The sequence below is a fragment of the Alkalimonas delamerensis genome (assembly GCF_030717955.1).
GTDB lineage: Bacteria > Pseudomonadota > Gammaproteobacteria > Enterobacterales > Alteromonadaceae > Alkalimonas > Alkalimonas delamerensis.
In genome coordinates, this window is the sequence record NZ_JAUZVY010000007.1 from 113339 (window position 1) to 170282 (window position 56944).

54 protein-coding genes and 1 tRNA gene (2 of these 55 cut by a window edge) are annotated in these 56944 nt (G+C 52.9%); 35 read left to right on the forward strand and 20 right to left on the reverse strand.

Features of this window, described 5'->3' with window-relative positions:
- Positions 1-1013: the beginning of a Tex family protein gene (locus Q3O59_RS14990; protein WP_305946355.1), read on the reverse strand. Its footprint begins 1303 nt before the window's first position; 1013 of the gene's 2316 nt are visible here — the first part of the coding sequence; the start codon lies at positions 1011-1013; the stop codon falls past the left edge of the window.
- Positions 1014-1114: 101 nt separating this feature from the next.
- On the reverse strand, positions 1115-1606 hold the full coding sequence (greB, locus tag Q3O59_RS14995; RefSeq protein WP_305946356.1) for a transcription elongation factor GreB: 492 nt from the start codon (positions 1604-1606) through the stop codon (positions 1115-1117).
- A 178-nt stretch (positions 1607-1784) separates the two neighbouring features.
- On the opposite strand from greB, the gene Q3O59_RS15000 reads away from it, so the two are divergent.
- The 3 genes from Q3O59_RS15000 (at position 1785) to envZ (ending at position 4148) form a co-directional block, all read left to right on the forward strand.
- Positions 1785-2006, forward strand: a complete 222-nt coding sequence (locus Q3O59_RS15000; RefSeq protein ID WP_228590024.1) for a hypothetical protein — start codon at positions 1785-1787, stop codon at positions 2004-2006.
- 100 nt (positions 2007-2106) lie between these two features.
- Positions 2107-2832 (forward strand): osmolarity response regulator transcription factor OmpR, encoded by a 726-nt coding sequence (gene ompR / locus Q3O59_RS15005; RefSeq protein ID WP_305946357.1) that lies wholly within the window; start codon positions 2107-2109, stop codon positions 2830-2832.
- Positions 2829-4148 (forward strand): two-component system sensor histidine kinase EnvZ, encoded by a 1320-nt coding sequence (gene envZ / locus Q3O59_RS15010; protein ID WP_305946358.1) that lies wholly within the window; start codon positions 2829-2831, stop codon positions 4146-4148. The genes ompR and envZ overlap by 4 nt, the downstream gene beginning before the upstream one ends.
- A gap of 8 nt (positions 4149-4156) precedes the next feature.
- Here the strand turns inward: envZ and hslO are convergent, their stop codons facing one another.
- Together hslO and hslR are read right to left on the reverse strand one after the other, a co-directional pair.
- Entirely contained in the window at positions 4157-5020 is an 864-nt protein-coding gene (gene hslO / locus Q3O59_RS15015; RefSeq protein WP_305946359.1) for an Hsp33 family molecular chaperone HslO, read from the reverse strand.
- Between the two features lie 8 nt (positions 5021-5028).
- Positions 5029-5436, reverse strand: a complete 408-nt coding sequence (gene hslR / locus Q3O59_RS15020; protein ID WP_305946360.1) for a ribosome-associated heat shock protein Hsp15 — start codon at positions 5434-5436, stop codon at positions 5029-5031.
- A gap of 149 nt (positions 5437-5585) precedes the next feature.
- Here hslR and gspC point away from each other — a divergent pair, with 149 nt between their 5' ends.
- The 14 genes from gspC to Q3O59_RS15090 all read left to right on the forward strand — a co-directional run bounded on the left by gspC (position 5586) and on the right by Q3O59_RS15090 (position 19116).
- The gene (gene gspC, locus Q3O59_RS15025) at positions 5586-6503 is read left to right on the forward strand and encodes a type II secretion system protein GspC (RefSeq protein ID WP_305946361.1); all 918 of its coding nucleotides are present in this window, start codon (positions 5586-5588) and stop codon (positions 6501-6503) included.
- 29 nt (positions 6504-6532) lie between these two features.
- A complete protein-coding gene (gspD, locus tag Q3O59_RS15030) occupies positions 6533-8611 on the forward strand; it encodes a type II secretion system secretin GspD (protein ID WP_305946362.1) in 2079 nt (692 codons plus the stop codon).
- Positions 8611-10140, forward strand: coding sequence for a type II secretion system ATPase GspE (gene gspE, locus Q3O59_RS15035; protein WP_228590038.1), 1530 nt, complete (start codon positions 8611-8613; stop codon positions 10138-10140). The genes gspD and gspE overlap by 1 nt, the downstream gene beginning before the upstream one ends.
- On the forward strand, positions 10140-11360 hold the full coding sequence (gene gspF / locus Q3O59_RS15040) for a type II secretion system inner membrane protein GspF (protein WP_228590040.1): 1221 nt from the start codon (positions 10140-10142) through the stop codon (positions 11358-11360). The genes gspE and gspF overlap by 1 nt, the downstream gene beginning before the upstream one ends.
- 1 nt (position 11361) lies before the next feature.
- Positions 11362-11781 carry a type II secretion system major pseudopilin GspG gene (gspG, locus tag Q3O59_RS15045; protein ID WP_228590042.1) on the forward strand — a complete coding sequence of 140 codons (420 nt, stop codon included), beginning with the start codon at positions 11362-11364 and terminating at the stop codon, positions 11779-11781.
- A 14-nt stretch (positions 11782-11795) separates the two neighbouring features.
- Positions 11796-12386 carry a type II secretion system minor pseudopilin GspH gene (gene gspH / locus Q3O59_RS15050; RefSeq protein ID WP_305946363.1) on the forward strand — a complete coding sequence of 197 codons (591 nt, stop codon included), beginning with the start codon at positions 11796-11798 and terminating at the stop codon, positions 12384-12386.
- A complete protein-coding gene (gene gspI / locus Q3O59_RS15055) occupies positions 12383-12754 on the forward strand; it encodes a type II secretion system minor pseudopilin GspI (RefSeq protein ID WP_305946364.1) in 372 nt (123 codons plus the stop codon). The genes gspH and gspI overlap by 4 nt, the downstream gene beginning before the upstream one ends.
- The gene (gspJ, locus tag Q3O59_RS15060; RefSeq protein WP_305946365.1) at positions 12744-13397 is read left to right on the forward strand and encodes a type II secretion system minor pseudopilin GspJ; all 654 of its coding nucleotides are present in this window, start codon (positions 12744-12746) and stop codon (positions 13395-13397) included. The genes gspI and gspJ overlap by 11 nt, the downstream gene beginning before the upstream one ends.
- Positions 13394-14386, forward strand: coding sequence for a type II secretion system minor pseudopilin GspK (gene gspK, locus Q3O59_RS15065; RefSeq protein ID WP_305946366.1), 993 nt, complete (start codon positions 13394-13396; stop codon positions 14384-14386). The genes gspJ and gspK overlap by 4 nt, the downstream gene beginning before the upstream one ends.
- Positions 14383-15573 carry a type II secretion system protein GspL gene (gene gspL, locus Q3O59_RS15070; RefSeq protein WP_305946367.1) on the forward strand — a complete coding sequence of 397 codons (1191 nt, stop codon included), beginning with the start codon at positions 14383-14385 and terminating at the stop codon, positions 15571-15573. The genes gspK and gspL overlap by 4 nt, the downstream gene beginning before the upstream one ends.
- Before the next feature lie 10 nt (positions 15574-15583).
- The gene (locus Q3O59_RS15075) at positions 15584-16066 is read left to right on the forward strand and encodes a type II secretion system protein M (protein ID WP_305946368.1); all 483 of its coding nucleotides are present in this window, start codon (positions 15584-15586) and stop codon (positions 16064-16066) included.
- Positions 16067-16069: 3 nt separating this feature from the next.
- The gene (locus Q3O59_RS15080; RefSeq protein WP_305946369.1) at positions 16070-16813 is read left to right on the forward strand and encodes a type II secretion system protein N; all 744 of its coding nucleotides are present in this window, start codon (positions 16070-16072) and stop codon (positions 16811-16813) included.
- Between the two features lie 100 nt (positions 16814-16913).
- Entirely contained in the window at positions 16914-18044 is a 1131-nt protein-coding gene (locus tag Q3O59_RS15085; protein ID WP_305946370.1) for a pyridoxal-phosphate-dependent aminotransferase family protein, read from the forward strand.
- Positions 18045-18087: 43 nt separating this feature from the next.
- The gene (locus Q3O59_RS15090; RefSeq protein WP_305946371.1) at positions 18088-19116 is read left to right on the forward strand and encodes a Fic family protein; all 1029 of its coding nucleotides are present in this window, start codon (positions 18088-18090) and stop codon (positions 19114-19116) included.
- Between the two features lie 33 nt (positions 19117-19149).
- Here Q3O59_RS15090 and Q3O59_RS15095 read toward each other — a convergent pair whose 3' ends face one another.
- A complete protein-coding gene (locus Q3O59_RS15095; RefSeq protein WP_305946372.1) occupies positions 19150-21486 on the reverse strand; it encodes a TonB-dependent receptor in 2337 nt (778 codons plus the stop codon).
- Between the two features lie 259 nt (positions 21487-21745).
- On the opposite strand from Q3O59_RS15095, the gene Q3O59_RS15100 reads away from it, so the two are divergent.
- The 6 genes from Q3O59_RS15100 to Q3O59_RS15125 all read left to right on the forward strand — a co-directional run bounded on the left by Q3O59_RS15100 (position 21746) and on the right by Q3O59_RS15125 (position 26292).
- Positions 21746-22999 (forward strand): glycerophosphodiester phosphodiesterase family protein, encoded by a 1254-nt coding sequence (locus tag Q3O59_RS15100; RefSeq protein WP_305946373.1) that lies wholly within the window; start codon positions 21746-21748, stop codon positions 22997-22999.
- Between the two features lie 147 nt (positions 23000-23146).
- Complete coding sequence (gene cysE / locus Q3O59_RS15105; RefSeq protein ID WP_305946374.1) at positions 23147-23944, forward strand: serine O-acetyltransferase; 798 nt, start codon at positions 23147-23149, stop codon at positions 23942-23944.
- Positions 23945-24118: 174 nt separating this feature from the next.
- On the forward strand, positions 24119-24907 hold the full coding sequence (locus Q3O59_RS15110; RefSeq protein ID WP_305946375.1) for a hypothetical protein: 789 nt from the start codon (positions 24119-24121) through the stop codon (positions 24905-24907).
- 221 nt (positions 24908-25128) lie between these two features.
- Entirely contained in the window at positions 25129-25368 is a 240-nt protein-coding gene (locus tag Q3O59_RS15115; protein WP_305946376.1) for a type II toxin-antitoxin system ParD family antitoxin, read from the forward strand.
- Between the two features lie 2 nt (positions 25369-25370).
- Positions 25371-25664: a type II toxin-antitoxin system RelE/ParE family toxin gene (locus tag Q3O59_RS15120; protein ID WP_305946377.1), complete on the forward strand. Its 294-nt coding sequence runs from the start codon at positions 25371-25373 to the stop codon at positions 25662-25664.
- 157 nt (positions 25665-25821) lie between these two features.
- Positions 25822-26292, forward strand: coding sequence for a Dps family protein (locus Q3O59_RS15125; RefSeq protein WP_305946378.1), 471 nt, complete (start codon positions 25822-25824; stop codon positions 26290-26292).
- 44 nt (positions 26293-26336) lie between these two features.
- Here Q3O59_RS15125 and Q3O59_RS15130 read toward each other — a convergent pair whose 3' ends face one another.
- From Q3O59_RS15130 to Q3O59_RS15140, 3 genes are all read right to left on the reverse strand, one after another.
- Positions 26337-27440, reverse strand: a complete 1104-nt coding sequence (locus tag Q3O59_RS15130) for an MBL fold metallo-hydrolase (protein ID WP_369812398.1) — start codon at positions 27438-27440, stop codon at positions 26337-26339.
- Between the two features lie 104 nt (positions 27441-27544).
- Complete coding sequence (gene fghA, locus Q3O59_RS15135) at positions 27545-28396, reverse strand: S-formylglutathione hydrolase (RefSeq protein ID WP_305946379.1); 852 nt, start codon at positions 28394-28396, stop codon at positions 27545-27547.
- A 25-nt stretch (positions 28397-28421) separates the two neighbouring features.
- Entirely contained in the window at positions 28422-29540 is a 1119-nt protein-coding gene (locus Q3O59_RS15140; RefSeq protein WP_305946380.1) for an S-(hydroxymethyl)glutathione dehydrogenase/class III alcohol dehydrogenase, read from the reverse strand.
- Positions 29541-29667: 127 nt separating this feature from the next.
- Here Q3O59_RS15140 and Q3O59_RS15145 point away from each other — a divergent pair, with 127 nt between their 5' ends.
- The gene (locus Q3O59_RS15145) at positions 29668-30549 is read left to right on the forward strand and encodes a LysR family transcriptional regulator (protein WP_305946381.1); all 882 of its coding nucleotides are present in this window, start codon (positions 29668-29670) and stop codon (positions 30547-30549) included.
- Here Q3O59_RS15145 and Q3O59_RS15150 read toward each other — a convergent pair.
- Positions 30546-32231, reverse strand: coding sequence for a M28 family metallopeptidase (locus Q3O59_RS15150; RefSeq protein WP_305946382.1), 1686 nt, complete (start codon positions 32229-32231; stop codon positions 30546-30548). The genes Q3O59_RS15145 and Q3O59_RS15150 overlap by 4 nt on opposite strands.
- Positions 32232-32314: 83 nt before the next feature.
- On the reverse strand, positions 32315-32995 hold the full coding sequence (gene yrfG, locus Q3O59_RS15155; RefSeq protein ID WP_305946383.1) for a GMP/IMP nucleotidase: 681 nt from the start codon (positions 32993-32995) through the stop codon (positions 32315-32317).
- Between the two features lie 94 nt (positions 32996-33089).
- Between yrfG and nudE the strand changes: the two genes are divergently transcribed.
- From nudE to pckA, 3 genes are all read left to right on the forward strand, one after another.
- Positions 33090-33677, forward strand: a complete 588-nt coding sequence (gene nudE, locus Q3O59_RS15160; protein WP_305946384.1) for an ADP compounds hydrolase NudE — start codon at positions 33090-33092, stop codon at positions 33675-33677.
- Positions 33655-34461, forward strand: a complete 807-nt coding sequence (gene cysQ / locus Q3O59_RS15165; protein WP_305946385.1) for a 3'(2'),5'-bisphosphate nucleotidase CysQ — start codon at positions 33655-33657, stop codon at positions 34459-34461. The genes nudE and cysQ overlap by 23 nt, the downstream gene beginning before the upstream one ends.
- A gap of 238 nt (positions 34462-34699) precedes the next feature.
- Positions 34700-36298 (forward strand): phosphoenolpyruvate carboxykinase (ATP), encoded by a 1599-nt coding sequence (gene pckA / locus Q3O59_RS15170; protein ID WP_305946386.1) that lies wholly within the window; start codon positions 34700-34702, stop codon positions 36296-36298.
- Positions 36299-36398: 100 nt separating this feature from the next.
- Here the strand turns inward: pckA and Q3O59_RS15175 are convergent, their stop codons facing one another.
- Together Q3O59_RS15175 and Q3O59_RS15180 are read right to left on the reverse strand one after the other, a co-directional pair.
- Positions 36399-38570, reverse strand: a complete 2172-nt coding sequence (locus Q3O59_RS15175) for a M3 family metallopeptidase (protein ID WP_305946387.1) — start codon at positions 38568-38570, stop codon at positions 36399-36401.
- Positions 38571-38719: 149 nt separating this feature from the next.
- Positions 38720-40642, reverse strand: coding sequence for an ATP-binding protein (locus Q3O59_RS15180; RefSeq protein WP_305946388.1), 1923 nt, complete (start codon positions 40640-40642; stop codon positions 38720-38722).
- 326 nt (positions 40643-40968) lie between these two features.
- Here Q3O59_RS15180 and mbhE point away from each other — a divergent pair, with 326 nt between their 5' ends.
- The 7 genes from mbhE (at position 40969) to Q3O59_RS15215 (ending at position 46965) form a co-directional block, all read left to right on the forward strand.
- Positions 40969-43785: a hydrogen gas-evolving membrane-bound hydrogenase subunit E gene (mbhE, locus tag Q3O59_RS15185; protein ID WP_305946389.1), complete on the forward strand. Its 2817-nt coding sequence runs from the start codon at positions 40969-40971 to the stop codon at positions 43783-43785.
- Positions 43785-44123, forward strand: a complete 339-nt coding sequence (locus tag Q3O59_RS15190) for a Na+/H+ antiporter subunit C (protein ID WP_228591044.1) — start codon at positions 43785-43787, stop codon at positions 44121-44123. The genes mbhE and Q3O59_RS15190 overlap by 1 nt, the downstream gene beginning before the upstream one ends.
- Complete coding sequence (locus Q3O59_RS15195; protein WP_305946466.1) at positions 44123-45625, forward strand: monovalent cation/H+ antiporter subunit D; 1503 nt, start codon at positions 44123-44125, stop codon at positions 45623-45625. The genes Q3O59_RS15190 and Q3O59_RS15195 overlap by 1 nt, the downstream gene beginning before the upstream one ends.
- A complete protein-coding gene (locus tag Q3O59_RS15200) occupies positions 45622-46131 on the forward strand; it encodes a Na+/H+ antiporter subunit E (protein ID WP_305946390.1) in 510 nt (169 codons plus the stop codon). Before Q3O59_RS15195 ends, Q3O59_RS15200 begins: the two co-directional genes overlap by 4 nt.
- Positions 46125-46394 (forward strand): K+/H+ antiporter subunit F, encoded by a 270-nt coding sequence (locus tag Q3O59_RS15205; protein ID WP_228591040.1) that lies wholly within the window; start codon positions 46125-46127, stop codon positions 46392-46394. The genes Q3O59_RS15200 and Q3O59_RS15205 overlap by 7 nt, the downstream gene beginning before the upstream one ends.
- Before the next feature lie 8 nt (positions 46395-46402).
- The gene (locus Q3O59_RS15210; RefSeq protein ID WP_228591038.1) at positions 46403-46801 is read left to right on the forward strand and encodes a Na+/H+ antiporter subunit G; all 399 of its coding nucleotides are present in this window, start codon (positions 46403-46405) and stop codon (positions 46799-46801) included.
- An 87-nt stretch (positions 46802-46888) separates the two neighbouring features.
- Positions 46889-46965 (forward strand) — tRNA-Arg (locus tag Q3O59_RS15215).
- 174 nt (positions 46966-47139) lie between these two features.
- Here the strand turns inward: Q3O59_RS15215 and Q3O59_RS15220 are convergent.
- The 6 genes from Q3O59_RS15220 to Q3O59_RS15245 form a co-directional block, all read right to left on the reverse strand.
- Positions 47140-48549, reverse strand: a complete 1410-nt coding sequence (locus Q3O59_RS15220; protein WP_305946391.1) for a response regulator — start codon at positions 48547-48549, stop codon at positions 47140-47142.
- A complete protein-coding gene (locus Q3O59_RS15225) occupies positions 48546-49433 on the reverse strand; it encodes a sensor histidine kinase (protein ID WP_305946392.1) in 888 nt (295 codons plus the stop codon). Before Q3O59_RS15225 ends, Q3O59_RS15220 begins: the two co-directional genes overlap by 4 nt.
- Before the next feature lie 2 nt (positions 49434-49435).
- Positions 49436-51262 carry an AAA family ATPase gene (locus tag Q3O59_RS15230; RefSeq protein WP_305946393.1) on the reverse strand — a complete coding sequence of 609 codons (1827 nt, stop codon included), beginning with the start codon at positions 51260-51262 and terminating at the stop codon, positions 49436-49438.
- A gap of 341 nt (positions 51263-51603) precedes the next feature.
- Complete coding sequence (locus Q3O59_RS15235) at positions 51604-53529, reverse strand: replication endonuclease (RefSeq protein ID WP_305946394.1); 1926 nt, start codon at positions 53527-53529, stop codon at positions 51604-51606.
- Entirely contained in the window at positions 53516-53791 is a 276-nt protein-coding gene (locus tag Q3O59_RS15240; RefSeq protein WP_305946395.1) for a hypothetical protein, read from the reverse strand. Before Q3O59_RS15240 ends, Q3O59_RS15235 begins: the two co-directional genes overlap by 14 nt.
- Entirely contained in the window at positions 53791-54024 is a 234-nt protein-coding gene (locus Q3O59_RS15245) for a helix-turn-helix transcriptional regulator (RefSeq protein WP_305946396.1), read from the reverse strand. Before Q3O59_RS15245 ends, Q3O59_RS15240 begins: the two co-directional genes overlap by 1 nt.
- Before the next feature lie 351 nt (positions 54025-54375).
- Between Q3O59_RS15245 and Q3O59_RS15250 the strand changes: the two genes are divergently transcribed.
- Positions 54376-54777 (forward strand): group I intron-associated PD-(D/E)XK endonuclease, encoded by a 402-nt coding sequence (locus tag Q3O59_RS15250; protein WP_305946397.1) that lies wholly within the window; start codon positions 54376-54378, stop codon positions 54775-54777.
- 27 nt (positions 54778-54804) lie between these two features.
- On the opposite strand, the gene Q3O59_RS15255 is transcribed toward Q3O59_RS15250, so the two are convergent.
- Both Q3O59_RS15255 and Q3O59_RS15260 read right to left on the reverse strand, forming a co-directional pair.
- Positions 54805-55779, reverse strand: coding sequence for a hypothetical protein (locus tag Q3O59_RS15255; protein WP_305946398.1), 975 nt, complete (start codon positions 55777-55779; stop codon positions 54805-54807).
- Positions 55780-55793: 14 nt separating this feature from the next.
- On the reverse strand, positions 55794-56944 hold the 3' portion of the coding sequence (locus Q3O59_RS15260; RefSeq protein ID WP_305946399.1) for a site-specific integrase. It continues 85 nt past the right edge of the window; the window shows 1151 of its 1236 coding nt (coding positions 86-1236); its start codon lies off the right edge, out of view; it ends in the stop codon at positions 55794-55796.

The following is a 56944-nucleotide window of genomic DNA, read 5'->3' on the forward strand; positions in this document are numbered from 1 at the left end:
TTCACCCCGGTGCGTAGGCCCGGGTCCAGTGCCATGGTCGGACGCAGGCCAGCGGGAGCTGCCATCAGCAAATCTTTCATATTGCGGGCAAAGACTTTGATGGCCTCTTCTTCGGCACGCTCACGCAACTCGCTTAGCAAGTCATTTTCCAAATGCAGGTGCAGCTTTACTTTCCAGGTCCATTGCGCCACGGTCTGCAAAAAAGCATCGGCTGCCCGGCCTTCATTGCTGAGGTTAAAATGGCTGGCGACCAGGGCGATGCAACGCTGGTGCGCTTCGGTTTCATCGCTGTCCGGCAGCAGTTGCAATTGCAAAAAGCCTTCGTTGCGGCCGCGAAACATGGCCAGCGCCCGGTGCGATGGCAGTTGGCGCCACAACTCGCTGTGCTCAAAGTAATCGCGGAACTTGGCGCCTTCCTTTTCTTTACCGGCAACCACACTGCTTTTCAAGACGCCATGCTGACTGAGTTGTTGGCGCAAACGGGCCAGCAAATTGGCGTCTTCGGCAAAGCGTTCCATCAGAATGTACTTGACGCCATCCAGCACGGCTTTGTTGTCGCCATAGCCGGCTTCAGGGTTCAGGTAGCCGGTCGCTTGCTGCTCCGGGTCCAGCTCTGGCTGGGCAAGAATGGCATTGGCCAAAGGCTCAAGACCAGCTTCAATCGCCATCTGGCCTTTGGTGCGGCGTTTGGGTTTGTAGGGCAGGTACAAATCTTCCAATCGGGTTTTGTTGTCGGCGGCCAGAATTTGCTGCTGCAGCTCGCTGCTGAGCTTTCCCTGGTCGTCGATGGTTTTTAAAATCAACTGACGCCGGTCTTCCAGTTCCCGCAAATACGACAGGCGTTGCTCCAGGGTCCGCAGCTGGGTATCGTCCAGACCCCCGGTGACCTCTTTGCGGTAACGGGCGATAAACGGGACTGTTGCACCGTCATCCAGCAGCTGAATGGTGGCCAGCACTTGCTCTGGGCGGGCGGAGATTTCGGTGGCAATCTGGTGTTCAAGCTTGATGGTCATGCATGCTTCCTATGGCCGGCTTTCAGACGCTAAGCTGGCGATCACAAAATAATTGGGACGAATTGTCCCTGTTCTTCCAATAAAAATCCAATGGCAATTGCCTAGTCAGAGCTAGGGTCCGGTTGTTGGTAGCTTATTTGATTGATAAACCAGCTTTTCCGGCCATCGGGTGTATTGACCTGGACTTCATCGTCCACTTGTTTGCCCAATAAGGCTCTGGCCATGGGCGCATCGATGGAGATGTAGTCATGACGGCCATAAATTTCATCCGGGCCGACAATCCGAAACGAGCGCAGCTCGCCCTGATCGTTTTCCACCTCGACCCAGGCACCGAAAAAGACTTTGCCTTCTTGCTCGGGGGCATAGTCGACCGGACGCAGTACTTCCAGTCGTTTGCGCAAAAAGCGAACCCGACGATCGATTTCGCGCAGCTGCTTTTTGTTGTACTGGTAATCGGCATTTTCACTGCGGTCGCCCAGACTGGCAGCCCAGCTGACTTTTTGCGTCACTTCCGGTCGCTTGACCCGCCATAAATGTTCCAACTCTTGTTGCAGTTTCAGGTAGCCCTGGCGGCTGATTAAGTTCGTTCTCATGGCTGATCTGTCCATGACGGTCCTTCAGATAACACAGTGATATGGGGGCAGCTGCGTCTATTTAAAGTCACTTATCGCAACCGAGGCACCTTTCAACACAATGATGCGGTCATGGCATTTGCTGGTTAAAAAATAGACTATACTTAGATGGAGGTTTTTGCCTTGCAGGAGGTGTAGAGTGAACAAGCTTGGCTTAATTGCAATTCCGGCTCTGGTGATGCTGTCTGCATGCAGCAGTCAACCGCCAGGCGATTACGTCTGGATTAAAGATTATGAGCAGATTCAGCGAATTGAGGCTGCAAACCGTAACAGTGCCATGAGCAATAAAATCCAATGGGTGAATCCACCGATGAAGCGGATATCGCGCGCGGAGTTCGAGCAAATGCGGCAGCAAGAATGACGCTTGGATAAACTTTGTAACACTGTTTTCAAACCCGGAGTGCATCTCCGGGTTTGTTTTGGTTTATAGTGGCATAAAAAGAGTGTTGGGATGGCTGATTATGACCACGGAAACCACCAAAATTCTGGTTGTTGATGATGATGTACGCTTGCGCGCTTTGCTGGAACGCTATTTGGTTGAGCAAGGTTTTATGGTTCGGGCGGTGGCCGACTTTGAGCAAATGCAACGTTTGATGGAGCGTGAGCATTTCCATCTGATGGTGTTGGATTTGATGCTGCCAGGTGAAGATGGTTTGAGCATCTGCCGCAAGTTGCGCCAGCAAGAAAATCAAATTCCTATCATTATGTTGACGGCGAAAGGCGATGAAGTGGATCGCATCATTGGGCTTGAAATGGGGGCCGACGACTACCTGCCTAAACCCTTTAATCCGCGTGAGTTGTTAGCCCGTATTCGCGCTGTGCTCCGGCGTAAAAGCAAAGAATTACCCGGTGCACCGGCGCAGGAAGAAACCATTGTCACCTTTGGGCCTTTTCATTTTAATCTGGCCACCCGTGAAATGCGCAAAGGGGAGGAGGTATTGCCCTTGACCAGCGGTGAGTTTGCGGTACTGAAAGTGCTGGTCAGTCATCCGCGTGAGCCGTTATCCCGGGATAAGCTGATGAATCAAGCCCGTGGTAGGGATTACTCTGCGATGGAGCGCAGCATCGATGTACAGGTCTCCCGTCTGCGCCGGATGCTGGAGGATGATCCGGCTCACCCACGCTACATTCAAACGGTGTGGGGCTTAGGTTATGTCTTTGTGCCGGACGGTGCGGTTCGTTCATGAGACTGTTGCCGCGCAGTGCCTTTGGTCAGACGGTGTTGTTGCTGGGCTCTTTGCTGTTGATCAACCAGCTGGTGTCCTATGTCACTGTAGCCTTTCATGTGATCAAACCGACCGCGCAGCAAATCAACCACCTGATTGCCAAGCAAATCAAAGTGGTTTTTATTGATCACGATCAGGACCAGCCGTTGCTGACAGAGGCCATGGCGCAGCGCTTTCAGGATGCGACCGACATTGAAGTTTACCCCGAAGCCCTGGCGCTGCAGCATGGCTTGCAGCAGGCGCGTTTCTATCAGTTTATGTCGAGCGCCATGTCGGAGGAGCTGGGTGGGCCGGCGGAAGTGCGCATCGAACAGGGCCAACAGCTGGCATTCTGGATTCGGGCACCGCAAGCACCGGATTTTTGGATCCGGGTGCCGTTAGCAGGGCTGGATGAAAGCAGTTTTTCCTTATTGACCTTTTATTTATTGATGATAGGGGTGCTCAGCGTCGCTGGTGGCTGGTGGTTTGCCCGCACTTTGAACCGGCCATTAAAAAGTCTGCAGCAAGCGGCCTTAAAAGTTGGCCGCGGCGAAATCCCGGAGCCACTGGCTGAAAAAGGCTCCAGCGAAATTCGCTCCGTGACCCGGGCCTTTAATCAGATGGCCACCGGCATCAAGCACCTGGAGCAAGACCGGGCCTTGTTGATGGCTGGGGTATCGCATGATTTGCGTACACCTTTGACCCGAATCCGATTGGCCAGTGAGATGTTGCCAGAACAAGATGCCTGGATCCGGGATGGCATCATCAACGACATCGACGACATGAATGCCATCATCGATCAGTTTATGGATTTTATCCGCCACCACAAAGATGAGCCTTTGCAAGCGGTTTGCCTCAATGATCTGATTGAAGAACTGCTGGAATCTGAACACCTGCAACAGCGACAGCTGCTGCATGAGCTTGCCGCCGACTTGCCGAAGGTGCCTTTACGCCGCATTGCGATGAAGCGGGTGCTCAATAACCTGCTGGAAAATGCGCTACGTTACAGCTCGGGCGATATTGAAATCAGCACCGGCTTTGAGCGGGGCCGACGCATGGTTTACCTGCAAGTGCGGGATCATGGGCCGGGGATTCCGGAAGCGAAAATGCAAAGCATGTTCGAGCCCTTCACCCAGGGCGATAGTGCCCGGGGCTCGGGTGGTTCCGGCCTAGGGCTGGCCATCATCAAGAAAATTATCGATATGCATCATGGCCAGATCACCCTGCACAATCACGCCCACGGTGGCCTGGTAGCTCGGGTCTATCTGCCACTGAAAGCCAAAACGCCAAAAGCATAGTGCTGCGATCAATCCTGCGACTGTTGCAGTGATTGCAGCAAAGCGCCAAGGTCTGCGCTATCAAAGTGGTAATTGGTTTGACAGTATTCACAGCGAATATCCAGCTTGCCCTCGCTCTGGTGTTCTGCAATGGCCGCGGCCCCCAGGTTCAGAATGGCCGACTCGCATTTTTGTCGGGAACAGCCGCATTCAAAGCGCACCGGCTGCAGTGGGAAGGCTTCCACCTGTTCTTGATGGAACAGTCGGTGCACCACTTCTGCGGCAGGTAGCTCAAGCAGCTCTTTGGCCGTGATGGTATCGGCCAGTATCACCAGCTCATCGAAATCCTGCCGTGATTTTTGCTGTTCCACCGGCAACACCTGCAGCAACATACCGGCGGCTTTGGCTTGCTCGGACTGAACATCGCTAAACAGGTAGACCCGGGTCGGCAGCTGCTCGGATTGAGCAAAGTAGGCTTCCAGGGTTTCTTTTAAGCTGTCGCCTGTGAGCGGAATAATGCCCTGATAACGTTCACCCTGCTGTGGTGTAATGGTGACCAGCATATAGCCGTCACCGACCAGGGCTTTTAAGCCCTCTCCCCGGACTTCAGACTGCAGCCTAACCACACCGCGAAATACCTGCTGATCGCTGCCATTGACTGTGGCATAACGGATGGGGCCATCGCCTTGCAGTTGAACAGAAATCTCCCCTTCAAACTTCAGTGTGGCTGTCAGCAGACTGGTGGCGGCAACCAGTTCCGCCAGCAATTGTTTTACCGGGTAGGGGTAATCGTGGTTCTGCAGCATCTGTTGCAAACTGCTGGCCAGATCGACGATTTCACCGCGCACATTACGCTGCTGAAATAAAAAGCGAAATAAAGTATCGGAACTCATAGCGTCTCTCATTGCTGGGATTTGATCAGCAGCAGTTGCCGCCGCATCTTTTTATCGGGTTTGGTTTCCGGGTGAGGCGCAAACAAGGAATTGGTTTTGCGCAACTCGGCGCGCTCTTGCCGCAAAGCCAGGCTTTGCTCGGTTTCCTGATACAGGGCCTGAGCCAGCGGTGCCGACAGGCGTTTTTCGGCCAGAGCCAGCACCTGGACTGTTTTTTCATCGAACCCTTGTGCCAATTTGATGGTGGCACCGACCTCAACCAGCTTACTGGCTTTGCAGCGCTGACCGTTGTAGTGAACTTTACCGCCATCGATCATGCTTTTGGCCAGGGTGCGTGTTTTGTAAAAACGACAGGCCCAGAGCCATTTATCCAGTCGGACAGAGGGCGTTGTTTGACTTTGGCTGCTGTTCATCATAATCCTCTGGTTGTTGCTCAACTTCTGTTATACAGTAGGTCAGAATCAACCGGGTTGCGGTTAACGGGGTGTGAAAGTTTTTCGCGCCCCTTGTTGTCTGTACGACAACTCAGTAAGATGAGCTGTCTCCTATTATAAGAATTTGACCGATGAATTGGCAGTCCCTTTCGTTACAATTGAATCAATTTGCCCGGCATTTGCCGCAAAAGCAGCTCAGCCGGGTGCTGGCTGCCTTGTTGATTCTGCTGTTGGGGTACCTGTTGGCCCGTCTTAGCTGGCTATTGTTGCCACAGCCTGAAACCGATCCCTGGCAAGCGACAGCTGCTGTTCAGACTGGCAGCAGTCGCAGCAGTACCGACTTGCAACGTTTATTGAGCTTTTCTTTATTTGGCAAAGTTGATGCAGTGCCCGAGCGTCGACCTGAACCGGTGGTGACTGAGGCGCCCAAAACCCGCCTCAACGTCAAATTGACCGGCCTGGTGGCTGGCAGTACACCGGATAGTGGCAGTGCGGTGATTGAAAGCCGTGGCACTGAACTGGCTTACCGGGTGGGTGACGACATTGAAGGCACCAATGCCAGCCTGCATCAGGTGTTTCCAGATCGGGTGCTGCTGCAGGTCGCCGGTCGTTTCGAAACTCTGATGCTTGATGGGGTGGAGTTTACCCGCATTGCGGAAGCCAATGTCGGCTTAGGACGTCAAGATGAAGAGCCGATGATGCAAAGCCCACTGGCGGAAGCGCCTGAGCTGGAGCAAGCGGAGCTGGCGGCACAGCGGGAAGCCATTCTGGCGGAGCCGACGCGCTTCTTCGATTTTATTCGGGTGACGCCTCATCAGCCAGATGGTCAACTGCGAGGCTTTCGGTTAATGCCGGGCCGGGATCCTGGTTTATTTCAGCGGCTCGGCTTTCGACCCAATGATCTGGCGGTCGAGATCAACGGTATTCCGTTGACTGACCTGCAACAAGCCAATCAGGTTTTAGGGCAACTACGTGAAGCAACAGATGCTTCGGTGCGCATAGAACGGGATGGGGAGCTGATCGACATTCAGTTCAACCTGTCCCAATAATAACGATTCAGCAGATGGTGATAGTCAAGATGCAGTCAGGGTCTCTTTTCGCGCGGTTTGGCCGCAAAGTTGCCGTATTTGGTTTGGCAGCAGCACTCAGCTTTTCCGTGCACAGCAACGACGAGGTGTTGTTCTCGCCCAATTTTCGTGGCACCGACATCAATGAGTTTATCAACATAGTTGGCATGAACTTAGAGCGCACCATTATCGTGGAGCCGCAGGTTCGGGGCCGGGTCAATGTGCGCAGTCATGAAATGCTCAGCGCCGAGCAGTACTACCAATTCTTTTTGAATGTGCTGGAAGTCTACGGCTTTGCTGTGGTGGAAATGGAAAGCGGCATTTTAAAAGTAGTACGGGCCAAGGACGCTAAAACCTCCAACATTCCGGTGGTCGGTGATGACAACCCCGGCGTCGGCGATGAAATGGTGACCCGGGTGGTGCAGGTACGCAATGTCTCGGTGCGTGAATTGGCGCCCTTGTTGCGTCAGTTCAGCAATCAGGCTGGCAGTGGCCATGTGGTGAACTACGATCCATCCAATGTCATTATGATGACCGGTCCGGCAGCCGTGGTAAATCGATTGGTAGAGATTATCCAACGGGTTGACCGTGCCGGCGATCAGGAAGTGGAAATCATCCGGCTTAATTATGGCTCGGCCACCGAAATGGTGCGGGTGCTGGAAAGCATCTACCGCTCACAAGGTCGGGGCGAGCAGCCGGACTTTCTGATACCCCGTATCGTGGCGGACGATCGCACCAACAGTGTGGTGGTTAGTGGTGAGCCGCAGGCGCGGCAGCGGGTGGTTGATTTAGTGCGCAGGTTGGATGCCGAGCTTGAGACCAGCGGCAACACCCGGGTGTTTTACTTGAAATACGCCAAAGCTGAAGAGTTGGTGCCGGTGCTGAAAAGTGTTGGCGAAAGCATTGTCAGTGAAGCCAGTGGCTCGCAACAACAGCAAGGCCAGCCGCGGCGAAGCCCCCAGGGCCGGGGTGTCAGTATTGAATCCCATGCCGACAGCAATGCGCTCATCATTACTGCGCAACCGGATCTGTTGCGTTCGCTGGAAGAGGTGATCCGTCAGCTGGATATCCGCCGTGCTCAGGTGTTGGTCGAAGCCATTATTGTCGAGGTGTTCGATGGCAGTGGCACCGATCTGGGCGTACAGTGGATCAACGAACATGGTGGTGGCACCAATTTCCGCTCCGGCAATGTGGTGCCGATAGTGGATGTCGCCGCCGGTGCGGCCGTTGCCTCGCAAATTACCCGGGGCACCACCACCCGAACCCGTGATCCGAACACCGGTGAAATCATTGAGACACAAACGCCTGACTCCAACCGGGACTATTCGGTGCTGGCTCAATCGCTGCAGGGACTCAATGGCGCCATGCTGGGCATTTACCAGGGCAACTGGGCAGCCTTGCTGCAAGCGGTTCGGACCAGCACCAGTTCCAATATTCTGGCCACGCCGCACATCACCACCATGGACAACCAGGAAGCCTTTTTTCTGGTGGGGCAGGAAGTACCGGTGATTACCGGCTCGACCGTTGGCTCCAACAACACCAACCCCTTCCAGCAGGTCAACCGACAGGAAGTGGGCATCAAGCTGAAAGTGACGCCGCAAATCAATGAAGGGGACGCGGTGCAGCTGATGATTGAACAGGAAGTCTCCAGCATTGGTGGCGCCACGGCGGTGGATATCACCATCAACAAACGGGAAATCCGTACCTCGGTGATGGCCGACGATGGCGCCGTGGTGGTGCTGGGTGGTCTGATTGATGAGGACGTGCAGGAAAGTGTCTCCAAGGTGCCGCTGCTTGGCGATATTCCGGTGTTGGGGCATTTGTTCAAGTCCACCAGCGTCAGCAAACGCAAGCGCAACCTGATGGTCTTTATCCGGGCTTCCATTGTGCGGGATGGCGCTACCATGTCGGACATCAGTCAGCGCAAATACAATTACATTCGGGCCGAGCAGTTAATCCGCGATGAGCGGGGGATCCCACTGATGCCCCGGACGCCGCAAACCGTGCTGCCCGATTGGGACGATAGCCTGATTCTGCCGCCCAGCTTTAACGAGTACCTGCAGCAGCAACAAAAAGGGAAGCGTGACTGATGAGCGAGTTGTTGTCAGAATCGATCGACAACCCGCAGGACGAGGTGCAGCCGGTCAGTACCCGCATCCGGTTGCCATTCTCCTTTGCCAAACGGCATGCGGTCTTGTTGCAGCAATTGCCCGAAGGCTTTTTGTTGTCGGTGCAACCGGCTACCCGCCCAGAAGCCGTGCAGGAAGTGCGGCGCATGCTGGGCGAGCCCTTTCGTATTCAGAAGCTCTCTGGCGAGGCCTTTGAAAACTTGTTGGAGGCCAGTTATCAGCGCGATTCATCCGAAGCGCAGCAGATCATGCAGGACATTGGCAACGAGGTGAATCTGGCTTCGTTGGCAGAGGATATTCCGGAAACCGAAGATCTGCTGGATAACGAAGACGATGCGCCCATCATTAAGCTGATCAATGCCATGTTGGGCGAAGCCATCAAGCTGGGCGCGTCCGATATTCATGTCGAAACCTTCGAAAAAGCCTTGGTGGTGCGTTTTCGGGTCGATGGCATTTTGCGCGAGGTGCTGCGGCCAAACCGCAAGCTCTCCAGTTTGCTGGTATCGCGGATCAAGGTCATGGCCAAACTGGACATCGCGGAAAAACGGGTGCCGCAAGATGGCCGTATCAGCCTGAAAATTGCTGGTCGGGCAGTCGATGTGCGGGTATCGACCATGCCATCCAGCTATGGCGAGCGGGTGGTACTGCGTCTGCTTGACAAAAATACCTCCCATCTGAATCTGGCCGATCTGGGCATGACACCGGCGATTCAGCAGCAATTTTCCCAATTGATTTTAAAGCCGCACGGCATCTTGCTGGTTACCGGGCCAACCGGTTCGGGTAAAAGTACCACTTTGTACGCCGGTTTAACCGAGATCAACACCAAAGACCGCAACATTCTGACGGTGGAAGATCCGATTGAATACGAACTGGAAGGCATCGGCCAGACTCAGGTCAACCCCAAGGTCAATATGACCTTCGCCCGCGGCTTGCGTGCCATTTTGCGGCAAGACCCGGATGTGGTGATGGTCGGTGAAATTCGCGATCTCGAAACCGCGCAAATCGCGGTGCAGGCCAGTTTAACCGGCCATTTGGTGATGTCGACCCTGCATACCAATACTGCAGCGGGCGCCATCACCCGGCTGGAAGACATGGGCATTGAGCCTTTCTTGTTGTCGTCCAGTTTGCTTGGGGTGTTGGCACAGCGCCTGGTGCGAACCTTGTGCCCACACTGCAAAGAGGCTCATCAGCCGGACAAGGAAGAGCGCAAACTGCTCGGTGTGCAAAAGAAAGACGAGGCCATTATTTACCGGGCTACTGGCTGCGAGCACTGCAACTTTACCGGCTACCGCGGCCGGACCGGCATTCATGAACTGCTGGTGATAGACGATCACAGTCGGGAAATGATCCACAACAGAGCGGGTGAACAGAGCATTGAAAAGTACATCCGGCCAAACTGTCCCAGCATTCGCCGGGATGGCTTCGACAAAGTGCTGGCAGGCTTAACCACGCTGGAAGAAGTGCTGCGGGTGACCCGTGAGGATATCTAGTGGCAGCTTTTAGTTATCAGGCCCTCGACAGTCGCGGTAAAAAGAGCAAAGGGGTGCTGGAAGCCGACAATGCGCGCCAGGCCAGACAACTGCTGCGCGAACGCAAACTGACGCCGCTCAGTGTGGACTTGGCTGCCAATCAGGAAAAAACCTCGGCCAGTCGCCGCAGCTTTTTCAAGCGCTCGATTCCTACCGCCGATTTAGCCTTGATCACCCGTCAGCTGGCAACCCTGGTTGCAGCGGCATTGCCGATTGAAAATGCCTTGCTGGCCGTGGCCGAGCAATGCGAAAAGCCGCGGTTGAAAAACATGCTGATGGGGGTGCGCTCCAAGGTGGTCGAAGGCTACAGTCTGGCCGAAGGTCTGGCTGAATTTCCGCATGTGTTTGATCATCTGTACCGCTCCATGGTGGCCGCCGGTGAAAAATCGGGCCATTTGGACCAGGTACTCAACCGGCTGGCGGATTACACCGAGCAGCGGCAGCATATGCGCAATCAAATTCTGATGGCGTCGATTTACCCTGTGGTGATGGTGATCGTGGCCCTGGCGGTGATTGCCATTTTACTGGCGGCCGTGGTACCGCAAATCACCGAGCAGTTCGAGTACATGGGGCAGCAGTTGCCAGCCTTAACCCGTTTTATGATCAGTGCCAGCGATTGGGTGCGTGATTACGGAATTTGGGCCTTACTCGGGATATTATTGCTGGCGGTGCTGGTCGAACGATTATTGCGCCGGCCAGACATGCGTTTTCGCTACGATCGCTTTTTACTGCACAGTGCTGTGCTCGGCAAAGTGATCCGCAGCATCAATACCGCCCGTTTTGCCCGGACCTTAAGTATTTTAAATGCCAGTTCCGTGCCCTTGCTTGAAGCCATGCGCATCAGTGGCGATGTGCTTGGCAACAGCTACATGAAACAGGCGGTGGCGGATGCAACTTTGCGGGTGCGGGAAGGCAGTTCGCTGCGTAATGCACTGGAGCAAACCAAGTTGTTTCCGCCGATGATGCTGCACATGATCGCCAGCGGCGAGAAAAGCGGTCAGTTGGACAGCATGCTGATCCGCACGGCGGATACGCTGGATCGGGAATTTGAAATGACCATGACGGTCACACTGGAAATTTTTAAACCTGTGGTGGTGATCACCCTGGCGATTCTGGTGTTTTTGATTGTCTTGGCCATTTTGCTGCCAATTTTAGAACTTAATCATATGGTAGGTGGGTAACATGAACAAACAACGTGGCTTTAGCTTATTGGAACTGATGGTGGTGATTGTCATTTTGGGCATCATCGCCAGTTTGGTGGTGCCCAATGTGATGGGTAACAAAGAAGAGGCCGATCGGCAAAAAGCGGTGGTCGATATTCAGCAGCTGGAAAACGCATTGGATATGTACCGGCTTCGTAATGGTTTTTACCCGACCACAGAGCAAGGTTTGCGTGCTTTGGTCGAACCCGCCACTATGGAACCGGTGCCGCGTTCCTTCCCGGAAGGTGGCTTTATCCGTCGCTTGCCGCGCGATCCCTGGGGGCAAGACTATCAACTGGTTAGCCCGGGACAGTATGGACGAATTGATGTCTTTAGCATGGGGCCGGATGGCATTCCAGGCACCGATGACGACATCGGCAACTGGGACATCGACAACTAAAGGCATTGGCTCCGATGCATGCATCCCGGCGATCCGAGGCAGGCTTTACCCTGCTGGAAATCATGCTAGTGATGGCACTGCTTGCGGTGGTGGTGGCCGTTGTGCTGGTGAATTACTCCGGCGATAGCCGGGATGATAAGCTGAAACAAGAAGCCTACCGTTTTCAGCAACTGTTTCATTACGCTGCCGAAACCGCCTTGATGCGTCAACAAGAGTGGGGCGTGTTGGTAAAGCCCGATGGTTACAAGTTTTTGGTTTATCTGCCGGACAAAGATCTGTGGCAGCCGGTGGAAACGCCGGCGTCTTTGGCCTGGCATCAACTGCCTGAGCAGCAGCAACTGCAACTGGAATTGGAAGGTTTGCCCTGGCAGCAAGACAGCTTGCTCGGGGCTTTGAATGCCCAGCGGGAGCGGTTGGAACATCTGCAGACAGATGACGAAGAAGAAGCGGTATTGCCGCATATTTTTATCCTGTCCTCCGGTGAAATTACCCCTTTTGAGTTGCTGTTTCAGGATGAAAGTCAGCGTCCTTTTTGGTACCTGCAGCTGCGGGGGGAGTTTAGCATTCCGCTGCTGCGGACAGAGCTGCTGGACAGGGCACCATGATGCGCCGGGGTTTTAGCCTGATCGAGGTGCTGTTTGCCTTGGCGATTTTTGCCACTGCTGGCTTGGCGGTGATGCGTACCGTGACCGAACACATCCGCGCTGTGGCCTGGCTGGAAGACATGACCTTTGCCAGCTATGTGGCCGCCAACCAACTGGTGTTGTTGCAGTTGGAAACCAGCTGGCCGCCGTCTGAACAAAGCCGTGGTGAAGTCGAGATGGCCAACCGGACCTGGCTCTGGCAGCAGCAGGTGAGCCAGGTGGCCGATGATGATCTGCGTCAGGTCGTTGTTAAAGTCAGTCTGACCGAGCAGCCTGAGGATGTGGTTTATCAGCTGACCACCTTTATTGGGCGGCCCCATGCGAATTAACCAGATAGCAGCAAGGGGGCGGGCCCGAAGCTTCGGCTTTACCTTTATCGAAATGCTGTTGGCGATGGCTATTTTTGCGATGGTGGGCATGGCGTCATTTGCAGTCCTCAATAGCGTCACTGAAGGCGACCGTTTATCGCAACAGGCGGCCGATCGTTTGCAAAAGGTGCAGTTTGCTTTGCTACTGCTGGAGCGAGACCTGATGCAGATCAGCAGCCGGCATATCCGGGTGCAGGGCGAAGCGCCTCGCAAAGAGCGTTTGCTGGGTGGGCGCTTTTTGCTGGAAAGCGATGGTGATGCGCTCGCCTTTACTCAGCATGGTTGGCGCAATCCCGGTATGATCCTGCCGCGCAGTGAGTTGCAGGCAGTCGGTTACCGGCTGCAGGAGGAACAACTGCAGCGGCTGTATACCCTGTATCCAGACGCCGTCACTGGGACCGAGCCCAGAGTGCAAACGCTGCTGGAGGATATCACCGAGCTGGAGTTTCACTTTCTGGTCGGCGAGCGCTGGGAAGAGCGTTGGGCCGATGCTTTGTGGCCAGCTGCGGTGCGGGTGCGGCTGGAGCACAGCGAACTGGGTGTGATTGAGCGGGTGTTCCTGCTGCCCGATGCCAATGTGCAGCCAACGGAGACCAGCCGATGATGCGGTGGCAACGCCAGCAGGGTGTGGCCCTGGTGATGGTGCTGATGATTGTCGCCATCGTGGTGGTGATCGCTGTGTCGATGAGTGGTCGCTTGCAGCTTACCTTGCAACGCCAGCAGAACCTGCAACAACAGCAGCAAGCGCTCTGGTATGGGCTGGGCGCGGAAGCTTTTGCCCGCCAGGTGCTGCGTCGCTCCTTGCAAGGGCAGGAGACCAGCCATCTTGGCCAGGATTGGGCCCAGCAAGGGGCTCAGTTTCCGGTAGATGATGGAACCATCAGTGGCGTGATCAGCGATTTGCGTAGCTGTTTTAATTTAAATGCCTTGTATCTGGCACCGCCGCCTGCTGGTCAGGCTCAGCCAGAAGCCAGTCTGGAGCAGCGCAGCTTTCAGCGTTTGCTGGAGTTGGTGGCCACCGAGCTGTCGATGCCTGCTGAGTTTTTAATGGCGCGCATCGCCGACTGGCTGGATGAAGACAGTTTGCTTCGTACCGCCGGCAGTGCCGAAGATGACGATTATGCAGCCTTGCCCTATCCGTATTATGCTGCCAATACCCTGATGGGGTCGGTCACCGAGTTGCGGGCTATTTACGAGGTGACGCCGGATGATTACCAGCTGTTGCAGCCTTATGTTTGCGTGATACCCGACGATCAGCAGTTGCGCATTAACGCCAACACCTTAACGGAAGAAACCGCGGTCTTGCTCAGTGCCATCGTGGCAGAACTGGATGTATCGGCTGCGATGGAAGTGATTGCCAGCAGGCCGGACAATGGCTTTAGCAGCACGGACGAGTTTTGGGGCACAGGTCCGCTCGCCGGTATTGAAGTGGAGGCAGCCGTGAAAGAGCTGATCACGGTTCAATCCGAGTATTATCAACTGACCGCCCGCATTGGCTATCAGGAAAGCGGCTTGCGGTTGGAGTCCATTCTGAGGGTGCAGGATGGCGAACGGGTCACCGTGGTGGCCAGACGAATTGGAGGAGCAGGATGAGTGAACAATTGCTGATCCGTTTGGGCAGCAGGGCCGATCAGGCCATCAGCTGGCTGGTGTGGTCGTCGCAGACGCAGGAAGTGATTGCCTCGGGCGATTTGCCTACGGCGGCGGCCTTAACAGAGCTGGCCGAACGGCTGGGACCAAGGCCGGTGACGGCGTTGGTGCCGGCTGCCGATGTGGTGCTAAAAGAGGTCCCGTTGCCGGCCAAACCAAACCGGCAACTGCTGCAGGCTTTGCCCTACTTGCTGGAAGACGATGTCACCGAGGACATCGAGCAGCTATGGCTGGCGCTGGGTCAGGTGCGAAAAGAGCAAGAGCAGTATCTGCAGCAAGTGGCTTTGTGTAAAAAAGCGCAGCTGGAACAGTGGCTCAGCTGGCTGACCGAAGCCGGTTTCCAGCCGCGTCAGTTGGTGCCGGATGCCTTGCTGTTGCCGGCAGATGCTTTGCCTGCCACCATCGAGCTCAACGGCAGCTGGTTGCTGCGTCAGAGCGACTGGCAGGCCACCAGTGTCGAGCAAGCCTGGTGGCCGGACTATCTGGAACTGGCGGCCCTGCCTGAACTGACCAGTTTCAGCCCTTGGCCAGACGGCATTGCGCAACCCCATCAGCTGGCCGAGCCTGAGTTGCCGCTGGCACTGTTGGCGCGGCAAGCGCAGCAGCCTGGCATCAACCTGTTGCAAGGGGACTATGCGCCCAAGCGGGCAGTGAACAAAAGCTGGCAGTTGTGGCAACCAGCGGCGGTGGTGGCCTGCCTCTGCCTGACCGGCTATCTGACATTAACCGCGGTGGAGGGCTGGCGCTATGGTCAACAAGCCAGAGCCTTGCATCAGCAGGCGGTACAAACCTATCAGACGGCTTTTCCCGGCGAGTCGGTGGTGAATCTGCGTGCTTTGGTGCAGCGCAAGCTGCAGCAGGCCGGTTTATCGCAGCAAGAACAGCACTTTTTGGGCTTGCTGCTGGATTTGCAAAACAACCTGGCAACGGTCACCGATATGGAGCTGGACAATCTGCGCTTTGATGCCCGGCGCACGGAGCTGCGTTTTCAGGCCAAAGCGGAAGGCTTTCAGAGCTTCGAACGGTTGAAAAATCAGCTTGAGCAAGCGGGCTATCTGGTTGATCAAGGCGCTCTTAGCAACGATGGCAGCAAAGTGCAGGGCACCGTCAGTATGAGAAAAGCAGCATGAGGAAGCCAGCATGAAACAGCAACTGCAACAACAAGTTCAGCAGTGGTGGGGCGGCCTGCAGCCACGTGAGCAGTCCCTGGTACTGCTGTGCGCCATTGCCATTGGGGTTTTCCTGTTTTACTACCTGATCTGGCAGCCGGTGCATCAAAGCAAGGCCCGCAATCAGCAGGCATTGATGCAGGCGGAGCAGCAACTGGACTGGTTGCACTCGGTCCTGCCACAATTGCAACAGGCCGGTACCGGCGTTGAGCGCAGCTCCGGCAGCTTGTCGCAGGTGCTGACCACCAGCGCCCGTCAGCATGGCATTCGGGTTAGCCGGATGCAGCCGCAAAATCAACAGATGCAACTGGTGCTGGACGATGTCGCCTTTGAGAGCCTGGTGCGTTGGTTGCACGCCTTGCACTACCAGCACGGTTTGCAACTGGTCAATCTGGATGTCAGCGCCGCCAGCCAGCCGGGTGTGGTGCAGGTCCGACGAATTTTGGTTGAATAACGCATGTCGATAAAAAAACTTTGTGCGCTTGGGTTTGCCAGTTATCTGCTTTGTTTGCTGGTGTTAACGCCAGCCAGCTGGTGGCTGAAGCTGGCCCCGCTTCCGCCCGAGCTGCGGTTAGGCCAGGTGCAGGGTACTTTATGGCAAGGCCAGGTGCAGGCCTTGTCCTATCAGCAGCTGGAGCTGCGACAGCTGCGCTGGCAGTTGAGCCCCTGGCGCTTGTTCACGGGGCAGCTGGTGGTGCAGCTGCAGGCCGGTGATCTGGCCGAGCAAGAGTTGGCTTACCTCAATGGTCAGCTGCGCTATGGGTTGGGTGGGGTGCAGCTCAGAGACAGCTTGCTGCGTTATCCGGTTGCCCAGATAGCGCCGATGCTGCAACTGCCACTGCCAGTTGGTGCCGATGGCACCCTGATGCTGGACATTGATGCTTACCAGCAGGGGGCTCCCTGGTGCAAAACACTGCAGGGACAGGCCAGCTGGCAACAGGCACGGTTGCAACCACCGACCGGCTGGATTGATTTGCAGCATATTTTTGCCAGCCTGGCCTGCGATAACGGCGAGCTGGTGTTGATCACCGATGGTCAGAACCCACTGGGGCTGGATGTCACCGCCCGGCTGCAGGCCGCAGGTCGTTTCTCGGTGGAGGGCACCTTAAAGCCCGATGCGTCGATGCCGGAAGAAGTACACCAGGCGATGCAATTTGTTGGCGCGCCCGATGCCGAAGGCCGCTTTCGGATCCGGTTTTAGTATTTCAGCAATGAATGCCCGCTATTAAGCGCAATCAGCAGCGAAATGATGCGGGCTTTGCTAGGCTAGGGGTTTTCCGCTTTTGTTGCAGGAGACCCTGATGATCCCAGCCCCAGAATTTGCTTCTTTTACCCCGCCGCGCCGTATCCTGATGGGGCCGGGCCCATCCGATGTCTATCCCGAGGTGTTGGCTGCCCAGGCCAGGCCAACGGTCGGCCATTTGGATCCGCTCTTTATTGGCATGATGGATGAGCTGCGCAGCCTGCTGCAGTATGCCTTTCAAACCGAAAACCCGATGACGCTGGCCGTCTCCGCGCCAGGTTCGGCCGGCATGGAAACCTGTTTCGTCAATTTGCTGGAGCCGGGCGATACCGTGCTGGTGTGCCGTAACGGTGTGTTCGGTGAGCGCATGCGGCAAAATGTCGAGCGCTGCGGTGCCACCGCCATTGTGCTGGACTTTCCCTGGGGCGAGCCGGTCGACCCGGCGAAGGTCGAAGCCGCGCTGCAACAGCACCCAGAGGTGCACTTTCTGGCCTTTGTCCACGCCGAAACCTCCACTGGTGCGCTGTCGGATGCGCAGGCGCTTTGTGCTCTGGCGCAGCGCTTTGATTGCTTGTCCATTGTCGATGCGGTGACCTCTTTGGGTGGGGTGGAACTTCGGGTTGACGCCTGGGGCATCGATGCGATTTATTCCGGCAGCCAGAAGTGCTTGTCCTGTGTACCGGGCTTATCGCCAATCTCTTTCTCACCTCGGGCGGTGGCGCGGATGCAAAACCGCACACGGCCAGTGCAAAGCTGGTTTTTGGATCAAAGTCTGGTGATGGGTTACTGGAGCGGCAGTGCCAAACGCAGTTACCACCATACCGCCCCGGTCAATGCGCTCTATGCTTTGCACGAAAGCTTGCGCCTGCTAGCCAGCGAAGGGTTGGAGCAAGCCTGGCAGCGCCATGCAGCCTTGCATCAAGAACTCAAAGCTGGTCTGGAAGTCTTGGGTCTTAGCTTTGTGGTCGATGAAGCCCACCGTTTACCACAACTGAACACGGTCTGGATCCCGGCCGGTGTCAATGACGCTGAAGTGCGCAGCCGCTTGTTGCAGGATTACAATCTGGAAATTGGTGCAGGCCTGGGTGATTTAGCGGGCAAAGCCTGGCGCATTGGTTTGATGGGCTATGGTGCCCGGCGGGAGAATATCGCGCTTTGTTTAAAAGCCTTGGCGGATGTGCTGAGGTAGTTTTACAATCCAGGTATGTCTTGAATTTAGCCAGAGTGGAGCAATGACGGCTCACTACCAGCCTCCTTTTCACATGAGTGCGGACATCGTCCAGTTGGTCGCTGATATTAGCGAGCAACTTGGCCGGATGGCCGCTATTGCTGAGGGGGCGGATCAGGGGCTACGCCTGCGGCGGCTGCATCGGATCCGCACCATTCAAGGTTCGTTAGCCATTGAAGGCAACACTTTAAGTGAGGCGCAAATCACCGCTATTTTGGATGGTAAGCGGGTGTTGGCGCCAGCGAAGGATATTCGTGAGGCTCGCAATGCCATTCAAGCATACGAGCAGTTTCCGACCTGGCAGCCGGCCAGTGAGCGCGACTTATTGCAAGCACACCGCACCTTGATGGCAGGGTTAATTGCTGATGCTGGCAGCTATCGCAGCGGCAATGTCGGTGTGATGAATGCTGATGTGGTGGTGCATATGGCACCTCCTGCGAGCCGGGTGCCGCCGTTGATGGCTGATTTGCTCACCTGGCTGGCTACGACGAAACAACACCCATTGATTGCCAGCTCAGTTTTTCATTATGAGTTCGAGTTTATCCACCCTTTCTCTGACGGCAATGGCCGCATGGGCCGCTTGTGGCAAACCTTGATTTTAAGCCAGTGGCAGCCATTACTGGCGCAACTACCGATAGAGAGCATGGTGCATGCATATCAGGATGATTATTACCAGGCGCTTAATCTTAGTAACCAAAAATCAGAAGCTACGCCTTTTATTGAGTTTATGCTGAGTGTCATAGCGCAAACTATCCGTACTGAAGCAGAAGAGATGACCCCGCAAGCCACCCCGCAAGCTACCCCGCAAGTAGATGCTTTGCTCAAAGTGCTGGCAAACGCAACTAAGGCATTGAATCGACAAGAACTGCAGCAGTTATTAAACCTGAAAGATCGCGAGTCATTTCGCCAGCGCTATCTTCGACCGGCTTTGGCAGCTGGTCTGCTGGAAATGACCCGACCAGAGCAGCCCAATAGTCCCTTGCAGCAGTATCGTCTTAGCAAGCTAGGCCAGCAACAAGCGCGCAAGGGGTAACTTGTGCGCTTGTGCTTCGCTATAGCAGGACGATTAGAAGCTTAAACTAACGGTAAAGCTGGCGGTACGGCCGGCCCCAATCAGATAAGCGCCTTCACTGCCACCGGTGATGTAGCTTTTGTCGGTCAGGTTGTTCAGCACAAAAGCCAGATCAACGCTTTGGAACAAGCCGTTGTTACCAAGCGACTGCTCGTAACCGAGGTAAGCATTGTAAATGGTGTGGCCGGAAATGCGGTCGCGGTTCCAAACCTCGCTGCCATCGCTGGCGAAGCTGTGTTTGGCGGCGCCATAGTAGCTGCCGGTGTACTTGCCGCTGAAGCCTGCCCGGTAGTTGCCATCGTGGTAGTTCAGTGCCAGCGACAGCATCTGCTCAGGAATACCGGCAATCTTGTCGCCTTTGCGGTAATCCTGCACCAGCACCGGTTCACCGGCCGGATTCATTTTGCTGGTCAGCACATCTTCCGAGTACTCGGCGGTGTTTAATGTCAGTGAGCTGGTCAGGCTCAGGTTCTGACTTAAACGCCAGCTCAGGCTGCTTTCCAGGCCACGGGCACGGACACCGCCGACGTTGTCAAAATTACCATCCCCGGCTGCCAGGTAGTTCGGAGTGCCATCCTCTGCAGTGGCGTAGCGCAGCAACACCACCCGATCATTAAAGCGGACGTTGTACAGGGCAGTAGAGAGGCTGATGCGATCGCCAAAGTAACGCAGACCCAGATCCATATTGGTCGCGGTTTCCGGGCGCAAGTCGCCAAGGTCTTCGGCTTGCTGGCTTTCCAGAATGCTGTCGGCAATGGCTTTAAAGTTTTCGGAGTAGCCGGCGAATACTTCCAGCCGATCCGTCAGGCCATAGACCAGACCAGCACTTGGCAGCCAGGACGAGTTGCTGCTGATGCTGTCTTTGCCCAGGCCATTCAGGTTGTCGGTACGACTGATGTCCACCAAGTATTTTTGCAGGCCCACTGTTAGCTGTAAATCGCCAAATGTCATGTGATCCTGCAGGTAAAACTTGGCAACTTTGTGGCGGTAATCGTCATCAAAATGCACCCAGTATGGGCGTTCATCGAAGTGGTGGTAGACTTGCGGATCAATCACTTCGTGCCAGTCGCGGGTCTGATTGCGTTGCTGCGACTCCAGCCAGAGTCCACTGCGCAGACGGTGAGTGCCGAGCTCCCAACTTAGATTGGCAGTTGCGCCATAACGGGTTTTGTCGTAATGGGTATGGCGGTAGGATGAGACCCGCTTTGCCCCCGGCTGGTCGTTGTTGCCATCCAGGATCGGATTGCCGGCACTGTCGACATGGGTGTAGGTGGTGCGGCTGGCGCCGCTGCCGCGTGCGATGCGATTGCCATCGGCATCGGCAGCAAACACCTGATAAGGCGGCAGCCAGTCGCCACGGCCGTTTTGCAGGTGCAGATAAGGCGTAATATCCAGCTCCAGTGCATCGGTTAAATAAAACTCACCTTTGACATAAAACAGCGTATTTTCGCGCAGTGTCGACCAGGCTTCAGCAAAGTTTTGGTCGATATCCGGATCGCCGGTCCAGACATTGGTCAGGCCATCCCAGCGTGGGGTTTGTCTGAAGTGCGCCAGCGACACCGGCTGGTAATTGTCTTCGTGGGCATCGTTGTAAGACAAACGCGCAGTAAAGCGGCTATCGGCCAGCTCCGTGACACTTTTAAATTCGACATGCAGCCGGTCGGCATGGCCGTTGCTGCCGGTTAGCATCCAGCGGTTGTTGAAGCTGTCGGACACGCTGAAATAAGCGCTGGTGTGGCCAAACAGCTCGCCGGTATCAAAACGGGCAAAGTAACGACGCGCGTTGTGGCTGCCGGTGGTGTAAGCGAAGCGGGCGCCGCGATCAAGCTCCGGGTTGTCGGAGACAAAGTTGATGGTGCCACCCAATGCATCCAGTGAGGCGGAGGCAATATCAGCACTGCCTTGGCCTACCTCGACAAAGCGGGTATTTTCAATATCAAGGAAGCGGTTGGCCTTGCTGCCGCCGGCATAGGCCGAGCCGCCATTCGGGATGCCATCGATGGTGATGCCCAGCTGTTGATCGGCGCGGTCAATCACAAAGCCCCGCATGCTGATGGTGGTGGTGTAATCATCGCTGCCGAAAGCGTCGCCCTGGCCGATGTTAATACCGGGTAGGTGATCAATCATATCCATCACATTGCCGATGGGGGCTTGTTGCAGTTTCATGCTGTCATCGGTGCTGTTGTTGGCATAGCTGACCCGCTTGCCGAGTACCGAAATCACTTCGACGTTCTCAGCCTGTTCGGCTTGGTCCAGTTCACCGGCATAGACACCGGTGGACAGGGCGGCAATGATTGCCAGACTCAAATGGTTGCTTTTAAAAGACTGCACAGGGCTCTCCGTCTGATCAAAAATGTTGTGGTATGTTATGGTTGTTTTGTGGTCGGATCAGATCCCGACGGCGGGCAAGTATGGCGGCAAAAAATGACGATTTTGTGAATTTAAACCAGAAACTTTACTTTAGATTATCTTAATTTGTTATAGAGTAACACTTGTCATTTTGCTGTCATGTTTTGCCGGCAAACTGCGCGCTTTGTTGTCGCAAGCCGGCTGGCTTATCCTTTTTTACGCCTGAAAGAGAGTGACTCAAATGAGCAAAGTTTTGCTGTGTGTGCTGGGGCTATCGCTACTTGGACTGGTTGGTTGCCAGCAAGTGAGTGAGCCTGTGTCGGTAGAAGTAGGTTCTGGCCCGCAGACCGTGGAGCTTGGACCCAGGCCAGCATTCTTAGTGGCGAAATTGCCGGAAGGGGCACTAAAAGAGCAGCTCAGTGCCTGTGAAGGGCCTTTTTCGCCACAGGACTTTTCCATTGGTCACCGCGGTGCCCCCTTAATGTTCCCGGAGCATACTGAAGCCTCTTTTCGGGCTGCCGCCTTGATGGGCGCCGGTATTTTAGAATGCGACGTGACCTTTACCCGTGATCGCCAGCTGGTCTGCCGCCATGCTCAGTGCGACCTGCACCAGACCACCGACATTTTACTGCGTCCGGAGCTGGCAGCCCGTTGCAGTGAGCCTTTTACGCCGGCCGACCCAGTCTCGGGCCAGCCGGCCAGTGCCCGCTGCTGCACCAGCGACATCGATCTGGCAGAGTATTTAACCCTGTGTGGCAAAATGGATGGGGTCAACCCCGCTGCGAGCACGGTACAGCAGTATCTGCGAGGCACTGCGGACTGGCGCACCGATCTTTACGCTGGCTCCTGCCCGGCGGTGCTGTCGCACCAGCAAAGCATTGAACTGTTTCAGCAACTGGGCCGCAAAATGACACCGGAACTCAAAGCCGCTGAAGTGCCGATGCCGTTTCAGGGGCACTTCAGCCAGCAGCAGTATGCTCAGCAGCTGGTGGATGAGTACAAAGCCGCCGGGGTGCCACCGGAGCAGGTATTTTTGCAGTCGTTCGACTGGCAGGACATTGTCTATTGGCTGAAGGCAGAGCCGGAGTTCGCCAAACAAGCGGTCTGGCTGGATGGACGTTATGAAGACCCCGCCTTTGATCCGATGCAGCCTGACAGCTGGCAACCCGGTATGGCAGAGCTCAAAGCAGCTGGCTTGAACATTATTGCTCCGCCGCTGTGGGTGCTTGTGCATAACGAAGACGGGCAGATTCGGCCCTCGGCCTATGCCAAAGCAGCGCGCGCTGCCGGATTGGAGATCATCAGCTGGACGCTGGAGCGCTCCGGCCGGCTGGATGATGGCGGCGGTTGGTACTATCAGAGCATTGCTGATCTCACCACCGATGACAGCGTCGCCTTGCAGCTGCTGCATGTGTTGGCGCAGGAGGTCGGTGTCATCGGCGTGTTCTCCGATTGGCCGGCTACCACCACCTTGTATGCCAATTGCATGCTGTAGGGCTGTAGATAGCAGAGATAAATAGATGTCTGGATGTCTTTTTTGTCGCTGAACCATTGCCAGTTTGGTCCGGATCCGTTATCGTATCAGCCCTGAAAACCACTGCCAGTCTGTGTTGGTGGTGGGGCAACACCAAGAGGCAAGCGTATGCGGCATGAGATCTGGCAACAGTTAAAACAGGAAGCCTTCGAGCTGGTGACCAAAGAGCCCCTGCTCGCCAGCCATGTCTATTCCAGTGTGCTGAACCATGATTGTCTGGGTTCGGCCCTTAGCTTTATCGTCGCCAACAAGTTGTCCGATGCGGTGGTCTCTGCCTTTACCATTCGTGAGCTGTTTGATCAGGCCTTTGTCAATTGCGACGAGATGCTGACCCATGTTGCCCATGACATCAAAGCGGTGCTGGATCGCGATCCGGCAGCCGATACCTACCTTAATGTGTTGCTGCACTTAAAAGGCTTCCACGCCATTCAAACCCATCGTTTGGCGCATTGCCTGTGGCGGCAAAACCGCAAGGAGCTGGCGCGTTTTCTGCAAAGTCGCTGCTCGGAAGTGTTTGGCGTCGACATCCACCCGGCCTGCCGCATCGGCCATGGCCTGATGTTCGACCATGCCACTGGCATTGTGGTCGGTGAGACGGCCGAAATTGGCAACAATGTGTCGATTCTGCAGGGCGTCACCTTAGGTGGAACCGGCAATCAGCAAGGTGATCGTCACCCAAAAATCCGTCCTGGCGTGATGATAGGAGCGGGTGCCAAGATCCTGGGTAATATTGTTATTGGCGAAGATGCCCGCATTGGTGCCGGCTCGGTGGTGCTGGATCCGGTTCCAGCGAATACCACTGCGGTCGGGGTGCCTGCTAAAATCATTGGCAGCAGCTGTGAGTGCCCTGCTGAGTCGATGGATCAAAATTTTTTACAAAGTACTGCAGTTTCGGATCAAAACTGATACGCCATTACTAACGAAGTCATCGTCTGGACAAAACGTCTATTCAACAAGGCTAATTGAACGTGAGGGCAGCGCCCATGGTCTTGCTTTCATCATTCATCATTCGTTCAGCTTTCTTTGTATAACCTCCTGAATCAATAATTAATTTACTCTCAATTTACTCATGGATGTTGTATGAAGATATTAGTAGCCAGTTTTTCTTTTTTTTGTTGTGCAGCTGTATTGGCAGAACCTTTTTCATCGGAGATAAGCCTCGACCGTTTCGATACCAATTACGACAGCTTTACCAGTCATACCCTTGGCTACCGTTATTTTATCCCGGGTCAGGAACGTTCACAGGCCTTACCGTATGTGGCTTACACGACCTTTGCAGGGCGCAGCTCAGTATCCGCACAGTACATGATGGCGGATTTTTCCTGGCGAGCATTCGGTTTGGATTATTCAGAGCGCTATAAAGCCTGGCAATTGGGCGGGATCTATCAATCCAGTGAGCACAGCCTCTATGCCTCGTTGCAGCACAGCCAGATGATTTCCTGGTCGGGAAACCGAACCCAGGGCCAGTTGGGATATTTTCTGCAGGATAATTGGCTGGTGACGGTCGATGTCGAGCACGAAAAGTTTTCTGGGGACAAAAGCTACTGGCACACCGGCATTAGCACTGAGAAGCTCTGGGCTTTGCAAAATGGTCATTTTATCGGTTTTGATTTTGGCTACCTAAGAGCCAGAGGGCCGCGCCGTGATGGCTGGGATCTGGCCGCAGACTATTACATGGGGCAGCCGTTATCATTTGGCGTTTTTGTTACCCGTGACCGTGATAGCCACTATTTGGTCAGCACCAATCGGCTGGGCGTTCGTTCACAATGGTTTATCACTCCCAACGTTCAGCTGCGTGGCAGTCTGTCACTGGAAGATAAGTCGGATTCAGAGTACAGCTGGGATCTTGGCGTCAGCTGGCGTTTTTAAGGCGGTTATTGTAATTCACCGCTTCTAATAAAAGTGCATCTGACAGCATAAAAGCAGAAGATGCTGCAGTTGGAGTTTATCTGGTTGCAGCCTTATTGCTGGTTGTCCCTTCCATCTTGGTGCCAAGTGTCTCGCAATAGACATTGATACTGCTTAGAGCTGCATTTTTTGGCAAACTTTGCCATAATAAGTGCAACGAGTTTCAGCACTGGATGAAGCAGATGGCTACCATGAATGTTTCCTTACCAGATCAAATGAAAGACTGGGTTGAGCAGCAATCTGCTGCTGGTCGTTACAGCAATGCCAGCGATTATGTGCGCGATTTGATTCGCCGTGATCAACAGCAGGCGGCCAAAATAGCGCATATGCAGCGCCTGGTGGATGAAGGAATTGCCAGCGGCCCGGGCCAGCACTCTATGGCAGAGATTGAGCAAGCAGCACTGGCAAAGTTGGCGGAGTAAGCATGCCCTATCGGCTGAGTCAGCAGGCTGAGCAGGATCTGGTAAATATCTTTTTGTATGGCGCTCAACACTTTGGTGTTGCAGCGGCTCGCCGCTACCATCAACAGTTCAGTCGCACTTTCGAGTTTTTAGCGGCGCACCCCAAAGCTGCCCCCCTTCGGCAAGAGATTAACCCGCCGGTTCATATACACCCCATTGGCCAGCATCTGGTCATTTATCAGCAGATGGCAGATCACAGCATTTTTATTATCCGCATTCGGCATGGCCATGAGGACTGGCTAAATCAGGAGTTCTGAGTTGTTGTATCAGCCGTCGTTTTTAGGCAGCTGCTCGCGGAAGTTCTGATCTGTGTCATAGCCTAAGTACTTTCGAAATGCTAGGCTTATCAACAAGCCAATGCCATGACAGCGTAAAGCTGGTATGGCACATTCCCCCAATCTGAAGGAGTGCCCCATGACACAAATGGATATCGGTATTACCAAGGCCGATCGTGAAACCATAGCCGAAAGTCTGAAACACCTGCTGGCGGATACCTACACGCTTTATTTGCAAACCCACAACTTCCACTGGAATGTCACAGGCCCACAGTTTCGTGAACTGCACCTGATGTTTGAAGAGCACTACACCGAGCTGGCGGTAGCGGTCGATGATATCGCCGAGCGTATTCGTACGCTGGATGTCGCTGCGCCCGGGACTTACAAAGAGTTTGTCCGTTTAAGCAACATCAAAGAAGTGGATGGCGTGCCTGCCGCCAAAGAGATGGTCGATTTGCTGACACAGGGTCATGAGACCATCGTACGCACCTGCCGCGAGGTGCTCAAGCATGCTCAAGCCGGTGATGATGAGTCGACAGCAGCGCTGGCCTCCGATCGGATGCGGGTGCATGAAAAAACCGCTTGGATGCTGCGGGTATTGAATAAGTAAGACTCAGTACAACAATAGCCCGGCGCATTATGCCGGGCTTGTTGTTAAAGACTCACCGATTCCCCTTCATTAAGAATATGCAGTGGCACGGTGCTTTGCATCTGCTGCTGCATATGCAGCAAGCGCAGCAGTGGCGAGTGCGAGCTGTGATCGCCCATCTGCCAGCTGGCATTGCCATAGCCCCAAGGGATCATCACCTTGCAGCCCAGCTCTTCGGCAGCCACCAGCGCATCTTCTGGGGTGGTGTGGACATAGCGGTACCAGGCACTGTGCTCGTCATGATGGTAAGACGCCACCGGCAGCAAGCAAATATCGATATCGCCGTACCTTTGTTGAATATCGCGAAAATGCGGTGAATAGCCGGTATCACCGGCGAAAAACAAGGTATTTTCCTGGTGCTCTATCAGCCAGCCGCCCCATTTGGCACGGTTGTCATCGTTGAACAGTTTGCGACTGTTAAAATGATGCGCCGGAACCAGATGCACCGTTAGTTCACCCAGTTCACTGCTGCTGTACCAGGCTTTTTCCAGTACCTGATAACCGCCTTTGGGCATGTAATCAGCCATGCCGATTGGCACATAGTAGCGTGCCTCGGTGCCAATCTGACGAATGGTGGCATGGCTGAAGTGATCGTAATGCAGGTGTGAGTAAAGCACCGCATCGCTGGCTGCCAGCTGCTCGCTGGGTAAACCTGCAGGCAAGGGACGGCGCAGGCCAATCAGGTGCGCCGCCCAATTGACTGGCCGGTCAAACTGGCCCATCACAGGATCAAACAACAGCTGCTGGCCATCTGGCGTTTTGATTAAGAAACTGGCATGGCCGACCCAATGCACCAGAAAGCCGCTGTTAAGTTCTGGTGCGCTTTGCTCACCAATAAACTGGCAATCCTGGCCATGGCTCTTGCAGGCCACCGTCGGGTGAGCGGGGTAACAGTCACCCTCGCAAGTGATCGGGTAGTCCTGCTGACCACGATACAGATTGCGGTACATGCCCTGGTGCTTGCCATCCGGGACCTGCTCGATCACTCCTTGTTCGGTGATCAGTTGTTGCACGCTATTGGGAGTACTGCAGGCCTGCAGCAGAAAAATGCTGGCCAGTACGGCAACAGTTGAAGTGAACGCCAGCTTCATCCAAATTCCTTTTTTCATGGTTTGCTCAAAGGGTCATTTTGCTTCCTATCCGATAGTACGTGAGCAAAGGGTGGTAATAAAGGCGATCAACTTTGGTTTTATGTAACAAGCTATTTGTTGCCTCAGGATTGAGGCAACAAATAAAGGCCATGAAAACGCAGGTGGTCTTCAATAAAGCTGGCGATAAAGTAGTAGCTGTGATCGTAGCCTGGCTGAATACGCAGTTCGAGCTCGGAGCCGCTGCTTTGGCTTGCTGTTTGCAGCGCTTCGGGCTTGAGCTGCTTGGCCAGGAAGGGATCGGCATCGCCCTGATCAACCAGAATGGGCAGTGTCGCTTGCTTCTCTGCCAGCAGGACCGAAGCATCGTAGTTTTGCCAGAGGCTTTCATCCTTGCCAAGATAACCCGTCAGCGCCTTTTGGCCCCAGGGGCAGTTGATGGGGTTGCTGATGGGTGCAAAAGCCGAGACCGAGCAATACCGGCCGCTTTCCCGCAGTGCGATTACCAAAGCACCATGCCCACCCATCGAGTGACCGGAAATGGAGCGCTTGGGACTCAGTGGCAATTCGGCCTCAACCAGCGCCGGCAGCTCTTTGGCGATGTAATCGTACATCTGGTAGTGGCTGGCAAAAGGCGCTTCGGTGGCATTGACGTAAAAGCCAGCACCCAGGCCAAAATCATAAGCTCCTTCCGGATCATCCGGTACCTGTTCGCCACGGGGGCTGGTATCCGGGATCACCAGAGCAATGCCAAGCTCAGCGGCAACCCGCTGAGCGCCGGCTTTGGCGGAGAAGTTTTCATCGGTGCAGGTGAGCCCGGATAGCCAGTACAGCGCTGGGACATCCTGTTGCCCGGCCTGTGGTGGCAAATAGACGGAAAACTGCATCCGGCAATTCAGCACTTTGGAGTCGTGGGCAAAGCGCATCTGGTGGCCGCCAAACAGCCGCTGATCGCTGATTTTTTCTAAGGCTTGCATAGTAGCTCCCTTAAAGAGTGGCTCCCTAAAAATGGATCACGGTGCGAATCGACTTGCCTTCATGCATCAAATCAAAGGCTTCGTTGATCCGCTCCAGTGGCAGCGTATGGGTGATAAAGGTATCCAGCTCGAACTCACCAGCCAGATAGCGCTCCACGTAATCCGGCAGTTCGGAGCGGCCTTTGACTCCGCCAAAGGCAGTGCCGCGCCAAACCCGGCCGGTCACTAGCTGGAAGGGGCGGGTAGAAATTTCCTGGCCAGCCCCGGCCACGCCAATAATCACCGACTCCCCCCAGCCTTTGTGACAGCACTCCAGCGCAGAGCGCATCACCTGCACATTGCCGATGCACTCAAAGGAGAAATCCACACCGCCATCGGTCATCTCCACGATCACCTCCTGAATCGGCTTGTCGTAATCCTTCGGGTTGACCACATCGGTCGCGCCCAGCTGTTTGGCAATGGCAAACTTGCTTTCATTAATGTCGATGGCAATGATGCGACCGGCTTTGGCCATCACAGCACCGATAATGGCCGACAGCCCAATGCCACCCAAACCAAACACCGCCACGGTATCGCCTGGCTGCACTTTGGCGGTATTCATTACGGCGCCCATGCCGGTGGTAACGCCACAGCCCAGCAGACAGACTTTTTCCAGCGGCGCTGTTTTGTTGATTTTAGCCAGCGAGATCTCTGGCAGTACGGTGTACTCGGAAAAGGTCGAGGTGCCCATGTAGTGGTAAATCGGCTTGCCATCTTTGGAGAAGCGGCTGGTGCCATCCGGCATCAGGCCCTGGCCCTGAGTGGCCCGAATGGCCTGGCATAAGTTGGTTTTGCCGGATAAGCAGAACTTGCATTTGCCACATTCCGGGGTGTAGAGCGGAATGACATGGTCACCCACCGCCACCGAGGTTACGCCTTCACCAACGGCTTCGACAATACCGCCACCTTCGTGACCCAAAATTGCCGGAAAGACGCCTTCGGGATCCTCGCCAGACAAGGTGTAGGCATCGGTATGGCAGACACCGGTGGCGACAATGCGTACCAGCACTTCACCTGCCTGGGGTGGCATCAAATCAACTTCTTCAATCGAAAGTGGCTGGCCTGGGCCCCAGGCCACCGCGGCGCGGGTTTTAATTGGTTGCATACTCTGTTCCTGTAATCATTGCTTTATTGTTGTGCTCTAAGTCTAGTGCATTGTAATTTTTTCTGATTGCAGGATAATCCGGTAGTTTATCAAATTAGTTTTGCATTTATGCAATAAATGGTGCTGTATGAATGATTGGCAGGGCATTAGTGAGTTTGTCGCTGTAGCGGAGCGGCATAGCTTTACCGCAGCAGCCAGGCAACTGGATTGCTCGGTCGCGCAAGTCAGCCGCAATGTAGCGGCGCTGGAGCAGCGGTTGGGGTTAAAGTTGCTGTTTCGTTCGACCCGCAGCGTCACCCTGACCAAAGAAGGCGAATTGTATTTGCAGCATTGCCGGCATCTGGTCAGTGGTTTGCAGGAAGCGAATCAGCTATTGGCCGATTTTAATCAGACCCCGCGGGGCCGGTTGCGCATTACTGCACCGGTGTATTATGGCGAGCATCGGATTGCGCCTTTGTTGCACCAGTTTTTACGGCAGTACCCGGAGCTGGAGCTGCAGTTGCAGCTGAGCAATGAGCGGCTGGATCTGATCCAGGGCAGTTTTGATTTGGCGATACGATTGGGGCAGCTGGAGGACTCCAGTCTGATGGCCCGGCGTTTAACTTCCCGTCAGTTGCACCTAGTGGCTGCACCCTCCTATCTTGCCGAGGCGGGAACGCCAAAAAGTCTGACCGAGCTGCAGCATCACTCCTGTTTGCCGGGGACTTTGGATCATTGGCGGTTTCAGGAAGCAGGCAAAGCGGTCAGCTTTCGGCCACGCGGACGAGTGCAGTGCAACAGTGGCCTGGCCTTGTTGGATGCTGCCATCTCTGGTCTTGGGCTGGTGCAGTTGCCGGATTATTACCTTGGCGCCGCGCTTGAGAACAAGCAGCTGATAGAAGTCTTGCCAGAGTTCAGGCCCAAATCCGAAGGGATATGGGCCTTGTATCCGCAAAACCGCCATTTGACGGCACGGGTGCAGCTGCTGATTGATTATCTGCATCAGCAGCTGGCGCTTGATGCGAGCTAGTTGGCCGCTTCCAGCACCGCTTGCTGCGTATGCGGCTGGCCAATCACATCATGGAAGTAACTTTCTTGCAGCCAGAAAGGCCGCTGTGGATCATTGGCTAAATCCAGCGCAATGTTAAAGTTAATCTGAGTGAAAATAGCGCCGAAATCGTAACGAATAGGCCCATATTCCCGGGTTAAATCGGCTATGGAGTCGGTGGGTTTATGGTAATGCTTGGCAAAGAAGCTGCCCCAGATGGCGGCGGCGTCTTGCTCTGGATCTTGCGACTCAAAACCGGTCATCAAAAACACCGCCGGAATGCCCTGACGCACCAGAGTGTAGTGATCGGAACGGGTGAAAATGGCTTGCTCCGGCATTGGATCCGGGCTTAAACGAATGCCTTCGCGGCCAGCAGCGCGCTCGACCACGGGGCCCAGTGAGGAATGATTGGCACCAAAGGCAATCAGGTCGGCAAACGGATACAGCAACACCGGCATGTCCATGTTGACGTTGGCAATCAGGTTCTCAATCGGTCGGGTCGGGTTGTGGGCATAGTAATCGGCGCCCAGCAGGCCTTTTTCTTCGGCGGTGACCACCAAAAACAAAATGGAACGCTTAGGCGGCTCGGCCAGTTCGGTGAACATGCGGGCGGTTTCCAATAAAATGGCAACGCCAGCGGCATTGTCCATCGCACCGTTGTTGATACGGTTGTCGCTGCGCACATCCTGGATCATGCCGATGTGGTCCGAGTGTGCCGTTAGCACCACGTACTCATGACGCAAGCTTGGGTCTGAGCCCGGCAGCACAGCCACCACATTGGGGCTGGTGATGTCTTCATGGGTCGACTGACGGCTCAAGGTGGCACTGATGTTCAGTGCAAAGCCTGCTGGCATGGCATTGGCATCCAGTTGCTCGAAGATGCTGCTAAGCGGTGTTTCAGCCTCAGCAAACAAGGCTTCCGCAGCTTCATGGTGGACATAGGCGCCACCACGCAGCTGGCGCTGCACGCCACCGGGTTCGCCATCACTATCCAGCCAGCGCATGCTGGGGGTGTTCAGGAACAAAATGCTGTTGGCATAAGGGCGCACCGCTTCACGTTGTGGCGTATGAATGGTGATTACCCCGACAGCGCCTTGCTCAGCAGCAAAACGATTGCGTTCGCGCCCTAGGTGAGCAGCTTCTTCGCTGGGCAGGTGATCTGGCAAGCCCGGCAGCATGACAGCGATTTTCCCTTGCAGATCCAGTCCCTGATAATCGTTGATGCCAAACTCTTCGGAAATCAGGCCATAACCGACAAAGACCAACGGAGCCGTGACGCTGGACTCAGTAGCCACCGGATCGGCGCCGCTGAAAAAAGCTTTCGGGTAGGCAAGCTCCTGATCGCCTTCAGCCGTATGCAACACCATGCGGGCACTATTCGGCACCAGCCGGCTGCTGCGCAGTGGTACCCGTTGAAAGAAAGTGCCGTTATCGCCGGCTGGTTCTAGGCCAAGCGCCTGCAATTGGGTGGCAATGTACAAAGCAGCAATTTCATGGCCCCGGCTGCCGGTATCGCGGCCTTCCAGCTCATCCGAAGCCAGAAACAGCATATGGCCCTCAATGGCGGCGGCATTGGCCTGAGGTTCAGGGGTGATGGTGTTGTTCAGGCTGCTGCAGCCGAGCAAAAGCACAGCGGCGCTGGCCGCAAAAACAAATAATTTCATACTAAGTCTCATCGTGGATTCCGCTCGCTTTATACGCACTTTTCGGCAGAACGGCCAGTTCGAATCGGTCAAACGTCAAGCAGTTACGCCTGATGGCGTGCGGTCGCGGCAATATCATTGAGCAGCAGATGGTAATCGCTGATGGCCGGGAACTGGTCAATCTGGCGCAGCTGCTGCTGACTGTCTGGATTGGCCACCGCCAGCAGGTGTCGAATGCCAAACTCCTGAGCCGCTTGCAAAATGGGCAGGCTGTCGTCGACGAACAAGGTCCGCTCCGGATCAAAGCCCAGCCGGTCCTGCAGCTTTTGCCACAGCGCCCAGCTTTCCTTGGTCACGCCAAACTCGTGGGTGGAGATCAGTTGCTCAATGTATTTGGCCAAATCGGTACGTTCAATCTTTAGCGACAAGCTGTCCGGGTGAGCATTGGTCACCAGCACAATATGACGGCCGCTGTCCTTTAACGCCGACAAAAAAGCCGGTACATCGTCGCGCATGCGGATTTTGTCCATCACTTCGCGCTTGAGCTCGGTGATGGGCAGTTGCAGCCGCTTGCCCCAGTAGTCCAGGCAATACCACTCCAGCTTGCCGGACAGTTTGGCGTACTCGGCCAACAGCTCAGCTTTGGCTTGCTCCGGGCTGCGGTCTGTTAGCTCGGCCCAGCGCTGTGGCAAATGTTCCAGCCAGAAATGATTGTCAAAGTGCAAATCCAGCAGGGTGCCATCCATATCCAGCAAGACGGTATCAATTTGATCCCAGTTCAGCATCGTTTTTTCCTGTTTTTCGTTTTATCATGGGGCAAAGCAGAGTGTTGCACAGGCAACAGCCGCCTGGCGGCGCTATTGTAGCAGAGGGAAGCGGATGGCTGAATCGAAGCAGACAAAACAACCACCAGAGATCCTTAATCAGGAAGTGGTGGCGCAAAGCCGCTTGTTCAAAGTCGAGCAATTGCAACTGCGTTTTAGCAACGGTGAAGAGCGCTTGTACGAGCGGATGCGCGGCAGTGGCCGTGGCGCTGTGATGGTCGTTGCAATGCCGGATGCAGAACACTTTTATCTGATTCGGGAGTACTGCGCCGGCACCCACGATTATCAGCTGGGCTTTCCCAAAGGCTTGATCGATCCGGGTGAAGATCCCTTGCAGGCGGCCAACCGTGAACTTAAGGAAGAGATTGGTTTTGGCGCCAAGCGTCTGATCCCACTGAAGTCGGTGGCACTGGCTCCGGGCTATTTTAATGCTACAATGCATATAGTGCTGGCGCTGGATTTGTACCCGGAGCAACTGACCGGTGATGAACCTGAGCCGCTGGAGTGCATGCGCTGGCCCCGGCACGCGTTGGATGAGTTGCTGCAACAAGCGGATTTTACCGAAGCCCGCAGCGTGGCGGCTTTGTTTCTGACCGATGCATACCTGGCAAGGAATCCCGATGTTCTTGAGTTCACTGCTTGAACCGATAAAAAACGCCGCCAAAGAAGCCGGTGATCGGCTTTGGCAGCTCTATCAAAGCGGGGATTACCAGCAAGCCACCAAAGACGATGAAAGTCCGGTCACCACTGCCGATCTGGCTGCCAACGACATCATTATGCAGCACCTGCAGACGCTGACCCCCGATATCCCCATTATTTCTGAAGAAGTGCAGCTGCTGCCACTGGCGCAGCGCCAACACTGGCCGCGCTACTGGCTGATTGACCCGATGGATGGCACTCAGGAATTTGTTGCCAGAAGCGGTGACTTTGCCGTCAGCATTGCTTTGGTCGAGCATGGCTGGCCGGCACTGGGGGTGATTTACTGGCCAAAAGAGCGGGTGCTGTATTACGCCACCCGGGGCCATGGTGCTTTTAAGCAACAGGGCTCTAAAATTCGCCGTATTCAGGTGCATCAGCATCAAGCCTCAGAACCTTTGCGGGTGGCGGTCAGTCGGCGCCAGGCACGCTCCCGCATCGAGCAATTGTTGCCAGCCGAGCAGCAGGTTGAGTACATTCCGCTTGGCAGCTGCTCGCTAAAAAGTTGCTTAGTGGCCGAGGGGGGAGCCGATTGCTATGTCCGCCTTGGCCCAACCGGTGAATGGGATACCGGTGCAGTCCATGTCATTGTGGAAGAAGCCGGCGGCAAAATCCTCGACAGCAGTTTTGCACCGCTCAGTTACAACCAGCGCGAAAGTCTGGCCAACCCAAATTTTGTGGTGATGGGGCAAGCGGCCTTGCCCTGGCCAGAATTGATACAGCCGCAGTAAACTTTCAAGCTGCCAAACAAAAAAATCCGCATAGCTATGCAGCAAAACCGCATAGGCCGCGGCCTGCCTTGGTTCTGGCCGATTTCCTTGCGATCAAAACCTATCTTTTCGGTGACAAAAACGGTATCATGCGCGGGTGTTTTTTAGGCAGCGGAGCTGCCGGCACCTTGAAAGATGAACGTTGAAGTCCGCCTAGAGACTGCACCCTACACCTACAGTACCCTTAGGAGCCTACATCATGTCCGATTTGGATTTGAGCCAATACGGCATCACCGATGTCACGGAAGTCGTATACAACCCGAGTTACGACCAGTTGTTTGCAGAAGAGACGCGTGCGGATCTCGAAGGTTATGAGCAGGGGAAAGTCACCACCCTTGGTGCCGTTGCCGTCGATACCGGTATCTTTACCGGCCGTTCGCCAAAAGATAAATACATTGTGCGTGATGATACCACCCGCGACACGCTGTGGTGGGCCGATCAGGGCAAAAACGACAACAAGCCGATTTCACCCGAGGTCTGGGCTGACTTGAAAGGTCTGGTCACCAGCCAATTATCGGGCAAGCGTTTGTTTGTGGTCGATACCTTCTGCGGTGCCAACCCGGATACCCGCTTATCGGTACGTTTTATCACCGAAGTGGCCTGGCAGGCGCATTTTGTCAAAAACATGTTTATTCGTCCAAGCGACGAGGAGCTGAAAAGCTACCAGCCTGATTTCGTGGTGATGAATGGTGCCAAATGCACCAACCCGAACTGGCAGCAGCATGGCCTGAATTCCGAGAACTTTATTGCCTTTAACCTGACCGAGCGTATCCAGCTGATTGGCGGCACCTGGTACGGCGGCGAGATGAAAAAGGGCATGTTCTCGCTGATGAACTACTACCTGCCACTGAAAGGCATTGCCTCGATGCACTGCTCTGCCAACGTCTGTGAAGATGGCAACGTGGCGGTGTTCTTTGGTCTGTCCGGCACCGGCAAAACCACCCTGTCAACCGATCCAAAGCGCAAGCTGATTGGCGATGACGAGCACGGCTGGGACGACGATGGTATCTTCAACTTTGAAGGCGGCTGCTACGCTAAAACCATCAACTTGTCGAAAGAAAACGAGCCGGATATCTACCAGGCCATCCGCCGTGACGCCTTGTTGGAAAACGTCACCGTACGTGATGATGGCAGTGTCGACTTTGACGATGGTTCCAAAACCGAGAACACCCGGGTGTCTTACCCGATTTACCACATCGACAACATCGTCAAGCCAGTCTCCAAAGCAGGCCATGCTAAAAAGGTGATCTTCCTGACCGCCGATGCCTTTGGTGTGCTGCCACCGGTGGCTAAGCTGACCAAAGAGCAAACCAAGTACCACTTCCTGTCGGGCTTTACTGCCAAACTGGCTGGTACCGAGCGTGGCATTACCGAGCCAACCCCAACTTTTTCCAGCTGTTTTGGCGCGGCCTTTTTAAGCCTGCACCCGACCAAGTACGCTGAAGTACTGGTGAAACGGATGGAAGCGGCCGGCGCTGAAGCCTACCTGGTCAATACCGGTTGGAACGGCACGGGCAAGCGCATTTCCATTAAAGCTACCCGCGCCATCATTGATGCCATCCTGGATGGCAGCATTGAAAACGCCGAGTTTATGCAGCTGCCGTACTTCAACCTGGCGGTACCCACGCATTTGCACGATGTGGAAGACGGCATTCTGGACCCACGCAATACCTACGCCAATGCGGCGGAGTGGGATGCCAAGGCAAAAGATCTGGCCCAGCGCTTTATCAACAACTTCGAAAAATTCACCGACAACGACGAAGGCAAAGCCCTGGTCGCAGCCGGCCCGCAGTTGTAAGGCTGTCAGCCAATAAAAACGCAGCCCGGAGGCTGCGTTTTTTTATGGTCTTTTTACTGAAAAAAACGGCGCCTGCAGGCGCCGTTTTGCTATTGGCGCATTAATCCAGCTGGGTTTTCAAACCACGGCGAATCAACAGCGCCTCGGTGGTTGGCTCCTGACCACGGAACTTGATGTAGGACTCCATCGGTGGCCGTGAGTTGCCCACTTCCAGAATGTGCTTGCGGTAGTGATCGCCGTTTTCACGGGTCAGACCGCCCTGGCTTTGCACATAGGCAAAGGCATCGGCTGCCAGAATTTCACTCCAGATGTAGGCATAGTAACTGGCGGCATAGCCACCGCCGATGGAGTGATTAAAGAAAGTGGACTTGTAACGCGGTGGTACCGCTGGCAAGTCTACACCGTACTTAGCCAAGGCGTAGGCTTCCAGTTCAGCCACATCCTGCAAAGGCGCGTCGGCGCCAAGCATGTGCCACTCCATGTCGATAAAGGAAGCCGCAATGTACTCCAGGGTATCGAAGCCTTGGTTAAAGCTACGCGACGTCATAACCCGCTCCAACAGCTCAGTTGGGATAGGCTCGCCGGTTTCATGGTGCTTGGCGTAGTTGGCCAGCACTTCAGGGTGAGCCGCCCAGTCCTCTTCAAAGGTGGAAGGGAACTCGACAAAATCACGCGAGACCGCGGTGCCCGCCAGGCTCGGGAAGTGAACATCCGAAAACATGCCATGAATGCCGTGGCCCAGTTCATGGAAGATGGTGGTGGTGTGATCGTAACTGATCAGAGTTGGCTCACCTTCCGGTGCTTTCGGAATGTTCATCACGTTGACCACCACTGGCTTGGTGCCAAGCAGGTGCGACTGAGTGACAAAAGAACTCATCCAGGCACCGCCGCGCTTGCCTTCACGCGCAAAGTAGTCGGCGTAGAAAATCGCCAGGCTGGTACCATCGTGATCAAACACCTCGTAGGCTTCGACATCCGGGTGGTAGACCGGCAGGTCTGGCCGTGGCTCGAAACGGATGCCGTAAAGACGATTCATGGTGTAGAACACACCGTCGTGCAGCACGCGGTTAAACTCGAAGTACTGTTTCACTTCGTTTTCATCCAGGTCGTATTTTTCCTGGCGCACCAGCTCGGCGTAGTACTCCCAGTCCCATGGCTGCACTTCGAAATCACCACCGTGACGACGGATCATTTCCTGAATGTCAGCTTGCTCCTGCTTGGTATTCGCCACCACGGCCGGCACCATGCTGGTCAGCATATCCAGCACATTTTGTGGGTTTTGCGCCATGGTGTTTTCCAGCATGTACTCGGCCCAGTTGGCATAACCCAGCAGCTCGGCGCGCTCAGCACGGATTTGTGCCAGACGCGAAACGATAGGCCGGACATCGTGATCCCCTTGAGTACCGCGGAATGCCGAAGCTTCCCAGATGCGCTGGCGCAGCTCACGGTTGTGCAGCGAGGTCAGAATAGGCTGACGGGTGGTGTTGGTGATGCTCAGCAGGAACTTGCCTTCATGGCCTGCTGCGGTGGCGGCATTGGCGGCGCTGCGGATTTGGCTGGCCGACAGACCGTCCAGCTCAGCTTCGCTCTCCACAACGACGGCGATTTCACGGGTGATTTGCAACTGCTTTTGCGAGAACTCGGTGGTCAGACGCGAATGCTCTTCGTTCAGGGCACGGATTTTTACCTGCTGCTCTTCGGTTAAAGTAGCGCCAGAGCGGACAAAACGATGGTAGTAGATATCGAGTAGACGGCTGGATTCGGCATCCAAGTCCAGCGAGTCACGCTGGTTGTAAATGGCTTCAATCCGAGCGAACAGGGCCGGGTTTAGATTGATGTTGTCGGAGTGAGCGGCAAATTTAGGAGACAGCTCGCGGGCAATTTCACGACGCTTTTCGTTGCTGTCGGTACCGGACAAATTGGAGAACACCCGTGATACCCGGGTCAGCAGTTCACCGCTACGCTCCATTGCGACGATGGTGTTGTCAAAAGTTGGCGCTTCGGGGTTGTTGGCAATGGCGTCAATTTCAGCCATGTGCTGTGCCATGCCTTTTTCGAAGGCAGGCAAAAAGTGCTCATCCTCAATCAAGCGAAAATCTGGCGCGCCGTATTGCAGGGCGAAAGGCTGGAAAAAAGGGTTGTCTTTGCTGATGTCCTGCATGGCTTCAACGGCAGTATCGGCCGCTAAGTCAGCAGGAGCAACTGGTTGCTCAGAGCAGGCGGTTAAGGCCAGTGCAACGCCAATGGCTGTCGCGATCAGGGTTTTGCGCATGGTTGTGTCTCCTTTGGGACGAGGCTATAGCAATCGTTCTTGTTGTAGTGCGCCATGCCGCCACAACGGCATGGCCAGGTAACTGCTCGAGTATGCCAAAAAAAATGCCAGAAATCTTGTTTTGCCGTCCGGTGGCTGCTGTCAGGGGTTTAATGGCTGCTGACTGCTGCAATCAGCGGCAGCTCAAGGTAAAAACAGCTGCCATGCGGTGATAGTGGCTGATAGGCCAGGGTGCCGCCCATGACCTCGGTCAGGGAGCGGGCAATGGCTAACCCCAAGCCAGAGCCTTGCTGAATCTTTTTATCCGAGCTATCCGCTTGGGCAAACTTTTGGAACAGCATCGGACGAAAGTGCTCCGGGATCCCTGGCCCTTGATCCCTTACTTCAATTCGGGCCTGGCCTTGCTGCTGTAGCAACCGGACTTCAACCTGGCTATGCGGTGGTGCGAACTTAATCGCATTGGACAGCAGATTGGTTAGCACCTGCTGCAGCCGAAGTGGATCCACCCGCGCCATCAGCTGATGGTCGTTCGTTTCGAAGCTTAGCTTCAGCTGGCTTTGCAAGGCCAGTGCACTGTTTTGCTGCAGGCTATGTTCAATCAACTCGGCCAGGCGCACAGGTTGCAGCTGAAAATGCAATTTGCCGGCTTCCAGTTTTTCCATATCCAGTAAATCGTTGATCAGCAGGGTGAGTTGGCTGCAGTTGTCGTAAGCCGTTTGCAGCAATTGCTGCACCTGGGGACTGACCGAGCCCAATACGCCGCCGAGCACCAGGCCAATGCTACCATTGATGGCAGTAAGGGGGGTGCGAAGCTCATGGCTGACGGTGGAGACAAACTCATTTTTTAACCGATCGACCTTGTAGCGCTCTGTCATATCACGCAATAAAATAACGTTTTTCTTCAGTTGGTTGAACTCAACTTCAGAGCGGGATATTTCCAACGGAAAGGCTTGATCGAAGCGGTTTCGGCCTCTGGTTTTTGCGACTTTCTCTGGCGTACTGGTGGTGGTGATTAAATGGCTTTCTTCTGTTGGGTCATCCAACAGCGAGGACCAGTGCACCCCTTCCAGCTGCTGCATATCCAGACCAAAGATGGTCGCAGCAGCCTGATTGATGCGCTCAATGCGGCCGTTGGCATCGGTGGTAACAATGGCATCGGCGACATTGTCCATCACGGTGCTGAGGTACTGCTGCTGCAAACGCAGCTCGCGGCCGGACTGTTGCAGCTGGTGGCGGGAAAAGGTCAACCAACTGATTAGAGCCAGCAACAGCAAGGTGACGGAGTAGCCGACCAGCCGGATCTCGCGGGTACGGCCTTTCAGCGGGTCCAATGAGCGGATGGCCAGTTGCCACTCAGCGCCGCGGATACTGAGGTCCAGCCGCAGGCTGTCGTCATAGAACAGGGTGTTGCTGCCGACGAAGCTGTTGCTGTAGCCGCCATCCGGCAAGCGGCTGCGCAAAGCTGCTTCAATGCCGTAACGATCTTTTAGCCGTTGCAATTCCTGCCACAGCTCGGTGGGGTCGACCACGATGCTGATGATGCCCCAATAGCGGTCTTCTATAAAAACCGGTAAACGATGGATAAAGCCGGTGCCGCCTTGCAGCAGGGTGACCGGGCCGACCAGGCTGGCCTCACCACTGTTGATAATGGCTTCGACGGCTGGCCACTGTTCCGGCAAGTCAGGGTAGTAGAGACCTATGGCGGCTTCGTTGCCGGCTATCGGGTAGACGTAGGTAAGTCGGTTGTCTGGTGCAACACCAATATTGCGGATGTATTGGCCCAGGTCGACCAACTCCGGCAGCAGCAAGTTGAATTCATCGGCTGAGACCTGGCCACGGTTGGCCTGGACATAAGCCGATAAACCAAAGGTCAGGTACAGGGCCCGATTCAGTTCAGTTTCTAAAAAGGAGCGCAAATGACCGGCATTGGCAACCTGTTGCTCCAACTGCTGTCCCCGGGCATAGGCCACGTCCTGCCGCACCAGATTTTCGGTTAGCAGCACAGAGGCCAGCAAGCAGACAACAAGCAGCAACCATTGCCAGTAAGATAGCAGTTTCCCTGTAGTGTTCATGCCGGCTCCGATACCATTGAGCTCTAATGATAACGGCTTGGGCGCATTTCGCAAACCAGCTGTTGGGTTTAGAGCTGGCATTATTTTCCCAAGTCGGGACGATTCTTTGGGAGTATGCAAAAAAAGATGTGTAGATGGCCAAAATTCAACTAAGGTAGAATTGAATCTGAGACCAGAATGCAGGACAATAGCGCCGCCAAACCAAAAAGCCCGTGACCTTTATTTTTTCTGCCGCCGACGCATGCAAAAGCTGCATCTCGGGTGCTGCGGGTGTCGCATCCTTTTTGCGTTTTTTTGGCCAACCTCCAGCCTGAGATCCTTGTGACATGACGCTATTGCTAATACTACTGCTGCCACTGGTTTTGTTGCCGGCTCCTGTGCTGCTGCGCCGTTTTCCGCGCGCTGCGGTAAGCGTAACCTTGCTGGCACCAGCACTGATTCTATGGTTGCTGCTGCCGCTGTTGCCTGCGGTGCTGCAGGGTGGAGTCTTGCTGTGGCATGTTGACTGGATACCCACACTGGGTTTGTCGCTGTCGCTGCGACTGGATGCGCTGGCGGCGCTTTTTGTGGCGCTGATCAGCGGCATTGGCCTGGCGGTGATTTTTTACGCCCATCACTATTTTGCCGGCAAGCCGGATGCTCCCCGCTTTTTTGCGATGATTCTGGGCTTTATGATGGCGATGCTCGGCATTGTGATGTCGGAAAACCTGCTGTTTATGCTGGTGTTCTGGGAGATGACCAGCCTGATCTCCTTCTTGCTGATCGGCTTTTACGGTCAGAAGCGAATTTCACGCCGCGGCGCCCGTTTGTCGTTGTTTATTACCGGCGGCGGCGGCCTGGCTTTGCTGGCTGCTATTTTGCTGATGGGGTCGGTGGCAGGCAGTCTGCAAATCAGTGAGATTCTGGCCCAGGCTGAGCTGTTGCAGCAGCACAGCAGCTTTCCCTGGATCCTGGGCCTGTTTTTGCTGGGTGTCTTTACCAAGTCGGCGCAATTTCCGTTTCACTTGTGGTTGCCCCATGCCATGTCGGCGCCGACACCGGTATCGGCTTATTTGCACTCAGCGACCATGGTCAAAGCCGGCATCTTTTTGATGATGCGTCTCTACCCGGTGTTCAGTGGCACTGAGAGCTGGTTCTACTGGGTGGTGGCGATTGGCTTTATCACCTTGCTGGTGGGGTCATTTGTCGCCATCTTTATGCACGATATGAAAGGCTTGCTGGCTTACTCCACCATCAGTCATCTGGGCCTGATCACCTTGCTGCTGGGCTATGGCACCGAAGCCGCCCTGACGGTGGCGGTGTTTCACCTGATCAACCACGCACTCTTTAAAGCGCCGCTCTTTATGATGGCGGGCAGCATCGACAAAGCTGCCGGAACCCGCGATCTGCGACAAATCAACGGCATGGCCCGGCATTACCCACTATTGGCGGTGCTTAGCTTTATTCCGACCGCTGCCATGGCCGGCTTGCCCTATTTAAATGGTTATTTCAGCAAAAAACTCTTTATCGTCGAAAGCTTTCAAAGCGGAGGGGCCGGCTGGTTGTCCTGGTTGATTCCGGCGCTGGCCATTCTGGGGGCGGCTTTCTCGGTGGGTTATGCCATCCGGCTGTTTCACAATACCTTTTTCAATGGCAAACCCCAGGATATCCCGAACTGGCCTTTGCCTGCCATCAGCGGCTGGGTCTATCTACCGCTGGCCTGTTTTGCAGCGCTGTGTTTGTGGATTGGCTTTTGGCCGGAAGTGGTGCTCCATCAGCTGGTGGAGCCGGTGGTGCAAGCTGCGCAGGGCAATGTGGCCCTGGCCAGCGACTTCAGCCGTTACGATTTGGCGGTGCTGCAGCAGTACCCCTGGCTGACCGGCATTTCCATCCTGACCTTTGCCGGCGGCCTGGCCCTGTACAGTACCCGTAAGGCACTCTTTGCCTGGCACGATTCCTTGCCGACGGTGGATGCCAAAGACATCTTTGAAAGCTGGATGAGCTGGTTGATTGAGCGCTCGCAGCAGGGGGTGCATCTGGTAGAAAATGGCTCTTTGCAGCGCTACGTGATCTACCTGGTGCTGACGGCGCTGCTTTTTACCAGCTGGCCGCTGCTGCAGCTGCAGCAATGGCGCGGCGAGCTGGCATTGATGCCGGTCGACCCGATGTCGGCCGGTGCCCTGGTGCTGCTGATGGTGATGGCGGTCGCGGTGGCGGTGCTGCACCGGCAGCGGCTGATTGCCTTGCTGTTTACCGGTGCCACCGGCTTGTTGATTACGGTTGGCTTTGCCCGCTTCTCGGCACCCGATCTGGCACTGACCCAGTTCTCGGTGGAAGTGATGGCCATTTTCATTATGATGCTGGCGCTGTCGTTTTTGCCGCAAAGCTCACCAAAAGAAAAAGTGCGCTACCGGGCGAAACGCGATGCGGTGGTGGCCACCATCGCCGGCATTGGGGTGGGGGTGCTGAGCTTTGCCGTGATGACCCGGCCGCAGCAGACCATTTCCGACTACTTTTTAGCCAACAGTGTGCCAGGCGGTGGCGGCACCAATGTGGTCAATGTGATTCTGGTCGATTTTCGTGGCTTTGATACGCTGGGCGAAATTGCCGTGCTGGCCATCGCCGCGCTGGCAGTTTTTGCGCTGACCCGCAACCTGCGGTTAAAGGGCCATACCCCCAGTGCCGAGCACATTGATGCCTGGCATGGCTATGCCCAGCCTTACCCGCTGATTCTGCGCACCCTGGCCAGGCCTTTGCTGCCGATGGCTTTGCTGGTGTCGGCCTACATTTTCTTGCGGGGGCACAACCTGCCGGGCGGCGGCTTTATCGCCGGCCTTATCACTGCTGCGGCTTTAAGCCTGCAATATGTGGCGTGCGGCATACGCTGGGCTCAGGTGCGGATGCTGACGCAGTTCCGGCCTTTGATCGGGGCGGGTTTGCTGATTGCCGGTCTGACCGGTCTTGGCAGCCTGTGGTTTGATCACCCCTTCCTGACCACCTGGTTCAGTTACTTCGAGTTGCCGCTGATTGGAAAATTTGAGCTGGCAACCGCGCTGTTGTTTGACCTTGGGGTCTACGCCACTGTGGTGGGTTCGACCATGCTTATTCTGGCCAATATGGGCCGACTGATGACCATTCATGGTCCGGGTAAGGAGATCGGCTGATGGAAATTCTGGTGGCCCTGATGCTGGGCGTATTAACCACCTGCGGCGTCTACCTGGTGCTTCGGCCCCGCACCTTTTCTGTGGTGCTTGGCCTGACCATGCTGTCGCATGCGGTCAATTTGTTTTTGTTCAGTATGGGGCGTTTGCACAGCAATGCGCCGGCGGTGATTGGCGCGGCGGAACAGCACGCCGATCCCTTGCCGCAAGCCCTGGTGCTGACAGCCATTGTCATTAGCTTCGCGATGACCGCTTTTGTGGTGGCGCTGGCGTTGCGCTCGGCACTGGAGCTGCGCAATGACCATGTCGATGGGGTTGATAAAGAAGAGGAGCCCATCTGATCATGCACCTGATGATTTTACCCATCTTGATCCCTTTGTTTGCCGGTGCCGTGCTGATTTTTCTGCACAGTCTGGACATGCGGCCGCAACGCGCCGTCAGCCTGCTCAGCATTCTGGGGCAGTTGTTGGTGGCGTTGTTATTGATGCAGCAGGCGCTGAGTGGCGAGTACTTTTTCTACCAGCTTGGCAATTGGCAGCCGCCGTTTGGCATTGTACTGGTGCTGGATCAGCTCAGTGCCCTGATGCTGTTGCTGTTGGCTGGCCTGGCCTTGTTCAGTACCTTGTATGCCTGTGTTGGCGATGATCGCAAAGGGGCGCATTTTCATGCTCTGATCCAGTTTCAGTTGCTGGGTTTAAATGGCGCTGTGCTGACCGGGGATTTGTTCAACCTGTTCGTGTTCTTTGAAATTCTGCTGATCGCGTCCTACGCCTTGCTGCTGCATGGTGGCGGCCGTGAGCGAAGCCGGGCAGGTTTGCGTTACGTCATCATGAACCTGGTGGGCTCGGCTTTTTTCCTGATCGCGCTGGGCGTCTTGTACGGCGTGACCGGTACCCTGAATATGGCGGATATGGCGCTGAAAGTGCAGCAGTTGCCAGAAGCCGACCGGCCGCTGATCCATGCTGCCGGTGCCTTGCTGTTGGTGGTTTTTGGCATCAAAGGCGCTCTATTGCCTTTGTTGTTCTGGTTGCCCCGGGCCTATGCAGCCGCGGCCGCGCCAGTGGCGGCCTTGTTTGCCGTCATGACCAAAATTGGCATTTACGCCATGATCCGGGTGTTTTATCTGGTGTTCGGTGGCGATGACGGCATTCACCTCAGTCTGTGGCAATGGCTCTGGCCACTGGCGCTGGCGACCATGGTGATTGGAGCCATTGGTGCCCTGGGTGCCCGCAGCCTGCGGGGGTTAACCGCCTGGATGGTGATTGTCTCGGTGGGCACCCTGATGGCGGCCATTGCCGAAGCCAGCATTCCGGCGCTGGCCGCAGCGCTGTTGTATCTGGTTCACAGCACTCTGCTGACAGCAGCCTTCTTCTTACTGGCCGACGTGATTCAGCGCTACCGGCCAGGCCCGCGTGATTACTTCGTCACCGGCCCCAGACTGCGGCATCCGGTGCTGCTGGGCGCCTTGTTTTTTACCGCGGCCGTGGCCTTTGCCGGCTTACCGCCGTTGTCGGGCTTTATCAGCAAAGTCTGGCTGCTCAGCTCCGTTACCAGCTTCTGGGGTTATGCGGTGTTCTGGCCCATTTTGCTGCTGGCCAGTCTGGTGATTATTGTCGCGCTTAGCCGTGCCGGCAGCGCCTTGTTGTGGCGGCAAAACAAGCTGGAGCCGTTGCAAGCCAAAGCGCCGGCCAGCGCGACCTCGCTGGTGATCTGTCTGCTTGGGCTGAGTGTGCTGTTCAGTGTGCTGGCGCAGCCATTGATGACCTTCGCCACCAGTACCGCCACCCAAATCCTGACCACGGAGCGCTACCTGAGCGCCATCCCTCTGGGAGGAAGCTTATGAAAAACTCAACCCATCATCCACGCAAGTTTTTACCCCACCCACGCTTTACCGCTTTTTTGCTGGTGCTCTGGCTGCTGATGGTGGAAAGCCTGGCGACCTCGCAAATTTTGCTGGGTCTGGGACTGGCCTGGCTGATCCCATTTAGCACCCAGCAATTCTGGGTCGAGCAGTCCAGCATGCATCACCCGCTGTTGATGCTGCGCTATGCCGGGCGCTTCGCGGCGGATATTTTCCGCTCAAACCTGTTGGTGGCCTGGCAGATTATCCGACCCGTTGAGCGCCTGCAGCCGGGCTTTGTGTCCTACCCACTCAGCCTGCGGGATGACTTCGCCATCACCATCCTGGCCAGCACCATCACCCTAACCCCCGGCACGGTATCGGCCCATATCAGCCGGGATAAGAAAACCCTGCTGCTGCATGTGCTGAATCTGAAAGATGAAGCGGCGCTGATTGCCGAAATCGCCGAGCGCTACGAAAAACCGCTGAAGGAGATCTTCCAATGCTGACCTATGCTGTCTACATCGCCTTGCTGCTGTTTTCGGCCGCCATTTTGCTGTGTCTGTACCGCTTGATCAAAGGGCCGGACGTGGTCGACCGTATTCTGGCACTGGATACACTGGCCATTAACTTCATTGCCGTCATTGTGCTGACCGGCATTTTGATTGGCAGCACCATCTTGTTTGAAGCCGCCTTGCTGATTGCACTGATGGGCTTTATCAGCACCGTGGCACTGACCCGCTACTTGCTGCGCGGCGATCTGATTGAATAGGGGGCGCTATGTGGATTGTTGAACTCTTTATCAGCCTCTGTCTGGTGTTTGGCGCCGTCATTGCCTTTATCGGTGCCTTAGGCCTGGTGCGCTTGCCGGATTTCTACAGCCGGCTGCACGGGCCCACCAAAGCCGGTACGCTGGGGGTTGGCTCGACACTGCTCGGCTCTTTTTTGGTATTCACTGTGTACCACGATGCCATCAGCATGCAGGAAGCTCTGATCACCGCCTTTATCTTTACCACGGCACCGGTCAGCGCCAACATGCTGGCCAAAGCGGCCTTGCATCGTCAGTTGCCATGGGTCAAGGGCACGCAGAACCCGCCGAAGCCGGTGCGTAAAGCCCGGCCAGAGCAGGCATCGGAGCAAGCCGCAGAGCAAGGAACCCAGCAATCGGCGGAAAAATAAGCACCCCGCCGTAAAGCCAGAGAACAGCGCTGGACAAAGCCAGCGTTATTCCCTACAATCTGCGCCTGCATTCATGCAGCCCATGATGCACCCGTAGCTCAGCTGGATAGAGCGCTGCCCTCCGGAGGCAGAGGTCTCAGGTTCGAATCCTGACGGGTGCGCCATATAAATCAAGGTCTTAGCTTAACTGCTAGACCTTTTTTTATGTCTGAAATTTATTGGTGTAGCATCTATGTAGCAGATTTATAGTTGATGTCGGCGAACGCTGGTATTTTAGGCTTAGAATGTTAAAGCGGTAATTACAAAAATGGTCAGGTCTTTGTGCGTTTTTAAAACCTCTACTTGTAAGTAGTGATCGACATCTCAATTAGTTTAGTTGCGATTTCCACATTTGTTCCCTCGTACGTTAATTGTCTCAAAGCATATGAGTAAACCGTAGCTATGTAATCCCGCTCCATGAAACTATTATTAGTCTTCCACTCTCTTAGAAATTGGGCGACACGAGGTAACTTATTTAGCTCTAAAAATTTATCGTAATTATACCAGTTTTCGAATAACTCTATTTCAGGGGTCTTGCGTTCTCTTAGGTGCGGATGAAAATATTGACTCAGTTCAAGGGTAACTATATCTAGGACTGAAGGTGCCACTTTAATATCACCATAATCAATCAGAATAGGGTTTAAATCTTCAGAGACTAAAATATTGAGGCCATGTAGATCAGAGTGCTGGATACTAAAATTTGCACTTATGATTTTGTTTTCGAACCCATCTAAATCAAAACGCTGCCTAATTTTAGATAAATTCACAAATTTATGATCAGGGCATAATAGTCTCCTTATGTCACCTATGGAAGTTTGCTTCACATCTTTGTTTTTGCTCCATATGTTAAGAATTTCACGAAGCTTTTTTAAAATAGCTAGCGTATCATCTTCGTTTGATGTTAAATAGCTAAAATAGTTTAAGTCGTAATGAGTGGCAAACCTATAGCAAATTCCCTTTGTGTCAGCACAACCAGCAACATACTCACTCAAAACATTCGGATAACTTGCGACAGGGAGCTTGTTGACATAACTGGTAAAATTACTACTTTCTTTATCAATATTTTGTTTTTTATCTATTTTTACTAGTGATGTCCATGGAAACTCCTCACCTTGGGGGTTGATCAAGCTAACTTGGAGCACTTTTGCAGAAGAGAGGCCATCATTTAATGTTTTTACTCTTGCTGCAATAGCGGAATTCTCCTTACAGAAAATACGAATTACTCTTTTCTCTAATAAGTTTAGAGCACAGCCAACCTCTTCGATCTCTATTGCATCAATTGCACCCAGCTCTCGTACCGCTTCTGCAAGCAGATCTATGGCCTCATTTACTTTTCTTTTCGGTCTAACTTTTACAAGACTTTTACGTTTACCATCCCAAAATGTCGTTATATCTTGGTCTTCAACAAACTGTTCGACTGCTTCTTCAGTTTGTTGTCCAGTAAGGATCATTATAGGTGTTCCGGCGTATTTCACTCTTATCTGAGAGGCAAGGTTTATTCCATTAGAAACATCGGGTACGGGGTTGTCGTGGTTCAGTGGAATAGCAAGATCTAAAACGACATAGTCAATTTCTTTCTCACTTAGGTATTTGATTGCACCTTCATATGTATCTGCGTGATAAATATTCTGAGCACCAATCTCAAGCAGTAGAGGTTTAACCGTTTCCTCAAACCATTCTACTTCATCTTCAATTTGCAAAATATTCATACTAAATCCCTTTTAGGTATTTCGAAATACAATTCAGCCCCGTGTGGCTTGGAGTTGCTTAGTTTCCATTGCCCACCCATTGAACTGACAGCTTTATCAATAATAGCTAAGCCTAGCCCTCGGTTTCCCGGCTTAGTGGTATGTCTGCTTTTGAGCAAGACTTCAGCATTATTTTGAAGGCCTAGTCCATCATCTATAATACAAAACCAAATTGAGCTATCAGTTGAGCTGCCTCTTACAATTATTGGGTGTTTTTCTCTAATGGTAGCTTGGTTACTTGATTCAACAGCGTTTCTTAAAGCATTAGAAATTATTATGCGAAGTAATGCCGGAGACAAAACATAAACTAGGTTTTTAGGGACGTCTATGTTGATATCAACCTTTGACTTTGGGGAAATTCTATCTACTTCCTTTGAAATTTCGTCAAATACTTTCACTTTTTTGAATATTGGTGATTGCTCTACTTTTCGCCAATCCTCGAAAGTTTCAAGCACCTCATTTAATTTTTCTAACTCATATTTAGTTCTTGATTGGGAGAAGTTAGTTATTTCTTTTTCAGCGAAAACGTTTATGGAGCCTATTATTGGTTCGAGTTCATGAAGTATCTGACCAATACTAACTGAAACGGCTTCACTTCTTACCGCTTCTATATCGAATAAGTTGTCGGAGGTTGATGTTTGAACCTCGTCTGTTACTTTGAGTTTATTGGAGTTGGCAATATCAAGTAAGGCGTTTTTTAACCAAGGTTGCCCAGCTCCTTCAGCAGCCTGTTGTATCAACTTTCTTTGTTTTCGGGTCGCGGTTTTTTTGAGTGCTTTTAAGCTCTCTATTTGTTTTTCAGGGCTGAAGCTTTGCAGCTCAATTAACAGCTTTTCAAGATCCATAATTAATCACTATAAAACTCTGAACGTTTCTTAAATGCATCTTTTCCGCCTTCCATAATCGCTTCAATAACATCTTTAATGCGCTTGTCTTCAGTCGAACCTAGACACTTGATGAAACCTCTTCTTCCATTTGAATCTAGATTTACAACATTACTAGCATTACCTAATACCGGAATATTGGCATTATGGCTAGATAATATCGTTTGAGATATTTCAGCTCTTTGTTGAATTGATTTTATTAACGTTTGAGCTATGAACTCATTATCTAAATGGTCTTCTGGCTGATCTATGATCAGGACCCTATTAGGATTCTCAAGAATAACTGATAGTGCAACAGTACATCGCTGACCAATTGATAACTCTGAAATGCTTTTATAAACACCATTATCTAAAAGTGTAAACTCAACATTATCTTCTATTTTAGCTGTAAGAACAGATGCAATATCTTTTTCATTAAGATAGGCAAGTAAGCGCGTAGCTCTATCTATTGGTACACCTATTGCTTCTGAGAAGTCTCCGTATTTGAGAGTGTGGGAATAATAGAGCAACCAAGCTGGAGATACTTTCTCTATAATTACTGAGATTAACTCTTTGTATTTTAGTCCAGAACCTCTTAAAGTATTTTCAAGGGCTTCACCGTAATAAGTTAAGTTTGCTTGTGGTGATATGAGAGTTTTGATTGTTGGAGAAAGGTTAGAGTTGAGTCTTAGCATTACAGCTTTACGCATCTCAAAGATTGATTTTTTTAGCCCGTATACTTGTTCTAGATAATCCTGGCACTGTTGATAAATTGTCGCTACTTGCAAGTCTTTATCATTGATTAGCTTATTTAGGTTTTCTAGCTGAGCTATTTCTTGTTTAATCCTACCCAACTCGCTTAGAACAGCTCCAGCACCTTCCGTAAAACTTTCTACTTCAGTACGTCTTTGCCTTGCTGCTGAGTCAAGCTGTAATCTTTGATTTGTTAGTTTTTGATAAATTTTTTCGACTTCACTAAGCGTAATGGTATTATTCTGTATTGCTTGATTAATCGTATCTTTATCTCGTCCACTGGAATTCCTTAATATGTCGTTGAGCTTTGAAGCTTCTTCTGTATAAAGTTGCGGTAATGTCTGCTCATTTAACATTGAAGAAAGGCTACTTATTTTATTTTTTAAGTAATTCTTGATGTAGTCTAAATTTTCGATATCGACCATCAATTTCGCTAAATGGTTTTGAGTCTCGTCTAGCTGTTTCTGACTGTTTGAAACGGCTTGATTCTGTTTTTGGAAGTTGGCTTGTTGTGCCTGTAAAGATTGCTCTCTTTGTCTCAAATCATTTAATGGTAATGTTTTATCTCTTAACTCATTAAGCTCTTTGCGTAGCTGTACAAGTTGCGCAATGCTACTTGCTAATGCTCTGTTTAATTCATTTATTTTTTTCATACCTTCATTAATATCAGGAATGAAACTATCTATAAGATTGAGCCTTCCTTCTGCATTTAAGCCAATGGTTTCTATTTCCTTTTGGGAAAATACAATTGGAGGCGAAAAAGGCTCAGAGTAAATGGGTTGTTTATCCATTGCTGAACGAGAAACGTCGATTGTTCTTCCTTCGTGTTCAAGCTCAATTGACACACGTCCAGAGGATTGCAAAATGGATATTGCATGCCCACTTGAATCATTAAAGTTAGATGATAAATTACCTGAAGCGAGTCCAAACCTTAGCAGTTCAATTATTGAGGTTTTTCCAACGCCTCTTCCACCAATCAGTACATTTAGGCCTGAAGTAAAAGACAAGTCTAGGTTGCTAAAGAAGCCTTCCTCTACCTTTAAATTCTTAATAATCAATTTTCTATGCCTCTATATGTGCTGGGTTCACAGTAGAATTTCATCTAACCAAGCTGACTTAAATCGAGTGGTGAAGTTTCCTTTCTAGCTGAATTCTATTCCAAAACTATGATTAATACTGACATAATCGGAGTGAATCGCACCAGTAAATTCGGTGGTGGATTTGCTTGAGTAATGCTGCCGCATCTTCAGCTAATTGTCGATAATAGTTTTCTTCACATTCAGCGGAAGAGTCTCGCTGAACGAACTTAGTAAACGTTGTTTTCTGGCTCAGCCAACCAATTTTAGCTTGACTAAAGCGACTTACACCTCACCGTTTGTATCTTAATGTCCTAGTACACTTATTTACAGAACTCCAAGTTAGAGCAAACAGCGCTTAGATCGATTTCAAGCCGCCACTGGTGCAAGCGGGTGATTATGGCTTTGCCAAGGTAGCAAATGCCTTTTAGCTTGCTGGCTATGAAGCCGTCATAACGGCTGATTGCTACCTCGCCGGTGTCCTGATTTATTTCCTGCTGGTAATGCGGCCTGATCAGCTGGTCTTTACGCTTGCAGAATACGCCACCCATTAACAGTACAAAGCGTTTCCAGTTACCGCTATCAGCGGCATGATGCACAGCCTTTAATGTCATATCATGGTCTTTGTCTGCCTTTAACCGGCGCAGCTCACGCCATACAGTCACCGATACACCACCTATTTGCTGAAACTGGCGAATGCCCCAACAGCTTGCCCAAGCTTCTACCCGTTGGGCTGTCAGTATTGGATCGCCGCCATGAATATCTTCATCCAGATTAGCGCCATCAATATTCTTAGCGATGTATTTGGCAATGTAGCCAGTGGCAGAGCCTTTGCTGGGGTCAATAGCGACAAACTTCACGCGGTTTTCCTGTGCGCCTTTCTCATCGCCATCTTCTTGCAAAGCGTAATGCTGGAATACTTTCCGGAACGCTTCCAACTGCTCAGGTTCTAAAAACAAAGCAAGGTGCCAGTGGGGTGTTCCATCGTGCTGTGGCTCTGCTACGCGCAGGCCATAGACGCGAATGCCTTGCCTGTCCATTTCGGCACGTATCTTTGCCCAAACTCCACAAAGGTATTGCTGGGCTTGCTGCGGGGTCAGTTGTTGCCACTTTGGATTTCTATCACCACTCACTGCGTAAGTGCTATGGTATTTGGAAGGGCAGGTCAGGGTGACAAAGTCGCAGATATGGCCGAGCTGTTTAGCGGCATCTTCAAAACCCCGCATGCGGGTCATTAACTCATTTCTTCGGTTAACGGGGTTAGAGACATTCAGCTCGTACAACTCGCGCAAGCTGTATTTTTCATCCAGCTCGTTAACGATACTGATCCGCTCCATCATTTCAAATTGACGCTGCTTTTGATATTTACGGTTTTTAGCCGTCAGATCGCTGCAATAAATACCGGCGAAGCGATGTACCCGCCCCAAGTGAATCATCACCGTTTCTAAAGTACGGTTTTGTAGCACCCGTAATTTTCGCAGCCACCACCGTTCGCAAATCATCCGTTCGATGCAGCCTAGCATTGTCTTTGTTTTGTCTGGTTTCGGTGCGGTTAGCCCTTTTCCGTTAACGAAACTTTGGGCTTTTTCATAAGCGGCTATTTCCGCAACAAGGCGGAAGACTCCGTTAACGGAATTTTCTGTCCGTAATGGTTCGCCTTGTTCCGGAGTATTCCGAAGCAGTGCGTTAACGGAACTAAGGTTAACGTCCAGAAATTCTGAATTTCTGTCCCTGTTTGCGAAGCATTGTTCAAAAACCGTTTTTGAAATGATTTCAGAATCAATTCTGAAAAAGTTAAACAGCCAGTCTGAATTTTCTAAAGCGATTTTTAAACTGGTTTCTGAAATCAGATTGGCTGAACTCCGCACCACTAGCGAGCCTTTTAGAAAATTATCCAGCAAAGGCTGACGGATTTGGTTTAACTGGCTACGGCAGCTATGAGCATATATACGAGCCAAGCCCCTAAGTTCATCTTCGTTGGCATCGAAGTGAACCTTTAACGGTTCAGGTAACAGTTGCCGTATTTGCTGCACTGTTTTTCTCAGGTAGCTATTGGCATCGAACTGATTTTTTTCCTTCTGGTACTGTTGCAGCAACAACCGCTGAATCATCAAGGGTAAATCCTGAACTTGCTGCTCGACAAAAATCCGATCCGCTCTATCAAGATGCTGAAATAGTGGCGCGAACTCAGCATTTATTGATTGAATGTGCTGTGAGATAGCATGTTGCCGATAGTCATTCGGGATCATGGTTAGCCTCCAGCAGCTCGGCAGCTTGCTCTTTGGTGAGTGTAAAAATGCACCAGCGCATACCAAACATAACAAACTCATGCTCGTTCATGCGGGTGTATTGATAGAGGGTGTTAAAGGCTGTTTTTATGGGAAAGTCAGGTTCACCCACTGGAAAATCAAACCTACCAATTGAGCGGCCTGGCGAAGTGCACTGGGCGACTGCATAACCTTTAGCAAGCCATTTAACCAGCCTGATGGCTGAAGGCGTTAATTTTGCCATTAGTGAGCCTCCTTGCTTTCGCTCAAGTGCTCCAGCCGGTGCAGGCCATCGAGCCAGCGATCAAGGTCGTCTTTCAGGTAGCGAACAGAGCGGCCTATTTTGACAAAAGGCGGGGCAGCGGTGCGGCCTTTGCGGTTGCCCTCCATACGCGACTGGCGCAGAAAAGAGCGGCTCATGCCGATGTACTCAGCGGTTTCTATTTCGGATAAAGCTTTCTTGTTCAGTGTGTGCATGTGGTATCTCCTGTGCTTTGATGAACAAGGAGATAATCCAGTATGGGAAACAGCTAATTAGGCTCTTAATGAAAAAGTTAAGGTTCCAGTGAAATTAATTGATTCATTGACGAGGATCGGATTTTGAATTATTGTCGGTTGTGAGTTTGAATCGCGCCTCGCGATGGGGCTGAAAGTAGTATTAGCGAAGAGTATCGAGGTGACCTCGGAAATTCGGGACTGGCATCTGTTACTACTCGATACACGCACTAGCGGTATAGTGATTCTTAAATTAATAGTGATTTGTCGTAAAGGCAGTCGCTTCCGTTGCTTAGCCAACTTTAAGCATCGGAATTAATTTTTGGATTAATTATGCCACTTAAATCATCTGCTTTAGCATCAGAACACCAACGTCACTACCAAAGCCATTCCTTTGAGCAATATGCTGCCGGCCTTTTCATGGCTGATGGTTGGGAAGTATTTCAACCCGCGTTAGATCATGGACGTAAAACGGATTTAGTCATTTCTGATGGAGATGTTTTTTACCGAGTTCAGATAAAGTCCCTTGAAACAACTGATGAATCTGTGCTGGTAAAAAACCTATGGAAAAACTCTGACACCAAAATTGACTACGTCATTTACTTTTCCCAAAAAGGAAATTGGGGTTACATCATCAAGCCTTTTGCAGGTAAGCAAAGGAGCCTTAAGTGTGCCGGTGGGGTCAGGTTCCACAAGCATCCGCGGCATTTTGCTCAGGCGTTTGCAAAAATCTAACAGACAAAAAGATCCATTAGCACATGCTCAAGCTGTGTGCTGATGGATCTTTTTTCTTAAAGTACAAATCATATTTCCGATGGTATTGTGGGTATATGTTCGTTCCGCATTATTTCGGAATTTGTCCCGCCAGCAAATATTGTTTTCTACTGCATCGAGCAAGATGTTTTCTGTATCAAATTTACGGGAGTCTTCTTCTTGCAGGCTTTCATAATCCAAAATACGACAGACATTTTTTGCGCTGAGTTCTGGATGTGCTGTTATAACTCGGGCTAAAAGCTCTTCAAATTGATTTTTGTATTTAAACACTGGTGAAATTAGCTCTAGCTTAGTGCGCTTCGGTTCCGTCTGATTTTGATGTATTTCGCTTGATAGCGAAGAGCTGCTTACAATGCCAAGTTGAAGCAAAGTTTCATGTTGTACGCAAAGATCAGCAAGTTTGAAAGCAAGCCAATCAGGCGCTAATACGCTCTCAGGGACATCCCCCCATATTTCATCTGTATGTGCTGATGCTTCACCTGATCTTGATTTATCAATAAAATTTAGCGCTGTTGCTGTAGCTTTTTTAAGTTGCCAGAGAGGGTTAGTTTGTACTCTAGGGTAAAGTTTTGCATGAAAGACTTCATCGTCCATTTCATTAAGCGACTTTGGTTGCCAGCCTTGCAAGTAATCGTTAGGCCATTTTTCCTCAATGTCATAATCAGTGCTTTTTAAACGCAACCTTTTCCTTTGCAATAAGATAAATCGTTCAGGCCTGACTTCTTTTCCTGACAGAATGGGCTGTATATGGGTATCCGGTATACGTGTTAAGCCTTCATAGCTTACTGAGCATCGGCCAACGAAATCCCACTTGCGAAAATATCCGACGATGAAAAGCAGCGGTTTAACTTTGAATATAAGGGGAATCTGTCCTTCTTCCAGCAGGTATCGTATGTCAGATTCCGTAAGATCAAAGCGGTGTTTTAAATCATCCAGCCGGTAGTACTCTTTATTAATCATCATTATGTCCCTATAAATTAACCGATTAGGTTGACTGCTGCGGCTTTGTGTTCTGGTGCCAAGTGAGCATAACGCAACGTCATGGCCAGATCAGCATGGCCAAGCAATTCGCGTACTGTATTCAGATCGACTCTTGCCATCACTAGCTTGCTGGCAAAGTGGTGGCGCAGGTCGTGAAAGCGGAAATTATCAATACCAGCACTTTCGATCACGGTCGCCCAACTTTTACGGATTTCTTTTAACGGGCTGCCATCCGGATTTTTAAACACATAACCGGTACTGCCGGTATCTTGCATCCAGTGGCTTAGGGTATTGTGTGCTTCGGTATTCAGGGGAATATGCCTGCTCTTGCCTGATTTGGCATTTTCAGACAGAACGGTCAGGTTCTTGCGCTCCAGATCAATGCTCGACCACTTCAGGCTAAGCAGCTCTCCGCGCCTCATGCCGGTATTCATAGCCAGCAACACAATGGGTTCAAGGTGATCGGCAAAGTGTCGTTGGTTTAAATCGGGTAATAGCTCATAGCCTCGTTCTTGCCTGAACCGGTTGCCGCTGTCCCGTTGTTGCTTGATGTCTTGATCGCGCTGACGCATGGCCGCCCGTAAACGGCTTTCTTCATCAGCATTCAGGTAACGAACTTTTGAATTGTCTTCCTGATAGGCTTTCACTTTGTTGAGATCGTGGCTTTCAATCACGCCCCATTCAACCGCTCTACTCATACAGCCTTTCAGGCTGGTTAAACGCCGGTTGATGGTGGCAGGCTTAATGCCAGAGTTCTTTTTATCATTGCGCCACTTCTCGATTTCCCATGCCGTAATAGCACTGAGCTGATGATTCATTAAATGCCCGAAGTTGACTTTGAGATCACGAATAAAGGAATGAGCGGTTTTCGGATTGCGGGCATACAGCCAAGGCTGGTATTGCAGTTCAATAAACTTTTCCAGAGTAGAAACCGCCGCTTTTTTCTGAGCTTCGCGAACGGCTTTTTTCTTCTGCTGCACATTGATGCCTTTGGCAACTTCACCGGCTTTTTCTTTAGCAAGGTCTCTGGCTATGGCTGGGGTGATTTGACCTTCAGTGCCAAGCTTGTAGTTAACTTGCTTGCCATCGAGCCGGTAAAAGAGGTAATAATGGATCTTGCCTGCCGGAGTGATACGAGCATGAAAAC

Bases quoted from the DNA above. Each gene is read 5' to 3' on its own strand.
- ompR (WP_305946357.1), top strand. From the start codon at position 2,107: ATGACCACGGAAACCACCAAAATTCTGGTTGTTGATGATGATGTACGC.
- mbhE (WP_305946389.1), top strand. From the start codon at position 40,969: ATGACGCTATTGCTAATACTACTGCTGCCACTGGTTTTGTTGCCGGCT.
- Q3O59_RS15225 (WP_305946392.1), bottom strand. From the start codon at position 49,433: ATGGATCTTGAAAAGCTGTTAATTGAGCTGCAAAGCTTCAGCCCTGAA.
- gspC (WP_305946361.1), top strand. From the start codon at position 5,586: ATGAATTGGCAGTCCCTTTCGTTACAATTGAATCAATTTGCCCGGCAT.
- Q3O59_RS15115 (WP_305946376.1), top strand. From the start codon at position 25,129: ATGGCTACCATGAATGTTTCCTTACCAGATCAAATGAAAGACTGGGTT.
- Q3O59_RS15235 (WP_305946394.1), bottom strand. From the start codon at position 53,529: ATGATCCCGAATGACTATCGGCAACATGCTATCTCACAGCACATTCAA.
- Q3O59_RS15250 (WP_305946397.1), top strand. From the start codon at position 54,376: ATGCCACTTAAATCATCTGCTTTAGCATCAGAACACCAACGTCACTAC.
- Q3O59_RS15145 (WP_305946381.1), top strand. From the start codon at position 29,668: ATGAATGATTGGCAGGGCATTAGTGAGTTTGTCGCTGTAGCGGAGCGG.
- gspH (WP_305946363.1), top strand. From the start codon at position 11,796: ATGCATGCATCCCGGCGATCCGAGGCAGGCTTTACCCTGCTGGAAATC.
- Q3O59_RS15200 (WP_305946390.1), top strand. From the start codon at position 45,622: ATGAAAAACTCAACCCATCATCCACGCAAGTTTTTACCCCACCCACGC.
- Q3O59_RS15090 (WP_305946371.1), top strand. From the start codon at position 18,088: ATGACGGCTCACTACCAGCCTCCTTTTCACATGAGTGCGGACATCGTC.
- Q3O59_RS15150 (WP_305946382.1), bottom strand. From the start codon at position 32,231: ATGAAATTATTTGTTTTTGCGGCCAGCGCCGCTGTGCTTTTGCTCGGC.
- Q3O59_RS15190 (WP_228591044.1), top strand. From the start codon at position 43,785: ATGGAAATTCTGGTGGCCCTGATGCTGGGCGTATTAACCACCTGCGGC.
- hslO (WP_305946359.1), bottom strand. From the start codon at position 5,020: ATGAGTTCCGATACTTTATTTCGCTTTTTATTTCAGCAGCGTAATGTG.
- gspJ (WP_305946365.1), top strand. From the start codon at position 12,744: ATGCGAATTAACCAGATAGCAGCAAGGGGGCGGGCCCGAAGCTTCGGC.
- Q3O59_RS15125 (WP_305946378.1), top strand. From the start codon at position 25,822: ATGACACAAATGGATATCGGTATTACCAAGGCCGATCGTGAAACCATA.
- Q3O59_RS15240 (WP_305946395.1), bottom strand. From the start codon at position 53,791: ATGGCAAAATTAACGCCTTCAGCCATCAGGCTGGTTAAATGGCTTGCT.
- Q3O59_RS15255 (WP_305946398.1), bottom strand. From the start codon at position 55,779: ATGATGATTAATAAAGAGTACTACCGGCTGGATGATTTAAAACACCGC.
- Q3O59_RS15080 (WP_305946369.1), top strand. From the start codon at position 16,070: ATGTCGATAAAAAAACTTTGTGCGCTTGGGTTTGCCAGTTATCTGCTT.
- cysE (WP_305946374.1), top strand. From the start codon at position 23,147: ATGCGGCATGAGATCTGGCAACAGTTAAAACAGGAAGCCTTCGAGCTG.
- Q3O59_RS15245 (WP_305946396.1), bottom strand. From the start codon at position 54,024: ATGCACACACTGAACAAGAAAGCTTTATCCGAAATAGAAACCGCTGAG.
- gspD (WP_305946362.1), top strand. From the start codon at position 6,533: ATGCAGTCAGGGTCTCTTTTCGCGCGGTTTGGCCGCAAAGTTGCCGTA.
- Q3O59_RS15175 (WP_305946387.1), bottom strand. From the start codon at position 38,570: ATGCGCAAAACCCTGATCGCGACAGCCATTGGCGTTGCACTGGCCTTA.
- fghA (WP_305946379.1), bottom strand. From the start codon at position 28,396: ATGCAAGCCTTAGAAAAAATCAGCGATCAGCGGCTGTTTGGCGGCCAC.
- gspI (WP_305946364.1), top strand. From the start codon at position 12,383: ATGATGCGCCGGGGTTTTAGCCTGATCGAGGTGCTGTTTGCCTTGGCG.
- Q3O59_RS15085 (WP_305946370.1), top strand. From the start codon at position 16,914: ATGATCCCAGCCCCAGAATTTGCTTCTTTTACCCCGCCGCGCCGTATC.
- nudE (WP_305946384.1), top strand. From the start codon at position 33,090: ATGGCTGAATCGAAGCAGACAAAACAACCACCAGAGATCCTTAATCAG.
- hslR (WP_305946360.1), bottom strand. From the start codon at position 5,436: ATGATGAACAGCAGCCAAAGTCAAACAACGCCCTCTGTCCGACTGGAT.
- greB (WP_305946356.1), bottom strand. From the start codon at position 1,606: ATGAGAACGAACTTAATCAGCCGCCAGGGCTACCTGAAACTGCAACAA.
- gspG (WP_228590042.1), top strand. From the start codon at position 11,362: ATGAACAAACAACGTGGCTTTAGCTTATTGGAACTGATGGTGGTGATT.
- Q3O59_RS15100 (WP_305946373.1), top strand. From the start codon at position 21,746: ATGAGCAAAGTTTTGCTGTGTGTGCTGGGGCTATCGCTACTTGGACTG.
- Q3O59_RS15180 (WP_305946388.1), bottom strand. From the start codon at position 40,642: ATGAACACTACAGGGAAACTGCTATCTTACTGGCAATGGTTGCTGCTT.
- Q3O59_RS15205 (WP_228591040.1), top strand. From the start codon at position 46,125: ATGCTGACCTATGCTGTCTACATCGCCTTGCTGCTGTTTTCGGCCGCC.
- Q3O59_RS15075 (WP_305946368.1), top strand. From the start codon at position 15,584: ATGAAACAGCAACTGCAACAACAAGTTCAGCAGTGGTGGGGCGGCCTG.
- Q3O59_RS15130 (WP_369812398.1), bottom strand. From the start codon at position 27,440: ATGAAAAAAGGAATTTGGATGAAGCTGGCGTTCACTTCAACTGTTGCC.
- gspK (WP_305946366.1), top strand. From the start codon at position 13,394: ATGATGCGGTGGCAACGCCAGCAGGGTGTGGCCCTGGTGATGGTGCTG.
- gspL (WP_305946367.1), top strand. From the start codon at position 14,383: ATGAGTGAACAATTGCTGATCCGTTTGGGCAGCAGGGCCGATCAGGCC.
- Q3O59_RS15110 (WP_305946375.1), top strand. From the start codon at position 24,119: ATGAAGATATTAGTAGCCAGTTTTTCTTTTTTTTGTTGTGCAGCTGTA.
- envZ (WP_305946358.1), top strand. From the start codon at position 2,829: ATGAGACTGTTGCCGCGCAGTGCCTTTGGTCAGACGGTGTTGTTGCTG.
- gspE (WP_228590038.1), top strand. From the start codon at position 8,611: ATGAGCGAGTTGTTGTCAGAATCGATCGACAACCCGCAGGACGAGGTG.
- Q3O59_RS15220 (WP_305946391.1), bottom strand. From the start codon at position 48,549: ATGAATATTTTGCAAATTGAAGATGAAGTAGAATGGTTTGAGGAAACG.
- pckA (WP_305946386.1), top strand. From the start codon at position 34,700: ATGTCCGATTTGGATTTGAGCCAATACGGCATCACCGATGTCACGGAA.
- cysQ (WP_305946385.1), top strand. From the start codon at position 33,655: ATGTTCTTGAGTTCACTGCTTGAACCGATAAAAAACGCCGCCAAAGAA.
- Q3O59_RS15210 (WP_228591038.1), top strand. From the start codon at position 46,403: ATGTGGATTGTTGAACTCTTTATCAGCCTCTGTCTGGTGTTTGGCGCC.
- yrfG (WP_305946383.1), bottom strand. From the start codon at position 32,995: ATGCTGAACTGGGATCAAATTGATACCGTCTTGCTGGATATGGATGGC.
- Q3O59_RS15120 (WP_305946377.1), top strand. From the start codon at position 25,371: ATGCCCTATCGGCTGAGTCAGCAGGCTGAGCAGGATCTGGTAAATATC.
- Q3O59_RS15140 (WP_305946380.1), bottom strand. From the start codon at position 29,540: ATGCAACCAATTAAAACCCGCGCCGCGGTGGCCTGGGGCCCAGGCCAG.